The organism is Pantoea sp. X85 (genome assembly GCF_029623675.1).
In the GTDB taxonomy this organism is placed as follows: Bacteria; Pseudomonadota; Gammaproteobacteria; order Enterobacterales; family Enterobacteriaceae; genus Pantoea; species Pantoea leporis.
Genome location: NZ_CP121109.1, coordinates 689,136 through 746,219 on the forward strand (window position 1 = coordinate 689,136; position 57,084 = coordinate 746,219).

Annotated in this window: 56 protein-coding genes; 30 read left to right on the forward strand and 26 right to left on the reverse strand. The window is 53.1% G+C overall.

Annotated features, from left to right (window positions below; all coding sequences use genetic code 11):
- The first annotated feature begins 224 nt into the window (after nt 1-224).
- Nucleotides 225-464, forward strand: a complete 240-nt coding sequence (locus P6287_RS22750; protein ID WP_277975116.1) for a transcriptional regulator — start codon at nt 225-227, stop codon at nt 462-464.
- A gap of 126 nt (nt 465-590) precedes the next feature.
- Here the strand turns inward: P6287_RS22750 and P6287_RS22755 are convergent, their stop codons facing one another.
- The gene (locus tag P6287_RS22755) at nt 591-1,469 is read right to left on the reverse strand and encodes a LysR family transcriptional regulator (protein ID WP_277975117.1); all 879 of its coding nucleotides are present in this window, start codon (nt 1,467-1,469) and stop codon (nt 591-593) included.
- Nucleotides 1,470-1,573: 104 nt separating this feature from the next.
- Here P6287_RS22755 and budA point away from each other — a divergent pair, with 104 nt between their 5' ends.
- Genes budA through P6287_RS22770 form a run of 3 tightly spaced genes read left to right on the forward strand, consistent with a single transcriptional unit; the run spans nt 1,574 to nt 4,840 of the window.
- A complete protein-coding gene (budA, locus tag P6287_RS22760) occupies nt 1,574-2,356 on the forward strand; it encodes an acetolactate decarboxylase (protein WP_277975118.1) in 783 nt (260 codons plus the stop codon).
- 14 nt (nt 2,357-2,370) lie between these two features.
- Nucleotides 2,371-4,050, forward strand: a complete 1,680-nt coding sequence (alsS, locus tag P6287_RS22765) for an acetolactate synthase AlsS (RefSeq protein WP_277975119.1) — start codon at nt 2,371-2,373, stop codon at nt 4,048-4,050.
- Nucleotides 4,051-4,066: 16 nt separating this feature from the next.
- A complete protein-coding gene (locus tag P6287_RS22770) occupies nt 4,067-4,840 on the forward strand; it encodes a (S)-acetoin forming diacetyl reductase (RefSeq protein ID WP_192235625.1) in 774 nt (257 codons plus the stop codon).
- Nucleotides 4,841-5,259: 419 nt separating this feature from the next.
- On the opposite strand, the gene P6287_RS22775 is transcribed toward P6287_RS22770, so the two are convergent.
- The 4 genes from P6287_RS22775 to P6287_RS22790 form a co-directional block, all read right to left on the reverse strand.
- The gene (locus tag P6287_RS22775; RefSeq protein WP_210080058.1) at nt 5,260-5,898 is read right to left on the reverse strand and encodes a LysE family translocator; all 639 of its coding nucleotides are present in this window, start codon (nt 5,896-5,898) and stop codon (nt 5,260-5,262) included.
- A gap of 46 nt (nt 5,899-5,944) precedes the next feature.
- Nucleotides 5,945-6,856 carry a hypothetical protein gene (locus P6287_RS22780; protein WP_277975120.1) on the reverse strand — a complete coding sequence of 304 codons (912 nt, stop codon included), beginning with the start codon at nt 6,854-6,856 and terminating at the stop codon, nt 5,945-5,947.
- 247 nt (nt 6,857-7,103) lie between these two features.
- Nucleotides 7,104-7,745, reverse strand: coding sequence for a hypothetical protein (locus P6287_RS22785; protein WP_222234214.1), 642 nt, complete (start codon nt 7,743-7,745; stop codon nt 7,104-7,106).
- 871 nt (nt 7,746-8,616) lie between these two features.
- Nucleotides 8,617-9,054, reverse strand: a complete 438-nt coding sequence (locus P6287_RS22790; RefSeq protein ID WP_137387207.1) for a VOC family protein — start codon at nt 9,052-9,054, stop codon at nt 8,617-8,619.
- A gap of 799 nt (nt 9,055-9,853) precedes the next feature.
- On the opposite strand from P6287_RS22790, the gene P6287_RS22795 reads away from it, so the two are divergent.
- The 6 genes from P6287_RS22795 to P6287_RS22820 all read left to right on the forward strand — a co-directional run bounded on the left by P6287_RS22795 (nt 9,854) and on the right by P6287_RS22820 (nt 16,214).
- On the forward strand, nt 9,854-11,101 hold the full coding sequence (locus tag P6287_RS22795; RefSeq protein ID WP_277975121.1) for an extracellular solute-binding protein: 1,248 nt from the start codon (nt 9,854-9,856) through the stop codon (nt 11,099-11,101).
- A gap of 9 nt (nt 11,102-11,110) precedes the next feature.
- Nucleotides 11,111-12,019: a sugar ABC transporter permease gene (locus tag P6287_RS22800; protein WP_064739811.1), complete on the forward strand. Its 909-nt coding sequence runs from the start codon at nt 11,111-11,113 to the stop codon at nt 12,017-12,019.
- The gene (locus P6287_RS22805) at nt 12,009-12,848 is read left to right on the forward strand and encodes a carbohydrate ABC transporter permease (RefSeq protein WP_064739810.1); all 840 of its coding nucleotides are present in this window, start codon (nt 12,009-12,011) and stop codon (nt 12,846-12,848) included. The genes P6287_RS22800 and P6287_RS22805 overlap by 11 nt, the downstream gene beginning before the upstream one ends.
- On the forward strand, nt 12,848-13,792 hold the full coding sequence (locus tag P6287_RS22810; RefSeq protein ID WP_277975351.1) for a carbohydrate kinase family protein: 945 nt from the start codon (nt 12,848-12,850) through the stop codon (nt 13,790-13,792). The genes P6287_RS22805 and P6287_RS22810 overlap by 1 nt, the downstream gene beginning before the upstream one ends.
- A 3-nt stretch (nt 13,793-13,795) precedes the next feature.
- The gene (gene ugpC, locus P6287_RS22815) at nt 13,796-14,881 is read left to right on the forward strand and encodes a sn-glycerol-3-phosphate ABC transporter ATP-binding protein UgpC (protein ID WP_277975122.1); all 1,086 of its coding nucleotides are present in this window, start codon (nt 13,796-13,798) and stop codon (nt 14,879-14,881) included.
- Between the two features lie 256 nt (nt 14,882-15,137).
- The gene (locus P6287_RS22820) at nt 15,138-16,214 is read left to right on the forward strand and encodes a glycosyltransferase family 9 protein (RefSeq protein WP_277975123.1); all 1,077 of its coding nucleotides are present in this window, start codon (nt 15,138-15,140) and stop codon (nt 16,212-16,214) included.
- A gap of 205 nt (nt 16,215-16,419) precedes the next feature.
- On the opposite strand, the gene bamA is transcribed toward P6287_RS22820, so the two are convergent.
- A complete protein-coding gene (gene bamA, locus P6287_RS22825) occupies nt 16,420-18,852 on the reverse strand; it encodes an outer membrane protein assembly factor BamA (RefSeq protein ID WP_277975124.1) in 2,433 nt (810 codons plus the stop codon).
- Between the two features lie 214 nt (nt 18,853-19,066).
- Nucleotides 19,067-20,476, reverse strand: coding sequence for an MFS transporter (locus tag P6287_RS22830; RefSeq protein ID WP_210080063.1), 1,410 nt, complete (start codon nt 20,474-20,476; stop codon nt 19,067-19,069).
- A gap of 115 nt (nt 20,477-20,591) precedes the next feature.
- Between P6287_RS22830 and P6287_RS22835 the strand changes: the two genes are divergently transcribed.
- Nucleotides 20,592-21,446: a helix-turn-helix transcriptional regulator gene (locus P6287_RS22835; RefSeq protein WP_110867004.1), complete on the forward strand. Its 855-nt coding sequence runs from the start codon at nt 20,592-20,594 to the stop codon at nt 21,444-21,446.
- Between the two features lie 4 nt (nt 21,447-21,450).
- On the opposite strand, the gene P6287_RS22840 is transcribed toward P6287_RS22835, so the two are convergent.
- The gene (locus P6287_RS22840; protein WP_277975125.1) at nt 21,451-22,443 is read right to left on the reverse strand and encodes a capsular polysaccharide synthesis protein; all 993 of its coding nucleotides are present in this window, start codon (nt 22,441-22,443) and stop codon (nt 21,451-21,453) included.
- 337 nt (nt 22,444-22,780) lie between these two features.
- Here P6287_RS22840 and P6287_RS22845 point away from each other — a divergent pair, with 337 nt between their 5' ends.
- A complete protein-coding gene (locus tag P6287_RS22845; protein ID WP_277975352.1) occupies nt 22,781-23,488 on the forward strand; it encodes a phage antirepressor KilAC domain-containing protein in 708 nt (235 codons plus the stop codon).
- Between the two features lie 102 nt (nt 23,489-23,590).
- Here P6287_RS22845 and P6287_RS22850 read toward each other — a convergent pair whose 3' ends face one another.
- The gene (locus tag P6287_RS22850) at nt 23,591-24,082 is read right to left on the reverse strand and encodes a GNAT family N-acetyltransferase (RefSeq protein WP_277975126.1); all 492 of its coding nucleotides are present in this window, start codon (nt 24,080-24,082) and stop codon (nt 23,591-23,593) included.
- Between the two features lie 439 nt (nt 24,083-24,521).
- Between P6287_RS22850 and P6287_RS22855 the strand changes: the two genes are divergently transcribed.
- The gene (locus tag P6287_RS22855; RefSeq protein WP_277975127.1) at nt 24,522-25,949 is read left to right on the forward strand and encodes a trehalose-6-phosphate synthase; all 1,428 of its coding nucleotides are present in this window, start codon (nt 24,522-24,524) and stop codon (nt 25,947-25,949) included.
- 41 nt (nt 25,950-25,990) lie between these two features.
- Here P6287_RS22855 and P6287_RS22860 read toward each other — a convergent pair whose 3' ends face one another.
- From P6287_RS22860 to P6287_RS22875, 4 genes are all read right to left on the reverse strand, one after another.
- Nucleotides 25,991-27,172, reverse strand: coding sequence for an FAD-binding oxidoreductase (locus P6287_RS22860; RefSeq protein ID WP_277975128.1), 1,182 nt, complete (start codon nt 27,170-27,172; stop codon nt 25,991-25,993).
- Nucleotides 27,173-27,290: 118 nt separating this feature from the next.
- Nucleotides 27,291-28,232 carry a 2-hydroxyacid dehydrogenase gene (locus tag P6287_RS22865; RefSeq protein ID WP_277975129.1) on the reverse strand — a complete coding sequence of 314 codons (942 nt, stop codon included), beginning with the start codon at nt 28,230-28,232 and terminating at the stop codon, nt 27,291-27,293.
- A gap of 141 nt (nt 28,233-28,373) precedes the next feature.
- Entirely contained in the window at nt 28,374-28,949 is a 576-nt protein-coding gene (locus tag P6287_RS22870; RefSeq protein WP_277975130.1) for a PIN domain-containing protein, read from the reverse strand.
- Nucleotides 28,949-29,410, reverse strand: coding sequence for a helix-turn-helix domain-containing protein (locus tag P6287_RS22875; RefSeq protein WP_277975131.1), 462 nt, complete (start codon nt 29,408-29,410; stop codon nt 28,949-28,951). The genes P6287_RS22870 and P6287_RS22875 overlap by 1 nt, the downstream gene beginning before the upstream one ends.
- A gap of 256 nt (nt 29,411-29,666) precedes the next feature.
- Between P6287_RS22875 and P6287_RS22880 the strand changes: the two genes are divergently transcribed.
- The 5 genes from P6287_RS22880 to crtB are packed head-to-tail and all read left to right on the forward strand — an operon-like array spanning nt 29,667 to nt 35,434.
- Complete coding sequence (locus P6287_RS22880; protein WP_101761112.1) at nt 29,667-30,572, forward strand: polyprenyl synthetase family protein; 906 nt, start codon at nt 29,667-29,669, stop codon at nt 30,570-30,572.
- 14 nt (nt 30,573-30,586) lie between these two features.
- Complete coding sequence (locus P6287_RS22885) at nt 30,587-31,864, forward strand: glycosyltransferase (protein WP_277975132.1); 1,278 nt, start codon at nt 30,587-30,589, stop codon at nt 31,862-31,864.
- On the forward strand, nt 31,864-33,030 hold the full coding sequence (gene crtY, locus P6287_RS22890) for a lycopene beta-cyclase CrtY (RefSeq protein ID WP_277975133.1): 1,167 nt from the start codon (nt 31,864-31,866) through the stop codon (nt 33,028-33,030). Before P6287_RS22885 ends, crtY begins: the two co-directional genes overlap by 1 nt.
- Nucleotides 33,027-34,508 carry a phytoene desaturase gene (locus P6287_RS22895; protein ID WP_277975134.1) on the forward strand — a complete coding sequence of 494 codons (1,482 nt, stop codon included), beginning with the start codon at nt 33,027-33,029 and terminating at the stop codon, nt 34,506-34,508. The genes crtY and P6287_RS22895 overlap by 4 nt, the downstream gene beginning before the upstream one ends.
- Nucleotides 34,505-35,434 (forward strand): 15-cis-phytoene synthase CrtB, encoded by a 930-nt coding sequence (gene crtB / locus P6287_RS22900; protein ID WP_217547671.1) that lies wholly within the window; start codon nt 34,505-34,507, stop codon nt 35,432-35,434. Before P6287_RS22895 ends, crtB begins: the two co-directional genes overlap by 4 nt.
- On the opposite strand, the gene P6287_RS22905 is transcribed toward crtB, so the two are convergent.
- On the reverse strand, nt 35,373-35,906 hold the full coding sequence (locus tag P6287_RS22905) for a sterol desaturase family protein (RefSeq protein WP_101761117.1): 534 nt from the start codon (nt 35,904-35,906) through the stop codon (nt 35,373-35,375). The genes crtB and P6287_RS22905 overlap by 62 nt on opposite strands.
- 184 nt (nt 35,907-36,090) lie before the next feature.
- On the opposite strand from P6287_RS22905, the gene P6287_RS22910 reads away from it, so the two are divergent.
- From P6287_RS22910 to P6287_RS22920, 3 genes are all read left to right on the forward strand, one after another.
- Nucleotides 36,091-36,330 (forward strand): type II toxin-antitoxin system CcdA family antitoxin, encoded by a 240-nt coding sequence (locus P6287_RS22910; protein WP_137387190.1) that lies wholly within the window; start codon nt 36,091-36,093, stop codon nt 36,328-36,330.
- A 2-nt stretch (nt 36,331-36,332) separates the two neighbouring features.
- Nucleotides 36,333-36,641 carry a CcdB family protein gene (locus P6287_RS22915; protein WP_137387189.1) on the forward strand — a complete coding sequence of 103 codons (309 nt, stop codon included), beginning with the start codon at nt 36,333-36,335 and terminating at the stop codon, nt 36,639-36,641.
- A 131-nt stretch (nt 36,642-36,772) separates the two neighbouring features.
- Nucleotides 36,773-37,963, forward strand: coding sequence for an MFS transporter (locus P6287_RS22920; protein WP_277975135.1), 1,191 nt, complete (start codon nt 36,773-36,775; stop codon nt 37,961-37,963).
- Here P6287_RS22920 and P6287_RS22925 read toward each other — a convergent pair.
- The 3 genes from P6287_RS22925 to P6287_RS22935 all read right to left on the reverse strand — a co-directional run bounded on the left by P6287_RS22925 (nt 37,956) and on the right by P6287_RS22935 (nt 40,525).
- On the reverse strand, nt 37,956-38,300 hold the full coding sequence (locus P6287_RS22925; RefSeq protein ID WP_192413440.1) for a helix-turn-helix transcriptional regulator: 345 nt from the start codon (nt 38,298-38,300) through the stop codon (nt 37,956-37,958). The genes P6287_RS22920 and P6287_RS22925 overlap by 8 nt on opposite strands.
- Before the next feature lie 96 nt (nt 38,301-38,396).
- Nucleotides 38,397-39,338 carry a sugar phosphate isomerase/epimerase gene (locus tag P6287_RS22930; RefSeq protein WP_192413442.1) on the reverse strand — a complete coding sequence of 314 codons (942 nt, stop codon included), beginning with the start codon at nt 39,336-39,338 and terminating at the stop codon, nt 38,397-38,399.
- An 8-nt stretch (nt 39,339-39,346) separates the two neighbouring features.
- Nucleotides 39,347-40,525 carry a Gfo/Idh/MocA family oxidoreductase gene (locus P6287_RS22935; protein WP_277975136.1) on the reverse strand — a complete coding sequence of 393 codons (1,179 nt, stop codon included), beginning with the start codon at nt 40,523-40,525 and terminating at the stop codon, nt 39,347-39,349.
- 403 nt (nt 40,526-40,928) lie between these two features.
- Here P6287_RS22935 and P6287_RS22940 point away from each other — a divergent pair, with 403 nt between their 5' ends.
- The 5 genes from P6287_RS22940 to P6287_RS22960 all read left to right on the forward strand — a co-directional run bounded on the left by P6287_RS22940 (nt 40,929) and on the right by P6287_RS22960 (nt 46,825).
- Entirely contained in the window at nt 40,929-41,942 is a 1,014-nt protein-coding gene (locus tag P6287_RS22940; RefSeq protein ID WP_277975137.1) for a LacI family DNA-binding transcriptional regulator, read from the forward strand.
- A 17-nt stretch (nt 41,943-41,959) separates the two neighbouring features.
- A complete protein-coding gene (locus P6287_RS22945) occupies nt 41,960-42,784 on the forward strand; it encodes a sugar phosphate isomerase/epimerase family protein (protein ID WP_277975138.1) in 825 nt (274 codons plus the stop codon).
- 208 nt (nt 42,785-42,992) lie between these two features.
- Complete coding sequence (locus P6287_RS22950) at nt 42,993-43,721, forward strand: gluconate 2-dehydrogenase subunit 3 family protein (RefSeq protein ID WP_137387185.1); 729 nt, start codon at nt 42,993-42,995, stop codon at nt 43,719-43,721.
- 18 nt (nt 43,722-43,739) lie between these two features.
- On the forward strand, nt 43,740-45,509 hold the full coding sequence (locus P6287_RS22955) for a GMC family oxidoreductase (protein ID WP_222183909.1): 1,770 nt from the start codon (nt 43,740-43,742) through the stop codon (nt 45,507-45,509).
- Between the two features lie 2 nt (nt 45,510-45,511).
- On the forward strand, nt 45,512-46,825 hold the full coding sequence (locus tag P6287_RS22960) for a cytochrome c (RefSeq protein WP_277975139.1): 1,314 nt from the start codon (nt 45,512-45,514) through the stop codon (nt 46,823-46,825).
- Nucleotides 46,826-46,935: 110 nt separating this feature from the next.
- Here P6287_RS22960 and P6287_RS22965 read toward each other — a convergent pair whose 3' ends face one another.
- Complete coding sequence (locus P6287_RS22965; RefSeq protein WP_210080080.1) at nt 46,936-47,400, reverse strand: heme-degrading domain-containing protein; 465 nt, start codon at nt 47,398-47,400, stop codon at nt 46,936-46,938.
- A gap of 82 nt (nt 47,401-47,482) precedes the next feature.
- A complete protein-coding gene (locus tag P6287_RS22970; RefSeq protein ID WP_192414734.1) occupies nt 47,483-47,833 on the reverse strand; it encodes a cupin domain-containing protein in 351 nt (116 codons plus the stop codon).
- A gap of 145 nt (nt 47,834-47,978) precedes the next feature.
- Between P6287_RS22970 and glsB the strand changes: the two genes are divergently transcribed.
- Entirely contained in the window at nt 47,979-48,902 is a 924-nt protein-coding gene (glsB, locus tag P6287_RS22975; RefSeq protein WP_192414732.1) for a glutaminase B, read from the forward strand.
- Between the two features lie 9 nt (nt 48,903-48,911).
- Here the strand turns inward: glsB and P6287_RS22980 are convergent, their stop codons facing one another.
- Both P6287_RS22980 and P6287_RS22985 read right to left on the reverse strand, forming a co-directional pair.
- Complete coding sequence (locus P6287_RS22980) at nt 48,912-49,289, reverse strand: type II toxin-antitoxin system death-on-curing family toxin (RefSeq protein ID WP_277975140.1); 378 nt, start codon at nt 49,287-49,289, stop codon at nt 48,912-48,914.
- A complete protein-coding gene (locus P6287_RS22985; RefSeq protein ID WP_110867236.1) occupies nt 49,286-49,507 on the reverse strand; it encodes a type II toxin-antitoxin system prevent-host-death family antitoxin in 222 nt (73 codons plus the stop codon). The genes P6287_RS22980 and P6287_RS22985 overlap by 4 nt, the downstream gene beginning before the upstream one ends.
- A gap of 246 nt (nt 49,508-49,753) precedes the next feature.
- Between P6287_RS22985 and P6287_RS22990 the strand changes: the two genes are divergently transcribed.
- Nucleotides 49,754-50,170: a DUF2946 domain-containing protein gene (locus P6287_RS22990; protein WP_137387179.1), complete on the forward strand. Its 417-nt coding sequence runs from the start codon at nt 49,754-49,756 to the stop codon at nt 50,168-50,170.
- 72 nt (nt 50,171-50,242) lie between these two features.
- Complete coding sequence (locus P6287_RS22995) at nt 50,243-51,979, forward strand: DUF2534 family protein (protein WP_277975141.1); 1,737 nt, start codon at nt 50,243-50,245, stop codon at nt 51,977-51,979.
- Between the two features lie 80 nt (nt 51,980-52,059).
- Here the strand turns inward: P6287_RS22995 and P6287_RS23000 are convergent, their stop codons facing one another.
- Both P6287_RS23000 and P6287_RS23005 read right to left on the reverse strand, forming a co-directional pair.
- Complete coding sequence (locus tag P6287_RS23000; RefSeq protein ID WP_008108001.1) at nt 52,060-53,076, reverse strand: NAD(P)-dependent alcohol dehydrogenase; 1,017 nt, start codon at nt 53,074-53,076, stop codon at nt 52,060-52,062.
- A 122-nt stretch (nt 53,077-53,198) separates the two neighbouring features.
- Nucleotides 53,199-53,468: a hypothetical protein gene (locus tag P6287_RS23005; protein ID WP_101761136.1), complete on the reverse strand. Its 270-nt coding sequence runs from the start codon at nt 53,466-53,468 to the stop codon at nt 53,199-53,201.
- 280 nt (nt 53,469-53,748) lie between these two features.
- Between P6287_RS23005 and P6287_RS23010 the strand changes: the two genes are divergently transcribed.
- On the forward strand, nt 53,749-54,309 hold the full coding sequence (locus P6287_RS23010) for a thioredoxin (RefSeq protein ID WP_217547695.1): 561 nt from the start codon (nt 53,749-53,751) through the stop codon (nt 54,307-54,309).
- A gap of 231 nt (nt 54,310-54,540) precedes the next feature.
- On the opposite strand, the gene P6287_RS23015 is transcribed toward P6287_RS23010, so the two are convergent.
- The 3 genes from P6287_RS23015 to P6287_RS23025 form a co-directional block, all read right to left on the reverse strand.
- Entirely contained in the window at nt 54,541-55,014 is a 474-nt protein-coding gene (locus tag P6287_RS23015; protein ID WP_277975142.1) for a heme-binding protein, read from the reverse strand.
- An 86-nt stretch (nt 55,015-55,100) separates the two neighbouring features.
- Complete coding sequence (locus tag P6287_RS23020) at nt 55,101-55,712, reverse strand: response regulator (RefSeq protein ID WP_277975143.1); 612 nt, start codon at nt 55,710-55,712, stop codon at nt 55,101-55,103.
- Between the two features lie 4 nt (nt 55,713-55,716).
- Nucleotides 55,717-57,024: an ATP-binding protein gene (locus tag P6287_RS23025; protein WP_277975144.1), complete on the reverse strand. Its 1,308-nt coding sequence runs from the start codon at nt 57,022-57,024 to the stop codon at nt 55,717-55,719.
- Nucleotides 57,025-57,084 lie beyond the last annotated feature (60 nt).

Here is a 57,084-nt window from a genome sequence, read left to right on the forward strand (position 1 = left end):
GATAAAAAAGGAGAGTAATCCTGGCGAGGCCAGCGATTTATTCTGACATGTGTTAACAATATCTATTTCATTAAACTAAAAAATAATTATTTTCATTTCTTCTTAATAAGCCTCTGATAAATGAGAAAATTAAAACACTGCATCCAGGTCAAGTTAACGTGATGTTTAGAGGCGGGTGAGCGATACACCCAAATTCACTCCATCCCGTATTTAAGGAGTTTTCTTTGAGAAATCAACTTTTAGAGCGGCCCGTGGCCGTACAGCATAATATCCGTGATCTCAGGCTTGCCGCTGGCCTTTCACAACAGAGTGCCGCTGAGCGTTTCGATCTTAGCCTGCGTGTTTGGCAGTCGAAAGAGTCTGCGAAGAATCCAGGGCAGCTCAGCCAGGGCGAATATGAATTGTTATTGTTGCTGGCTGATCAACATCCTTACTTTGCACTGGTGTCGCACCAAAAAAAGTAAGCTGCGTTGTCCGTGTCATTCGATAAAGATCAAGCACTGCGATGGCCTCACGCGTTTTGCACAAAAGAGACTGAGTATCTCATTTCGATGGTCAGGCACTGCATCAATGTCACAGAGTTAGCCGTATCACTGGCTAATCAAACTGAGTAGATGCATCACCGTCCTGGAGGGATTGTTGCGCCGCCAGGCAAAGGCGATATCGGTAAACAGGGAGTTATTCTCTATTTCGCAAAACGTAACATGCGGGTTGTTCACACAGCACATGGACTCTGGTACCAACGCGATGCCACAACCTGCTCCGACCATGCCGAGAGACGAGGTGATTTGGGGAGCCTGAATAAATCGTGTTGTGGTGAACCCCGCGCGCAGACAGGTGCTGACGATGAGCTCATACAGGCTGGGAGCGACTTCGCGCGGAAACATAATCAATGTTTCGTTCACCAGCTGTGCTAATGCAATGGTGCCTTGGGAGCTATATGCATGGCCCGCAGGTAGCGCAATCATCATTCTTTCGGTAGCGATGACTTTCAAATTGAACGCTTTGCTGCTTTCACACGGCAAACGAATAAACGCCGCATCAAGCAACCCATCCCGCAGATCCTGCATCAGCAAAGCCATATTCTCTTCCCTGGCAATGAGTTCCATTGCCGGATAACGCGTTCTAAAACGCTGAAGAAGGTCAAACACAGGTGCCCCGAAAGCGACAGAACTTGCAAACCCGAGCGACATCTGTCCGCTTATACCCCGCGCCATACCACGGGCTTTCTCAAGCGCATGGTCGGCCAGCTGCACAATCTCAGTGGCGTCATTTAGGAATGCCCTTCCCGCCTCGGTGAGTTCAACGCCGCGCGTCAGGCGTTTCAGTAATGGTGTCCCAATCTCATGTTCCAGCCGCTGTATTTGCTGGCTCAGCGGTGGCTGAGAAATGCCGAGCATTTCTGCAGCACGAGTGAAATGTAGCGTCTCGGCGACAGCAACAAAATAACGCAGATGGCGAAGTTCCATATCAAAAACGTCTCAAAGTTAACAGGTTTCGCTATTGGATTCGGTAAGCCAAAAAGCCCACCATGATATTAACACGGCTTAACTATTGGTTTGCGAGGTGGCAAATGTGTAAGTTTGTATCTGCCTGTTCATGTGAGGAACAGCTGAAAGAAACCGTCTTTAAACTCCATGATGATTCACCAGAAAAGGTTATCTATCAGACTTCACTGATGAGCGCGCTGCTGAGCGGTGTTTATGACGGATCCACCACGGTGTCCGATCTGTTAAAGAAAGGCGATTTTGGACTGGGTACGTTCAACCAACTGGATGGAGAACTCATTGCCTTCGACAGCAAGGTCTATCAGTTACGCTCCGATGGCAGCGCCAATCCTGCCCAGCCCGAGCAACAAACGCCGTTTGCTGTGATGACTTTTTTCAAACCTGAAAATCGCCACCGCTTTACCGAAACCGCCACGCGAGAAGAGGTTCATCAGGTTATCGACAGCAAAATCACTTCAGATAACCAATTCTGTGCCATGCGTATCAGTGGTCGCTTTCATGCCGTACGGACTCGAACCGTTCCCTGCCAATGTCGCCCTTATCGCTCGATGCCGGAAGTGCTGGGCGATCAGCCAACCTTCGCATTTAAAGAGACGCAGGGTGAACTGATTGGCTTCCGTACGCCGCAGTACATGCAGGGAATCAACGTGGCGGGTTATCACGAGCACTTTATTACGGATGACCGGCAAGGCGGTGGGCACATCCTCGATTATGTGCTGAAGGAAGGAACGCTAACCTTTGGCTCCATTAATAAGCTTGTCATTGATCTTCCCCGGGATACCGAATTTCTTCAGGCAGAGCTCACGCCGCACAATCTTGATGAAGCCATTCGCGCCGTCGAAAGCTAACAATAGGGGGCAATATGAAAACGTTAAAAACCCACACCCACTGGAACAGCGGCGCCGATCTCGTGGTCGCGCAGCTTGAAGCACAAGGCGTAAACCACGTGTTTGGCATCCCCGGAGCCAAAATCGACAAAGTGTTTGATTCATTGGTGGATTCTCCCATTCAACTCATCCCTGTCAGGCATGAGGCAAATGCTGCCTTTATGGCCGCAGCGGTAGGCCGACTTACGGGACATGCCGGTGTTGCACTTGTGACCTCCGGACCAGGCTGCTCGAATCTGGTTACCGGCATGGCAACCGCCACCAGCGAAGGCGATCCGGTGGTGGCTATTGGCGGAGCGGTGAAACGATCGGATAGCGCCAAACAGGTTCACCAGAGCCTGGATACCGTGTCGATGTTTCGTCCGGTAACGAAATATGCTGTTGAGGTCACCGCCCCCTCCGCGCTGACCGAATGTGTCTCTAACGCATTTCGTTATGCAGAAAACGGACGCGGTGGAGGTGCCTTTATCAGCCTGCCGCAGGATATTGTTGATCAGCCGGTTTCCGGTAGCCCTTTGCAAAACAGTGGACACGTTAAGTTGGGCGCGGCCCCCGATGCCCTAATTGAGGCTGTCAGCCAGGAAATCAGCCGGGCAAAAAATCCGGTTATCCTGCTGGGCCTGATGGCCAGCCAACCAGAAAATAGCGCCGCAATCCATGAACTGCTGTCAAAAAGCCAGATCCCCGTGACCAGTACTTACCAGGCTGCAGGCGCAGTCAGACAGGAGCACTTCTCAAGGTTTGCCGGACGGGTTGGATTATTTAACAACCAGGCTGGAGACCGGCTATTACAGCAGGCGGACCTGATCATCACTATCGGTTATAGCCCGGTTGAGTATGAGCCGGCAATGTGGAACAGCGGCAAAGCCATCCTGGTACATATTGATGTGCTACCGGCTGATACGGATAACCGCTACCAGCCCGATGCAGAACTGGTAGGCGACATTGCGCAGACCGTATGCAAGATTGCCGCCCGTATCCTCTCACCATTAACGCTAAGTCACGCTGCGGCCGCTGTACTGGAAGACCGCCAGCAGCAACGGCAATTACTGGCGATGCAAGGTGCCAGCTTAAATCAATTTGCGCTGCATCCCCTGCGCATCGTGCATGCGATGCAAGACATCATTAACTCTGACATCAGCCTTACCGTTGATATGGGAAGCTTTCATATCTGGATAGCGCGCTATCTGTATAGCTTCCGTGCGCGCCAAATCATGATCTCTAATGGTCAACAGACCATGGGTGTCGCCCTACCTTGGGCTATTGGTGCCTGGCTGGTTGATCCTTCACGCAAGGTGGTATCGGTGTCCGGGGACGGCGGATTTTTGCAATCAAGCATGGAACTGGAAACTGCCGTCAGGCTGAAGGCCAATATCCTGCACATCATTTGGGTTGATAACGCCTACAACATGGTCGCCATGCAGGAAGAGAAAAAGTATCAGCGAGTTTCAGGCGTCAGTTTCGGTCCGGTGGATTTTAAAGCCTATGCCGAAGCCTTTGGCGCAGCCGGCTTCTCCGTTAACAGTGCGGCAGAACTTGAGCCAACATTGCGCAAAGCAATGGATGTCAGCGGCCCCGCTGTGGTCGCAATTCCGGTCGACTACAGCGATAACCCGCTACTGATGAGTCAGTTACACCTGAGTCAAATTCTCTAATTGAAAGGATATGATTATGAAAAACAGAGTCGCATTTGTAACCGGCGCCGGACAGGGCATTGGCGCAGCCATTGCCTTACGCCTGGCAAAAGACGGCTTTTCCGTAGCCATCGCGGATTTCAATCTTGAAACGGCGCAGCATGTCGCTGATGAGATTGTCACATCAGGAGGAAAGGCTATCGCGCTGCAGGTTGATGTCACCCAACGCGATAACGTTTTTCACGCCGTTGAAGAAGCGCGCCATGCGCTGGGTGATTTCAACGTCATTGTGAACAACGCCGGTATTGCGCCATCAACACCGATTACCGATATCACCGAGGAGATTGTTGATAAGGTTTATAACGTCAACGTTAAGGGTGTGATTTGGGGAATGCAGGCGGCGATTAGCGCTTTTTCCGCGGAAAATCACGGTGGCAAAATCATTAATGCCTGCTCTCAGGCAGGACATGTTGGCAATCCGGAGCTGGCAGTTTATAGCTCCAGCAAATTTGCCGTTCGCGGGCTGACGCAGACAGCGGCTAAAGATCTTGCGTCTAAAGGCATTACGGTCAATGCCTTCTGTCCGGGTATTGTTAAAACCCCCATGTGGGAATCGATCGACAGGCAAATTTCACAAGCGGCGGGTAAACCGGTTGGCTTTGGGACGCAGGAATTTGCAAAACGTATTACTTTGGGCCGGCTATCTGAACCGGAAGATGTGGCCGCATGCGTCGCATTTCTGGCGGGACCGGATTCCGACTACATGACCGGCCAATCGCTACTGATCGACGGCGGAATGGTATTCAACTGATTCGCGGATCGTGCTTACCCATACTGCCGTGTGGGTAAGCTATTAATCATGCACTTTTGCCCGCATATATCGGGTTTCGCCCACAGTGGACATATATTCGCCAAAGGCACTTCTGTGCCAAAAGCGGAAGTTAAAGCACTAATGAGTATTTGATATTGAATGCCTAAATCATGCAGGATACTTACACATTAACTATGAAAATAATTATGCCGCGCTGACAGTAACGCCTAAAACGTAAATATTCTGGAGCGCTGCTTCGTCTTGGGCATCGGTGAACCTTACCCACTGTACAAACGTGTATTTTGATAATGTTTTCTCGTGCCAGGATAAAAATGTCACCTTCTCTGCTTAAGAACATACGTCTTCAGAAAGTAAAGGCGGCCACAACAACTTTGGCCACCTTTATTCAACACCAGCACTCAATGAAAATATGGTGTAATAACAGAGACTATTAGGCCAATAGCAAAAACCATAAACACACTACCACCAGTCTTATTTAGATATGAAAAGGCTTTACCAGTGGCCAGTTTTTTCTTCACTGAACTAGCCGAAGCACCATATATGAAGTGGATAATAACCACCAACACACAAAAAATCATAGAAAGAATACAGAACTGGCTGATAAAAGGCTTTTCAGCGTTTATAAACTGAGGGAATAGCGCCATGAAAAACACGATGGGTTTTGGATTAAGCAAAGAAACAAAAAAACCCTGACGAAACCTTGATGATTTTGATGGAAGAATTAAAATACTCTCACTTCCAGATTCACTCATTTTTTTTGGAGTAGAACGAAACAGCTTAACGCCCAGATAGGCAAGATAAGCAGCACCTACAATTTTGACCACAATCAACGCAAACTGAGAAGTTGTTATAATTATTCCCAAGCTGCTAGCTGCAATAATAGAAATCACACCCATACCTGCTGCCACACCAATAATTCCAGCTAAGGCACTACGTAAACTGTAATTAAGTGTATTCGTTAACGTGAGCAATACACCCGGTCCCGGGCTCGCTATGGTTAAGCTGGCAATTAAGATGTAAAGGTAAATCTGAGACATAAACTTGCCCTGCATAAATGGGGGGCATCCCCCCGCGGTTAATCGATTAGATTGAAAGATCTCTGTATTCCTGCCCGGCAAATAGAGCGCTGTCAACAAGGCGATCGCCCTCATTCTTAGCTACTTCCAAGTGGAATTTTGTTGGACCTGCATACTTAAAGTAATTTCTTGGGATTTCCAAATCGCTGGCTCGTTTGGCATCATATGTGCTTTCAGAGCAGAAGAAACGCATAACAAACGCTGCACGGATATCTACCTCTCCTTCGCCAAGCATTATGCTTCGATGGATAACGTATTTGTCAAAAATAAGCGCATCTCCTACTTCAAATTCATCCTCTACTCCAAAGTGATTAAGAATAGCCATCTGTGCGTTATCGTTAAGAGGACCATCACGCCACTGAACGAAATCGTCTGTAGTAGGATTCTCATTCGCGTCAATTTTTTGCTGCAGCATACTGAACACGGAGGGATCTATATGACTGTAAAGATAGTCACCGTTTACGCGATTTTTTGGTACGTAAGCCATACCCCCACGTTGCCCTTTTGGATTAATATTAACTAAAGGAGCCCAGATCGTGCATCCAAAATCTTCAGCATGATGGTAGCCAAAACTCTGTGTACCGATATGCCATGGAAAGCCTTTATTTTTGAGCTTTTCAAGCTCAAAAGATAATGCTTGTGCATAAAACATATTCCTTCCAGTCAGGTCTTTCATTGCCTTCTTAAATGCTGGATCTTTCAACAGACCAATCACTACCTCATCGCCATCGTACATGTCAAAAGCTAATCGACTGAACCCGGTCTGATACTTATCAGTAGGTTTATCAATGTACTGACCAATAGTTGACTTGATATAACTAACAAACTCTGGATAATAAAAACCTTTTAACAAAAGGAAACCTTTCTCTTGAAAATCAGAAATTTGATCTTTCGTTAAGCTGAACTTTTTATTAATCACTTCACTACTCCATTTTTAAAGCCCATTAGGGCAAGAACAACCATTAGGTTGAGATAAAACTTTTCCCTTTGATGATTAATTTGTAATATTCAGCAGCGCATCATAATAATCAGCTCGCGCATTTAATTAATTGAAGCTCCGAGCATAACAGCTTTCTTATTTTTTATTTTTTATTTTGTTACCTAATAATGGAATGAGTTCTTCTTGAATCCACCCATCTGAATAATCAATATTATTTTTTATTTTTTCATAAATCATCAGAATTTTTTTTATTTTTTATTCCAAGCCGTAGTGCTCCTTGCATTACCTTTTCAATCAAAAGCGGCATTGTTAATTTTTGCGCAGCGATGATGCCGACTAATTGATAAAAATACTCTTCATAATCGGCCTCAATGAAAAGCACGTCTTGAGGACAATCACAACCAATGCCAATATCGTCACTGCTGTTTAGGTAGGATTTAACATCTCGCATTTCTAGCAAGGTAATCAATGCGTTGTGGTACATCTCTCCAGAATTGAGCCAGAGTTTTTTCAACGCGTAGTATTTTTCATGATTTCCATATATGTGCAATCCAGAATGTAAATTGAATTCATCAATACAAATCGATGCTTCAAGTAGTCTATCAAAAATCTGTAAATTTATGGATTTTTTGACTTTCAAAAACAACATATGATTAGAGGCTTTATGCCTTAGGCATAAGCTAATAAGAGTATGAGGGAAGTTATTTAAATTATTATCGCCATTCACATTCTTAATGCGCTTTAATTTTAACCAGCTTTCACCAGAGGTGGATTTGGATCTAGCCCCACCCTCACAAACATGTAATAAAAGTGAAGGGTTTAGTGCCAAGAAAGAGATAATTGATATCCATTTTTGTCGTAGATTCATTCCATAAATGCTCAATTTGCAACCAGATATTTACATTGCATTTACTTTAACTGCATTGAATTTACATGTCACTAAACTTATAAGTGCATGATATTTGTATAAATAACATCGAATTTGACTTACAACGCTTAAAAAACACACTGTTTTCGGGGCTTTTGAATTCCGCTAACATATAAATCTCTACCCGAGGCAATCAATTCAGTTAAATTAACCAAATTGGTTATAAATCAATCTAAATTAAATCCAATCATAAAATATATATATCTTTTTCCGATCATAGCTCTGTGACTAATTTACGACAATATTCCACTATGTCATTATTAATACGCAAATAGAAATGCAGTGAAACCAATCAGTATGAAAGAAGAGTTAGTTATGAAAAGAATAAAATTATTAACAATGTTTATCTTTATTTTTTAAACCACCCATCAAAATACTTATGATGGATTGAATTTAAGTCTGTACAGACCATCTGGATAAAATAGAACCAAATCAATTAATCATCTAAATCCATCTAACCAGACAGCTGTGATCATGCCGTCAGGCTAAAGTCACATCCATTAACGGTTAGTCGAGGTTTACCAGCATCGCTGATTTGTTCACTTTAGTTGCGAGGCTGACTCGATAGCACAGACAGGAGTTCTACACATCAATATGTGCGGAAACTTATTCACAAAAGCAAAGAAATTTTTATCAACATTGCAAAGTGAACAATCAGATCTTAAACCCCTAGCCCCGCCCTAAACGTGAAGTAACATCCGCTGCTCGCTCAAAGAGGACATTGGTCTGGCGTCGTCCGCTCTTTTCACTAAGAGGGCTTTGCAAACATCACGGTTTTAATTAAAGGATAACAGCTAATAATATGTGGGTCTCATTGGCTGCGTTCCATCAATTCAAGCGTCTGACCATCAGGACTTTGTAAATATATTACTCTGGTACCCTGCATGGGTCCTGACGACACTGTTTGAGGTTTACCCGGCGTCTTCCAACCGTAGTCCGATACTTTGCCTAAGAGCGTATCAAGATCCTCAACCATAAAAGCAAGGTGAGCGTAGCCTGGGATATAGGGCGCTGAAGGTTCTTCTGGCTGCTCAATGTTATTGTATTGAAGTAATTCAATTCGAATATCAGCCAGTTCAAGCAAAGCCATTCGTACATCAGCTCCCCTTGCACCTGTAACCTCATCGATTATAGGCCCAGACATTTTTCCTTCACGTAATAATTTACCGCCAAGAATCTGAGTCCAGAATAATAATGAGTCTTCAATATTTTTAACTGAAAAACCAACGTGATTGACACTTAAGATCATGTGATTACCTACTGATTTTTGAAAGTTCATCAGCCAACTATATAAAAAGCCTGCTTTATTTCTACACCATAAATGCGCGAACGTTTTACAAGCCTGCATCTTTTATCGATAAATTGCGAATATCCTCTTTTCGCTCGAAGCTGTCTCTAATTTCCAATCGCAAAGAAGGGCTGCGGCAATTCAGTGAAGCACTATTATGTTAGAAGAGAGCATACGGTAGGATCACTTGAGGATAAGCAGAATGCTTCTGGAAAAGCTCAGGTTGCTTTAAGTTCGGAGGAAGGACAGTGAACTCTGGTTTTTCACCAGGGAACGCCAGCAGTAGATGGTGCTTAGGTTCAAGATGCGGTGTTATGTTTGATGTGACAGAACTATCTAAGCCGTCATCATTTTGACGTCCGCTTTTGGCTGTATTATCAGCCGAAAATCTCATCCTAACCAGCTACTGATAACGGCATTTCGCCGTTAAGAGATGCGCTTTCATGCAGCAAGCCTCAACGCAACTGCACCTAAACAATGCATTCGGCAAAAAGCTGATCGGCACTTTTCACAACTGTCCTCCTTTTTAAAACCACATGAATATCTATGATCGGCCACACATTTTACAATCTGTTTACCTGACAGCGGCAAAAATCTGTGCAAAGTAGTGTCCAGCGGCAAACGAGATTTATGCCCTGGCACGTCAATTGCTTTAGCTAACCGATGTCAGCCGCAGCAACCTGACAACCTGTGCGCGTTATTAAATCCATCAAATTGATTTAATAAAACACCCTCTTTTTGCATCAAGGCGGAAAACACCATGAAAATCCGATTCAACCCAGTCATAAAAGGATGTTTTGCAGCGGTGCTGTTAGCCAGCGTAGGCAGCGCGGCAGCGGCAACCACGTTGAATGCATTGTTTATGACGCAGGCGGCGTATAGCGAAAATGATATCCGCGCCATGACGCAGGCGTTTCAGAAAACGCACCCAGAGGTGCAGGTTAATCTTGAGTTTGTGCCGTATGAAGCGCTGCATGACAAAATTGTTGCGGCGCGTGGCGCGGGCGGTAACGGCTACGATGTGGTGCTGTTCGATGCCATCTGGCCGGCAGAATTCACTAAGTTCGATCTGTTGCAGGACGTCAGCAGCCGCATCAGCGCTGATGAAAAAGGGCAGATTTTCCCCGGCGCAATGAACACCGTTGAGTTCAAAGGCAAAACCCTCGGCATGCCGTGGATCCTCGATACCAAATATCTCTATTACAACAAAGCGATGCTGGAAAAAGCCGGTATCACCACCCCGCCGCAAACCTGGCAGCAGGTGATGGATGATGCGCGCATCATCAAGCAGAAAAACATCGTGAAATATCCGCTGGTGTGGAGCTGGTCGCAGGCGGAAGCGCTGGTGTGCGATTACACCACGCTGGTATCAGGTTTCGGTGGCAAGTTCTATAACAACGACAAACTCGATTTCTCCTCCCCGGCCTCGCTGCAAGCGGTGAAGCTGATGAAAAGCTCGCTGGATGAAGGCTTGAGCAATCCGGCTTCACGCGAATATCTGGAAGAGGATGTGCGTAAAGCCTTCTCCAATGGCGATGCAGCTTTCGCGCTCAACTGGACCTACATGTACAACATGGCCAACGATCCTAAACAAAGTAAGGTCGCCGGCCAGGTGGGCATCGTTCCCGCGCCAGGCGATGCGCCGGGCAAATTCGGTGCGGTAAACGGTTCGATGGGCCTTGGCATCACTAAAGGCAGCACGCATGCGGATCAGGCATGGCAATACATTCGCTACATGACTTCACAGCCGGTACAGAACCAATACGCCACGCTGAGTCTGCCGATCTGGAAAAGCTCGTATCAGGATCCGGCGGTGCTGAAAAACCAGGAAAGCCTGATCGCGGCGGCGGATAAGTCGCTTAACGTGATGCTGTCGCGTCCGGAAACGGCTGACTATTCGCGTCTCTCCAACACGCTGCAGCAGCAGTTGCAGCAGGTGCTGGTGGGCAGCGCAACGCCAGATGCCGCGCTGCAAGCGGTAGATAAGAGTGCGGCGCGTCTGCGCTAAGGGGCAACAATGCTGAGTTTGCGTCAACGCGAACAACGGCAGGCATGGGTGCTGCTGGCACCCATGTTGTTGGTGATGCTGTTGCTCACCGCATGGCCGCTGTTACGCACCATCTGGCTGAGTTTCACCGATGCCGCCCTGATCGGCAGCGGTGAAGCGCCGGGCTGGATTGGCTTTGAAAATTACCTGTTCGCCATCACCGATGCGGATTTCCGCAGTTCGCTGTGGCGCACGCTCTATTTCACCGTGGTGTCGGTGGCAATTGAAGGCGTGATCGGCGTGCTGGTAGCGCTGTTGCTGAACCAGAAATTCGCCGGTCGCAACGTGCTGCGCGTGCTGGTGATTTTGCCGTGGGCGCTGCCGACCATCGTTAACGCCATGATGTGGCGTCTGAATTTCAACCCGGATTACGGCAGCATCAACGCCCTGCTGACGCAGTTAGGGATCATTGATGGCTATCGCAGCTGGCTGGGTTCGCCGGATTCGGCGCTCAACGCGGTGATGTTCGCCGATATCTGGAAAAACTATCCGCTGGTGACCTTACTGGTGCTGGCGGCGTTGCAATCGATCCCCGACGATCTGTTTGAAGCCGCACGATTGGATGGCGCATCAGCGTGGCGGCGTTTTCGTGCCATCACCTTCCCGGCGATTGTTGGCCCGCTCAGCGTGGCGCTGGTGCTGCGCACCATCGACGCCTTCAAAATTTTCGACATCATCTACGTAATGACGCGCGGCGGTCCGGTCGATAGCACCAAAACCCTGAGTTTTTACGTGTATCAGGAGTCGTTTAGCTACCTGCGTGCCGGCAGCGGCGCGGCCTACGCGATGTTGATGACCTTGCTGTGCGCGGTGCTGATCACGCTTTACATGTTGTTACTGTGGCGGCAGCGCCGCAAAGGAAGCGCTCATGAAGGTTAAATTGCGCCATGTCGGTAAATACGCCGCCGCGCTGCTGGTGGCATTCTCGGTGTTAGCGCCGATGGGCTGGCTGTTTTTAATGAGCGTCAGCGCCGCCAGCGATCTCACCCGCGTACCGCTGGAGTGGCTGCCGCGCCAGTGGGATTTCACCCGCTATGGCAAGCTGCTGTCGCTGGAGCCGGGCCAGCCGGGCGTACTGTTTCTGCATGCACTCGGCAACAGCCTTTTAGTGGCCACCGGCGCGACAATCATCTGCTTACTGCTGGCCATTCCGGCGGCGTTCAGCTTCTCGCGCTACCGCGGGCGCGACGGCTGGCTGTTTGCCTCACTTGCCATCTATATGGTGCCGCCGGTGGCATTCGTGTTGCCGCTCTACTTCCTGTTGCAGCAGTTCGATCTGCTCAACACGCGGCCCGGATTGATCATTGTTTACTGCTCGCTGATTCTGCCGTTCCTTACCTGGATGCTGAAAAACCAGTTCGATACGCTGCCGCAGGATATTGAGCAGGCGGCGCGGCTCGACGGCCTGCGCGTCTGGCAAGTGCTGTTACGCATTACGCTGCCGCTGGCGAAGCCGGTGTTGGGGGCCGCCGCACTGTTTGGCTGGCTGCTGGCGTGGGACGAATTTTTCTATGCGCTGCTGTTTACCAGCAATATCGCCGCACAAACCTTACCGGTCACCATTGCCGGATTTACCGCCGGACGCGCCACCGATGATGGCTTAATCGCTGCCGTTGGCATTCTGGCGTCGGTGCCACCGCTGTTTATTGCCATCTGGCTGCAGAAGACGCTGGTTAGCGGCCTTGCCAGTGGCGGGAGCAAAGGATGATGGAGCAGAAACTCACCGCCACGCTGTATGTGGTAGGCAACATTAATGTCGATTTGATCATGGGAACGCTGGATAACTGGCCGCAGCGCGGTACTGAAGTGATGCTGAATCACAGCGAACTGCGTCCTGGCGGCTCGGCGGGCAACTGCGCGCTGGCGCTGGAAGCGATGCAGGTGCGCCATCGCGCGGTCGCCAATCAGGGCAATGATGGCCTGAGCGCCTGGCTGGCGAGTCATTTTCCGCACAGCGCTGCGCACTGGACGCGCTACAGCTGCGAAACCTCGCTTACCGTTGGCGTGACGCATTCGGATCACGAACGCTCTTTCCTGAGTAATCTCGGCCATATCGTGCAACTCACCGCGCAGGATGTGCTGGATCAACTGCCGGCTACCGCGTCTGACGGCGATATCGTGCTGCTGTGCGGCACCTTTTTGTGTCTGCATCTGTATGACGATTATCCTGCGCTGCTCGCCGAGTTACAGCAGCGCGGCTTTGTCACCGCCGTCGATACCGGCTGGCCGCCGCAGGGCTGGACAAACGAAGTGCGTCAGCAGATCACGCATTGGCTGCCGCTGTGCGACTGGCTGCTGCTCAATGAAGTGGAAACGCTGGGATTGGCGGCGTCAGACGACTTGCCCGCCAGCGCGCAAATGCTGGCGCAACAGCTGAGCGGACGCGGCGGCTGCGTGGTGAAATGCGGCCCGCAGGGCGCGCGCTGCTGGCAGGCAGATAACTCAGTAAGTCAGCCTGCGCGTCCGGTCACGGTGGTGGATACCATCGGCGCGGGCGACAGTTTCAACGCCGGATTTCTCACCGCCCTGCTGCATCAGCAAGATCTCACCACGGCTTTGCAATGGGGGATTTCGGTGGCGTCACTGGCTATCAGCACCTTGCCGCGTCGTTATCCTGACTGGCATCAACTACAACTTTCCCAGGAGTTTTAAATTATGGCCAGTGTTGAACTCGTAAAAGTGGCCAAACGCTACGCAAAACAGTCGGTGCTGCATCCGCTCGATCTCACCATTCCTGACGGCAGTTTTACCGTGCTGGTTGGCCCATCCGGCTGCGGAAAATCGACGCTGTTGCGCTTGCTGGCCGGGTTGGAGAGCTTGTCGGATGGCGCGATCCTGATGGATAAAGTGCAAATCAACGACCGCGATCCAGCCGATCGCGATATCGCCATGGTGTTTCAGAGCTATGCGCTCTATCCGCACTTAACCGTGGCGGAGAATCTGGCGTTCCACATGCAGGTGAAGAGGGTGAAGCGCGAGGAGCAGCACACTAAAATTGCGCGCATCGCCGGAATTCTTGGCATCGATAAGCTGCTGCAACGCTATCCGCGTGCACTGTCAGGCGGACAGCGTCAACGCGTGGCGATGGGCCGCGCGATGGTGCGAAATCCCAAGGTGTTCCTGTTCGATGAGCCGCTGTCGAACCTCGATGCGCAGCTGCGTATGGAGCTACGCGCCGAGATCAAATCGCTGCATCAGCGTTTCAAAACCACCATGGTTTATGTGACGCACGATCAGGTTGAGGCGATGACGCTGGCCGATCAAATTGTGGTGATGAAGGATGGCCGCATCGTGCAGCAAGGCGCGCCGCTGGCGATTTACGACCGTCCGGCGGATACCTTTGTCGCACGCTTTATCGGCTCACCGCCGATGAACCTGTTACCGGCACAGCTGATCGCCCGCGATGGCGTGCCCGGCGTGCAGTGCCAGGATCTGTGGCAGCCGTTGCCCGCGCGTTGGCAAGCGGCGGCGCGCGAACGTGCTGGCGCAGCCGTGACGCTAGGCGTGCGCCCGCACGATCTGCTTGAAGCCAGCAGCAACGCCGCAGCGTTGGTGAAAGTGGTGGAGATCACCGGCGAATCCACATTGTTGCATCTCGAATGGCACGGTCAGCCGTTGCATATGCAGATTGCCGGTCGCCACACGGCGGTGAGCGGCGAGAGCATTAGGCTCGGCTTCAACGCCGAGAAGATTCATCTGTTTGATGCGGAGACGGGATTAAGGTTGGTTGAGTCGCTTTAAGTGGGTGATCAGGCCAGAAAAGGCCCTTAAGATTGTCATTGCTGTTTAGGGGGCGCATGAGCATCCTATTCGCCCAATCGTTAGTTTCCGTATTGGAGTGCGTACATTGCGCTGAATAGGATGTTCTCGTGAGCTGTCAGAAAGATTTTTTTTAATCACTGAAAACGGTAACATAGGCATCCAATGATCATCCTTGCCGCATCGTTTCATCTTTTAAATTTTTCAATGTGGCCTTTTCATATGTGCGGGTATTGTTATGCGGTTCCTGAAAACGATTAATAGAAATAAAAACAACCTGCTTAGAAAAATAAAAAAAACAGTGTTATTGTGCCTTATCCGAACTATACGCACCCGAGATGCTTTTGAACCTGTTAAAGCGCGTAATATATTGATTCTTCGTCTCGACGACAAAATTGGTGACATGGTCGTGACGACTGGGACTGCATTTAAACTCGCAGAAAAAGGTTACAGAGTCTCAGTGCTCACTGGTCCGGTATGCGGGCAACTGCTCCATAACTGCGACTATTTTGATCAGATTATTCAATATAAAAATCGGATGTCACTTGACCTGTTACACGCTCAGAAATTTGATGTTGTCATCGATTTTGACGATGTTCAGGATTATGAACGTCTGAAGCTGGCATGGCTGATGAGACGTAGCCACCATGTTGGCTTTAATAAAAATCTTCCGGGTATTTATAATGCATCGATCCCTTATCTTGATGCCGAGAAGCATATCACTGAACGCCATAAGCGGGTGCTGGCACTGTTCGATATCCACGAAACCTCATTTCATTATCAACTCGGGCGCTGTGTTAAAGAACAAAACAGAGTCAAGAATGCCCTTCGAATTACAGATAGCGATATTGTCGTTTCTGTGAATCCTTTCTCTGGCGCCACGGATAAAGATTTCTCCGAAGAACAGGTCATCTCTCTCATCTACTTTATTCACTCGATTAATCCGGAGATAAAAGTTGTGGTAATCGGGCAGAGCAACAAAGTACGTTCATTCAGTGCGCATGGTGCTTTAATTATGTCAGAAAGTACCATAAATACCGCAGTTGAAATTGTCCGCATCTCTGACGCGGTAGTGAGTACGGATACTTCCATCGTCCACATTGCTAACGCGCTAAATCGTCCACTAGTGGCACTTTATAATAAGAGGAAGCTCAAGGATACCGGCTTGATCGGCTATAAAACCTGGGCACCAAATTATCCTCAGGGTAATCAGATAGTGGTTGAAAATGATTACATTAGTCATTGTTCAATCAACACAATTTTTCCGGCAGTTGAGACTGCAATCCGGGCAGCAAGTATGCTTAAGCTCCCGTAAACACTTTCATCATCTCTAATGAAAAAAAGCCACCCAACATTGGGTGGCGAAATATAGTTAATCACATGCATAACAACGATATTGGCGAACACTCATTCCTTAAGCATTTCACGACTACTATTTTACCCTACTGGCTATTTTATTCTGTCTTCACCGTTTAAAGATAATGTAAAACTCCTCTCAACCTTTAACGGATTAAATACATCTACCAGGTTTTTCCGATATTAAACTGGAACTGCTCCGACTTATCGCCCTCATATTTTTTAATCGGCAATGCATACGAAAACACCAGCGGACCCAGCGGCGACTGCCATTGCAAGGCCACGCCGCTCGACACGCGAATCTGGCTGGGATCGCCGTAATCAGGAATTCCCGCCGCTTTGGTGGCTGCGGTATTCTGCCAGCCGGTATCCCACACGGTGCCGGCATCAACAAACAATGAAGTGCGCAGCGCATCGGCATAGCGCTCGCTGATAAACGGCGTAGGGACAATCAGCTCCGCGCTCACCACCGCCATCGCATTACCGCCCACCGCATCATCCGATTTCTCCACCGGGCAAGCACCGTAACTGCTTTCGCTGCCGCTGCAGCGGTAATAGGCGGCTTTTGGTCCGATGGTGTTGGAAGAGAATCCGCGTACCGAACTGGAGCCGCCAGCATAGAAGTTGTCGTAGAACGGCACTTCTTTGCCGCCTAAGCCGTCGGCGTAACCGGCTTTACTGCGGCCCATTAGCACCCAGCGATGGTCGCTGCTCAGCGGCACGTAGCCGTTTGCGGTCAACGTGCTTTTGTAATAACTGTTGGTGGAACCTGGAATGGTCACTTTGGTGTTGAAACCGGCGCTCACGCCCGAGGTAGGGAAGAAGCCGCGATCCAGCGAGTTGTAGCTCCAGCCTATGTTCCAGAAGAAATCGTTGGCGGTAAATTTGTCCGCCACGGTGGCGTCGTCATCGTCGTCATCGCTGGTGATGACTTTTGGATGAATGCCCTGCGAACCCAGATAGCGCCACATTGCTACCTGCGGTGCCATATTGCTGACGCGGTTATAGACGTAATCCAGCCCGCTGTTCACGCTGCTGTTTTCGCCGATTGGGAAGCTTAACGTGCTACTCGCGCCGAAGCTCTTCAGTGTGTATTCGGAAAGATCGTTATCTTCCGCGCTGTAATCGTTGTAGAACAGTTTGCCGCCAAGACTCACGCCATCCACGGTGAAATAGGGATCGGTAGCGGCGATTTCGACATAGGTTTGATAGCTATTTTTCGTGCCGCTGAAACTCACGGTATTACCGGTGCCCATCCAGTTATCCTGGCTGACGCCAAGCTGATAACTGATGCCGCTGTCGGTGCCGTAACCCAGTCCAACGTTGAAGGTGCCGGTATTGCGCTCCTTCACTTTGTACACCACGTCCACCTGATCCGGGCTGCCCGGCACGCGCTGCGTATCAACATCTACGCTTTCGAAATAACCGGTACGATTAAGGCGCGCCTTGCCCTGCTCCACCTGATTGCTCGCCAGCCATGCGCCTTCCATCTGGCGCATTTCACGACGCAGCACCGCATCTTTAGAGGTGTCATTGCCCGAGAAACGCACCTGTCGCACTGAGAAGCGCCGCCCGGCATCGACATTCACGTGTAGCTGCACAGTTTTATTGCTGTCGTCTATTTCCGATTGCGTATTCACCTGCGGGAACGCATAGCCGTAACGACCGAGCAGGCTTTTAATTGCCTCTTCGTTTTGGCTGATTTTTGCCCCGCTGTATAAGCTGCCCGCCGGCATGTGCGCCAGTTTTTCAATTTCGGCGGAATAGCCGGCCATATTTCCGCTCAGCGTTACGCCGCTAACATGATAAACATCGCCTTCATGAATATTTATCGTGAAGTAAATATGCTTTTTATCCGGCGTTAAACTGACTTGTGTGGAATCGAGGTTAAAGCGTGCGTAACCGCGATCGAGATAATAACTGCGTAGCGTCTCTAAATCGCCTGAGAGTTTCTGTTTCTGGTATTTCTGATCGGCGATCAAATTCCACCACGGCACATCGTCGCGCAGCTGGAAATGCGAGATCAGTTCATCAGCGGAAAAAGCGTGGTTGCCGACAATGTTGATCTGCTGAATTTTCGCCGACACGCCTTCGGTGAAAATGAACTTCAGATCGACACGGTTGCGCGGCAACGGCGTGACGACCGCTTTGACGCTGGCGGTATATTTCCCGGCGCTGAAGTAGAAATCTTCCAGCCCTTTTTCCATATCCGATAGCGTGGTGCGGTCCAGCGCTTCACCCACGCGCACGCCCGAGGCATCAAGGTTTTGCTTGAGCTGATCCTCTTTAATCGCTTTGTTACCAGAGAATGAGATGCTGGCAATCGCCGGGCGCTCTTTGACTTTGATCAGCAGCGCATCCCCGTCACGCAGCACCTGCACATCGTCAAAATTGCCGGTGGCGAACAGCGCGCGGATGCTGTTGCGAATATCATCATCATTGACGCGATCGCCAACACGCAGCGGCATATGCAGCAACGCCGCGCCGGGTGCGACGCGCTGAAGCCCAGCAAAGTGAATATCCTTTAGGGTGAAATCATCTGCACCAAAGGCAGTGGTGGTTACCATTAAAAGTAACCCGGTTAACATCTTCTTCATCTGTTGTGAGCCTGCCGTTTTTCCTGTGCCTGATTCAAGCGCCTTGCTTCCGCACCACATAAAAACGGGCTGAACACGCGGTTCAGCCCGTTAACTGCGGCGATATGTTCCGGAAAAAAGACCGCTGAGCCAAAGGTAAATTCAGCGCGACCCGCGGATTTTCGGTTGTTTTACAATAAGCTGCATCGCTCCTGCCAAAATCCCCGCATAAGAATTACCCTTCTGCCGTTACCGGCTGAAACGTACGGCGATTGAGGCTGGTGAAGATCACCAGCAATGCCATCATCACCAACTCAACGCCGAGCGTACCGGTGATTGCCGCCAGATGATTGCCGTGCGTATAGATCTGCGTGAATACACCGCCCAGCAGCATCGGGCCTAAACCTAACGCCGATTGCTGCACCGTCGACAGCACCGCGCTGCCCGCGCCCGCCTGATGATGCGGCACGCCGCTCATGCCAATGCGGTAGAAGGTGCTGACGATAAACGACTGACCAAAGCCAATCAGCACCGTTGCGGGAATCAGGGTGAAAATACCGACCTGCGGCCAGGCGAGTTGCAGCGTGGCGATCAGGGCCAGCAACCCAACCATTTGAATGCCGCAGCCCATCAGTAAGGCGCCGCGCTTACCTAAACGCTCGACGATGCGCGTGGATTGCATCGCCCCGATAAAATAGGCTACGCCAAGCGCGATAAACGCGTTCCCGGACTGAAACGCCGTCAGCCCTAAACCGGCCTGCAGCGTCAGCGCGACGGAAAACATAAAGCCGCTCCAGCAGGAGAAGAACAGCACCGCTAACGTCAGGCCAAAACGCACGCTCGGCAGACGCAGCAGTGAAGGCGGCAGCAGCGGCGCGCCGTTGGCCGCTTCCAGACGCAGCGAACTCTGGCGCAGACGATGCAGAAACAGCGGGAACAGCACCAGCAGCAAGATGCACGGCCACGACCAATGCAGCAGCGGACCGAGCGCCAGTGCCAGCATCAGGCAACCAATCGCGCCCGCCAGCAGCAAGGTTCCGCTAACATCCACCGGTACGCGCTGTGTGTTCTGCGTCTCCGGCACAAAGCGGCGCGCGGTGATCAGCACAAACAGGCAAATTGGCAGGTTAATCAGGAACACGCTGCGCCAGCCGTAGCCGCCGATATCCGCTTTGATGAGGAATCCGCCCAACACCTGACCGATGATAAAGGCCAGCCCGCCAATGCCGCCGTACAAACCGATGGCGCGCGCATGCGCTCTGCCCTTCAGCGTGATGTGCAGCGTGGCGAGGATTTGCGGCACGATAAAGGCCGCGCCCACGCCTTGCAGCGCGCGGGCAAACATCAACAGGCCAACGCTGTTGGCGATGCCGCATAATAAAGATGCAATACCGAAGATCCCTACTCCGGCAAGGAACACGCGACGGCGGCCGTAGTTATCCCCGAGCCGTCCGCCCATCGCCAGGCAGATGGCAAAGGCAATGCCGTAGACCGCGACGATCAGCGCCAGCTCAATCGCCGTGGCCTGCAGCGTGTGGGCCATCGCGTCTAACGCTACGTTAACGATAGAAAAATCAATCATGGGCAGCAGTTGCCCGGCAAGCAGGACCATTAATCCTGTGCGTTGAAGTTGCGATGTCTGCATCGGTTTTACCTTGTTTTTGCTGTCAGTACGGCATAGCATCACCTAACCATTAAACGGGTACCAGTTCTTAATTATCATGGTATAAATACTACCCGTCTTGTCGAAGGATCTGCTGATGAGCCTGGCATCCGCGCCTGTTACCACCGAACAAAACAACCGCAAATTACTCGGCACCTTTCTGCGCACGCGCCGGGAAAACCTCGATCCTAATCGACTCGGTTTGCCACGTATGCGCCATCGCCGCACGCCGGGTTTACGCCGTGAAGAAGTCGCGCAGTTAGCGGATGTTGGCGTGACCTGGTATACATGGCTGGAACAGGGACGCGATATCAAAGCCTCGCCGAAAACCCTGACGGCGATCGCTAGCGCGTTGCAGTGCAACGATGTGGAAACGCAGCACCTGTTTTCGCTCGCCGGGCACGCATTGCCCTCGGTGCGCGTGGTGGCCGCCTGCTGCAAAATTGCCGCGCACAATCAGCAGATGCTCGATGCGATCCAGTTACCGGCGATTATTGAGACGCCGCGCTTTGATATTATCGGTTACAACGCCGCGTGGTGTGCCTTGATGGGCGTGGATTTAGCCGAAATCGCGCCAGAAGATCGCAACTGCATCTGGCTGGCCTTCAATCACCCAACCTGGCGCAAAGCGCTGAATGACTGGGATGAAGTGATGCCGCAGATGGTGGCGATGTTTCGCGGGCAGATGGGCGAGCACCTTGGCGATCCGCACTGGGAAAGCTTTCTTGCTCGCTTGCTGAACAGTTCAGATGAGTTTGCTCACACCTGGCAGCGCTATGAATTGGGCCAGGTGGAGAATCGCGTAAAACGTTTTTACCGCGACGAAGTGGGTGAAATGACGCTGCGGCAAAATAACTGGTGGTCGGCATCACGCAACGGCGATCGCCTGCTGGTGTATGTGCCGGACGATGAAATCAGCGCCGCGGCACTCCAGCAGTTGATCAATCCGTGATGCGTTATGCCTTGCTCGTCAGTGCCGGAACCGGTGTTTGCGGGCGGGTGCCCTTCTGGCTGTTTAACAGAATCTGACCCAATAAGCTGTCTTTATTCACCACGCCATATTTCAGGTTGGTGTCGAGATATTTACGATCAAATCCCGTCAGTTTGGTCAGCGGCGGCAAGACGGCCGGCAGACGATCGACCATCAGCATGCGGCTCAGCTTCACCGGACGCCACTCCACCAGGCTTTGATATAGCAACGCGCTGGCTTCGCATTTACGCAGATAGAAGTTGTACTGATTGTTCTCACGCAGCGCCTGCTGCTGCGCGATATACACCACCAAATAATCCGGTGGCGTGATGCCCTGAACAATAGTTTCGTAATTGGGCAGCGCGAGCAAACGACGGAAAAACTCGTCGGCGCCCACTTCAACAATCGGGCGGAAAAAGTGCAACCAGCGCGCAATAAAGGCGTTATTTTTTGGCGCGGCCAGGAACCAGGATTCAATCACCGGATAGGCTTTATCCAGCGTCGAACTGTCGCGATAAAAGGCGATCAAGTCATAAACATCGTCAACATTCACCGCTAACAATTCGTCCATCGTGCGGTTGAGAATGATGGTGGCATCCATCCAGATTCCGCCATAGCGATACAGCAGTTCCAGCCGAATTACGTCACTTTTATGTGAAGGGCGCATATCCTGATGCACGAAGTGCAGATCGGGCAGATAGTGCTGAATATTCAGGTTATTGATGACGGTTACCTGATAGCCGGGGTTTTCGCGCACGATTTTATCGACAAAAATCTGCACCTCTTCCGGTAGCGTTTCACTTTCCCAGTACATCCAAATCTGACGCGGAATGGCCGCGGGCGCGGTCTGGCGTGCAACTAAATTGATATCCTGCTCTGCGGCAGGATTGTAATCGGGCAGCGTTCTGCGTTTGGTCAGCTTTTTTTCCGCCAGTAAACCTAATGAAACCAGATGGGTTTTAAATTTATTCTTTTTCATCGTTTCTCCAGCAGCACAGCCGCCAGTTAACTACTTATTGCTGTTAAAAAAGGCACACATCAGCCCTGCACCTAATGCTGCAGAAAGCCAACAAAAGCCCGGAAAATTGGCTCAAAATTATCAAACAGCATTCAGCGCGACAATTTAATAAACCGCTAAAACCTCACTTTAAGAGAATACGTAGAGCGCTGGGTGTGCGGGATCTGGCTTTGTGAAACGTTACGCAAAGCCGAACATCTTAGGTGAACGGTTAAAAATAATACTGGATATATAAACAGCATTAAGTATACTTATTCTACAGCCACAAGGCTGAGTAAGTCTGCAAGAGGTGATAATGATGATGATCTCAACGGAAAGTCTGTCTGCTTTGAATGCATCAATGATGATGAGCAGCCGCGAAATTGCCCATGTCACGGGCATTACGCACGGCGAAGTGAAGCGCCTGGTGAAAAGCCTGGAAACTGCACAGCGTCTTTCCCAGCCTTTGACGGTGAATCTCTATGAGCATCGGGGTGAAGTGCGTCAGGAGTTTCATCTTAACAAGCGCGATTCATTACTTGCCGTTGCCCGGCTTTCGCCTGGCTTCACTGCGGAATTACTCGATCTCTGGCAGCAGCGTGAACAGTTTACCCATCTGCCTGATTTCACCAATCCGGCGGAAGCGGCCCGCGCCTGGGCGGAGCAATTTGAGCAGCGCCGTGCGGCTGAGCAGCAACTTGCGTTATCGGCCCCTAAGGCTGAATTTTTTGATCGCTTTGTCGAGATCGAAGATTCGCTCGGCTTTCGTCAGCTGTGCAAGATGTTGAAGGTAAAAGAAACTGAGTTTCGTGAGTTTTTGTTAGAACGCAACATCATGTATCGCGAAAAAGGCACGCTGGCACCGCAGCAACACCATATACAGGCGGGATATTTCACCCTGCGCTCCGGACGTGGCGAGAATCAGCATGCTTTCTCCCAAGCGCGTTTCACCGCCAAAGGCGTGAAATGGGTGGCCAGTTTATGGGCGGGACATCTGTCGGCTCAGCCGAAAGGTGTGGCTGCATAAAGTGTGCGCAGGTGTCCTAGCGGCGTAATTTATTGCGCGATAAATCGAGCCGCCAGGGAATGTGCGATCATTGAATGCTTAGCGTTATATTTACCTGTTGAATTACAGTTTCATCAGCATCTCATGCCACGCCATGCCACCGTGGTCTGACTCAGACGGTTTGACGTACTGATAGCCCCATTTTTTATACAGCTCAACGTGCTGGGTTTTGCACATCAGATGAATGGTTCGCTTATCCATTCTCTTCATCAGCTCGATAAACTGGCGCATCAGCAGCGACGCATAACCTTTGCCCTGATAAGCGGGATCAAGCACCACCGACATAATCACGGCGTTGGGTGCTGCCGGATCGTGGCCGATTAGCTCTTTGAACGCTTCATCCGACATCACCACCTCCCACGCACAACCGGCGTTGATAAAACCAATCACCTTGTCGTTGGTTTCCAGACATAAAAATCCCTGTGGATACTGCGCAATGCGGGTAGCAATTTTTTCACGCGTAGCGGCTTCATCACCTTCGTAAGCCTCAATTTCAATCGCGTAACAGCGATCCACATCTGCCAGCCTGGCTTCTCTAAATACTAACGTTGACACGATTAAACCTCTTAGATTCCTCTATGTACGGCGGTCATTCTAACAGGCCGAATGTGTCTTTGCGCATAAGTACCCCCTCAAACCATTAAAGTCGCCATCTAAAGTGATCAAAAAAATTATCGCCAACATTTATCTGGGTTCTAAATAAAATCTATTAAATTTTTATAAATCTCAGCGTCTTTTTACGACATTTTTACGGGTTGTTCGGCTAGATTAATTTCATCGACAGCCCTGAAGGATTCGGAGAGGTAGTGCGAGATGAAAAGTATCGAACTCACTAATAGCGGTTCATCCGCATAACGTCAGCGGTCAACACACACCGGTCCATTAACGCCTGTGAGCGTAAACCATGAGCGGCATGCTGCAATTTTTACTGCGCCAACCTTTTTTAAATTCTCTGCCAACGATTCACGGGCAGATTAAGCAACGGGTCAAAACTATGTCAGGCTTGATTTTGGTATCACACAATCAAAATAATCACTCAACGCTTTCTAACATTTATGAAAGCATATTGACGCGTCGCGGTGGCATGTGGGTGAAATGGAGTGGCGAGTTTGAATCATTTACCACTGAACCTCATCGTGAGCTGAATTTTACTAGCGGCAAAGCATTCGACACGCTGACATTTCGCTTAACCAAAACAGAATATGAAGAAGGTTATCATCAATATATTCATCAGGGATTGTGGCCGGTATTTCATCAGCGCCCGGACATGGCGCGTTTTTCCACCAGCAGCCAAATCAGTTATATGAAACTGAATGAAATCTATACGCGTGCCATCAGTGAATATGCCATGCCTGATGATGATATTTGGCTGCAGGATTATCACCTGATTCCCAGCATTAAAATGCTGCGCGATGCCGGCCTGATAAATCGTATCGGCTTCTTTTTCCATCAGCCTTTCCCGGCGGGACAATCCTTTGAATCGGTGCCGAACTGGCGCTATCTGGCCGATTCATTACTGTGCGCCGATTTGATTGGATTCCAGACCACCCACGACATGAACAATTTCACCGCCTGGGTTGAATCCCGCTTCCGTTGCGAACGTCAAACGCCTTACACGCTGCGTATTCATGGTCGCCAGATTCGCGTAGGCGTATTCCCGGTAGGGATTGATACTGCGGAAACCAGCGCGCTTGCCGAAAGCAACAGCTGCCAGTATATGGAGCAGCAATGTCGCGAAACCTTACCGGAGAATCTGATCCTCAGCGGCGGCCATTTTGACGACAGCACCGGCACGCCCTACCGCATCAGCGCGATTGAAGTTTTACTGCGTCAACACGAGGAGTATCACCACAAATTTTCCATGGTGCAGCTGGCTTCTGCGGCGTCAGGTTACAGCCATCGCATCAAAGAATTGTCGCGCGATTTAGAAACCCGCTGCGGCGAGATGAACGGCGTGCATGGCGAGCTGAACTGGTATCCAGTGAGTTATTTGAGTAACCATTATTCGCATGAAGAACTGTGCGGATTTTACCGCGCGGCGCGCGTGGCGCTGGTCACACCGCTGATAGCCGGGATGAGTTTGATGGCGAAAACCTATGTGGCGGTGCAGGATCATGCCAATCCCGGTGTGCTGATTCTGTCGCAGTTTGCCGGCGCCGCCGAACAGATGCAGGGCGCGCTGTTGGTGAATCCCTATGATCCCGACGCCATCGCCGATGCCATTCATACCGCGCTTATCATGCCGCTTTCGGTGCGTCGCGAACGTCACGCCAGCCTGATAAAAAATCTGCATCTGCATGATTGCCACAAATGGGCCGAAAGCTTCATCAACGCGCTGCAACCGCGAGAGCAGGAATGTGATTTAACCCTGAATTCGGGGGCGATAATTTCGAATGGTTTTAGTGGCCGACTGCGTTATTGATACAAAAGGGATGATGCCGCCTGCGGGCGGCAATTATCCCGCTATTGCGCCGCCGGGAAATTACGCTTGATGGGCGCAAACGCTTCCACGCTTTTCCCCAGCAGACGCTGCGGACGGAAATCGCTCAGCAGCTCACTTGCCGCATCGCCGATCAGTTCTTCAGCCACCAGCTTGCCAATCAATGGCGAAAGCGTGATACCGCTGTGTGTCACCGCCACATACACGCGCTGATGCGCGGTGACATAGCCCAGCGCCGGTAAACCATCGGCAGGTCGTGCGCGTTGCCCCACCACAATCTGTTCAATCTGCAACTCGCCCGCATCCGCAAACAGCGCGTGATAACGCTCGCGGAACTGCGCGGCAATATCGCTGGTGATTGAGGGTGGCGCAGCAGAATCGGCCAGGTGATCCAACTCTAAGGCTTGCAGCAGCAAACGTCCGCCGCCGTCCGGGCGTACGTTAAGTTGCGGAGAGATGAGATTGGCATTGAGCGATAACGGCTGCGGCGCGGTGCGCACCAGGAAACTACAAGCCACCGCGTTCGGTTTGCTGGTATCCAGCAACGCCAGATTGAGTCCCAGTGAATTTAGCAGCTGATTGGCCCAGCGTCCGGTGGCTAACACAATACGATCGCCCTGCCACTGCTCGCCATTTTCCAGCTGCAGCGTAACCCGATCGGCACTTTCACTGATGCTATTGATGCGCTGATGCTGGTACAGCACCGCACCGCGCGCTTTGGCTTCTGACCATAAGCGCGCCAGATAGAGCGCCGGATGCAGCACCGATTCTGTCGGGAAATGCCACACGCTGCCGCTGATGGCCTGCGCCCGCAGCTCCGGAATATCGCGCAGCACATCTGCTGGCGACACTTCACGCGCCGCATAACCTGCTGATTGCAGCGACGTGGCACGCTGCAGCAAACGTTGCTGCGCATCGCCCACGGCGGCCCACTCCCATGTACCGCCAGTTTCCAGCCAGCGCAATCCGTTCGGCTGCGCTTGCTGCAGTTTGAGGTGCTCTTCCATCGAGAGCGCATTAAGCAGGTGATAACTGCGCGGCTGTTTGCCATTGGAGTTTACCCAGGCAAACGTCGTGCTGCTGGTGCCCGCGCCAATGTGCTGTTGTTCGAAAACGGTGACTTCAACGCCCTGCAACGCTAAGGCGCGCGCCACCGCCAATCCGATAACGCCGCCGCCAATAATTGCAATTTTCTGTGCTGTCATAATGGGCTCCTGAATTAAGTGCCGATATCATAACAGCCTGGCTGAACGAAAATTGCTATCGCTAAATAGGGATTATTACGCAGGATATAAGAATTACGTCTTAATCCGGATGCTTAAATTATACCGATGTCAGAATCTTCCCATCGGCCAAATAGGCCCGTAAATTCTCCAGCACATTATTGGTCATTTGCGCACGCGTTTCGTGAGTTGCGCTGGCAATATGCGGCGTTAACAGCACATTATTTAGTTCACGCAGCGCGGGATTAATTTTTGGCTCATCCGGATACACATCCAGCGCCGCCCCTTTAATGATTCCCTGCTGCAGTGCAGCGATCAAGTCGGGTTCATTGATTACTGTGCCACGCGCAATATTGATCACTACGCCCTCTTGGCCGAGCGCCGCCAGCACCTTCGCGTTGACCAGTTGCACATTCTCTTTGCTGCCCGGCAGTGCCAGCACCAGAAAATCGCTAAAGGTGGCGAGTTGTTCGATCGTATCGCAGCGCTTATAGCTGACGTCTTTCGCCGAACGCGCGGTATATGCCACTTCCATACCAAAGGCTTCGGCACGGCGCGCGATGGCTAAGCCAATCGCGCCCAACCCGGCGATGCCAATTCTTTTTCCGCTGGCGCGGCTGGAGAGTTCGACGCCGTTATTTTCCCATGCCCCGGATTTCGCAAACTGATGGTAAGCCACCAAATTACGCGAGAACGCCAGCGTCATTGTCATTGCCAAATCGGCAACATCGTCAGTCAGAATGTCGCGGGTAATGCTGACCTGAATATCGTTTTCGGCAGTGTATTTCAGGTCAATACGATCGGTGCCGACACCGAATACAGTAATGACTTTACACTCCGGCAGTTGCTCCAGCAGTGCCGTTTCCACCCCGACATCGCCGCGCGTAACGATGGCATTGATCGCTTTGCCATGCTGCTGGATAAATAGCATTGCGTCATGCTGCTCATATAAACGATGGCAATGGAAATGTTGCGTGAGCTTTTCATCTAACTGCGGCATTAGCGGCTGAATAATCAGCACGGCAGGTTTGGTATTCGTCATTTTATGTTCCATTAGCGGTATTTATTGACCACCAGCCTAACGGAGTTATTTATGTTACGGCGTTGCTGTTACTTTTTTCGCTGATAAGATCACGCGGAAATAGATGGCATGCCGTGCAGCAGCGTAATGATTTAATCGTTGCTAAATGAGAAAACGAAACTTATCTAATGCGCTTACTGTCATCGGTAAACCCTGGCGTAATAACGAATCCAGATAAACCGTAACGCCCATTGCTGGTTGTCTAAAACTCGCGCGTTGCGCATTCACTGCCTTCAAAACCAGCGCCTGATTTAAGTCGAACAGATCCATGATGAATTCGTCAGGATGAAGAGCTTCAATTTCGAATTCAGCCATGAGGTTTCTCGGGAAATCCTTCAGATTCATTGTGACAATCACTTCAGCTTTACACCGTATAGCGGCAGCGACAACATGGCAGTCATTGGAATCAGGTAATGTAATGCCAGAAATAAGCGGTTCAAATCCCGATACCATTACATCTGGAAGCGCTTTATTCATCAATGTCTGCGTGCGCGCCAACTGATCTTCAGCAATATCTGGTCTGTTAGTGCGTAAATTACGCTTCCATTCATCCTGAATGGTGGCCGTCCATTTTGGCTGGTAGAGCCCGGTCAGACCGAGGCGAAGCAGTACATCGCGCAGTATGGATGGATACAACACACATGCATCCAGTACAACGGCATAGGGTGAATGGTTCATCAGTAGAGATTGAGATCCTGTCCCTGGTTTGCCAATTCCTGCATTGCATCATTGCTCTCTTGCGCACGTTTGTCTTTAAACTGCATAAGATCCGCAAAAAGCACGCGACGATGGCGACCTGTTTTATGGTACGGAAGCTGACCTTGCTCTAACAGTTTCACCAAATGTGGGCGTGAAACGTTTAAAATATTTGCCGCTTCCTGCGTAGTTAATTCAGCGTGTACAGGCACAACCTGAACCGCATTTCCCACCGCCAACTCGCCCAAAACAGCCATGAGTAGTGTCAGGGCAGACGTTGGCAGCTCAATCTGATGCGTTTCGTTGTGCGCATCCTGAATCGATATTTTTTGCGTTTCCTGCTTGGTGGATAGATAAGTTGCGAGCTCCCTCTGCCCGCGCGAAGCGGCCTCAATCTCCTTCGGAGCCGGAAGGCTCAAGCTATCCAGAATTGAGTGTTTCATGCGTTTTCCAATTGATAGTTTGTGGTTTCAAATTGCAGTCACCGAATGATAATCGCAATAAACGAAACAATCAATATTCGAAATAAACGAAATGATCTCTCTTTAGCCGACGCTTGAGCATTACTTCTCTACGTAATTCTCATCCATTATCGGGTTTGGAATGGTTTAACCACGCTGCCCTCGCTGGCAAACTTACCTTACGCAGTCTACGGTTAATCAAAAAGCATAATAATTTCATCAACCATGGATAGCCATTATGACCACCCATGTCGATAGCACAGCGCATCAGACAAGCGAACTGCTTCAGCTGCAGCAAATTTTACAGGCGCATCTCGAACATTTACTGCCTGCAGGACAGCAAAGCGATCGCGTGCGTGCCGCGATGCGTGCCGGTACGCTGGCGCAGGGCAAGCGCATCCGTCCTTTATTACTGATGCTGGCAGCGCGCGATATGGGTTGCGAGCTGACGCAAAATGGCATTCTCGATCTCGCCTGTGCCGTGGAAATGGTGCACGCGGCATCGCTGATTCTGGATGACATCCCATCAATGGATAATGCGCAGATGCGCCGTGGTCGCCCTACCGTGCATCGTGAGTTTGGTGAAAACGTGGCGATTCTCGCCGCCGTCGCGCTGCTGAGCCGCGCATTTGAAGTGATTGCCATCGCACCCGATTTGCCTGCGGTGCACAAATCTGAAGCGATTGCCGAACTCTCCGCCGCCGTGGGCCTGCAGGGATTAGTGCAAGGGCAGTTTCAGGATCTGCACGATGGCACCCAGAGCCGCAGTCCGGAAGCGATCGCCTTGACCAATGAACTGAAAACCAGCGTGCTGTTTCGCGCCACGCTGCAAATGGCGGCGATTGCCGCTGACGCTTCACCGCAGGTGCGGCAACGTCTTAGCTTCTTTGCTCAGGATTTGGGCCAGGCGTTTCAGCTGCTCGACGACCTCGCCGACGGCTGCAAACACACCGGCAAAGATGTGCATCAGGATCAGGGTAAATCCACGCTGGTACAGATGCTCGGGGCTGACGGCGCAGAACGTCGTCTGCGCGATCATCTGCGCAGTGCCGATGCACACCTTGCCTGCGCCTGCCATCGCGGCATCGCCACTCGCCAATACATGCACGCGCTGTTTAATCAACAGCTAGCGATGTTCAACTGAGCGCGGCTAAGCCGTTGGGCCACTTTGCGGTGATCGCGCCGCCGCTTTACAGCCACTTTCACGCGTTGCAGGCGTTAGCACAAACGCTGCTGGCGCGTGGCCATCGCATCACCTTCATCCAGCAAGCCGACGCCCGCACTTTGCTCAGCGACGAACGCATTAATTTCGTTGCAGTAGGCCAGCAAACGCATCCGGCCGGTTCGCTGGCGCCCGTGCTGCATCGGCTGGCTTCGCCGGGCGGCCTGTCGCTGTTTCGCGTAATCAACGATCTCGCCTCCTGCACCGATATGCTGTGCCGAGAACTACCAGCGGTACTGAAATCGTTGAACATTGATGGTGTGATCGCTGATGAAATGGAAGCAGCAGGCGGATTAGTCGCTGAAGCGCTGCATCTGCCGTTTGTTTCGGTGGCCTGCGCCCTACCGGTCAACCGTGAAGCCGGCATTCCGCTGGCGGTGATGCCCTTCCGTTATGCTCAGGATGAAAAAGCGCTGAAACGTTTTCAGGCCAGCAGCGATATCTATGATCGCATCATGCGTCGCCACGGCGACGTCATCCTCAAACACGCGCGGGCGTTCAATTTGACGGAGCGGCGCGGATTGCATCAGTGCCTTTCGCCGCTGGCACAAATCAGCCAGATGGTGCCCGCCTTTGATTTTCCGCGTCAGCAACTGCCGGCCTGCTATCACGCCGTCGGACAACTGCGCGCGCCGCTTGCGGCAGCGCCGCTCAATGCGCCCTGGCCGGCGCTGCGCCAGCCGGTGGTTTACGCCTCGCTGGGTACGCTGCAAGGCCATCGCTTCCGCCTGTTTTTGCATCTGGCACAGGCGTGCCGCCGCCAGCAACTTTCGCTGGTGATCGCTCATTGTGGGGGATTGAACGCCGATCAGGTGCACAAGTTGCAACTGGCTGGTGCAGCGTGGGTGACGGATTTTGTCGATCAACGTGCCGCCCTGCAACACGCGCAGCTTTTTATTACTCATGCCGGATTAAACAGCGCGCTGGAAGCGCTGGAATGCGGTACGCCGATGCTGGCGCTGCCCATTGCCTTTGATCAACCCGGCGTGGCCGCGCGCATTGAGTGGCATGGCGTTGGACGGCGCGCATCGCGCTTTAACCGCGTTCATCAACTGGAGCAGCATCTGCAACAATTACTTACCGACGATCGCTACGCGTTACGGATGTCAGCGATACAGGCACAGTTGCAGCGCGCAGGCGGTTGCCAGCGTGCGGCCGACATCGTCGAACAAGCGCTGTGCCAGCAACAAGTTGTGCTGGCGGAGGCTACCTGATGCGTGCGCACTACGATGTGATTCTGGTCGGTGCCGGACTGGCAAACGGTTTGATTGCGCTGCGTCTGCGGCAACTGCAGCCGCAGCTCAAATGCCTGTTGCTGGAGAGCGACGCACATCCGGCAGGCAATCATACCTGGTCATTTCATCAGAGCGATCTTAGCGCCGATCAGCTGCGCTGGCTGCAGCCGCTGATCACGGCGCGTTGGCCTGGCTATCAGGTGCGTTTTCCCGCGTTGCGCCGCAACCTGGACGGGGATTATTGTTCCATCGCGTCAGACGATTTTGCCCGGCATCTACTCGCGGCGATGGGTGACGATCTGTGGACAAATGCTGCCGTTAAACAGGTAAAACCCACACAGGTGACGCTGGCGGATGGCCGTGAACTTGATGCGCAGGTGGTGATTGATGGCCGCGGCCTGCAGCCAACGCCGCATCTACAACTGGGTTATCAGGTGTTTCTTGGACAAGAGTGGCAGCTGGCGCAGCCGCACGGCCTGCAGCAGCCGATCCTGATGGATGCCACCGTCGATCAACAAGCGGGCTATCGTTTTGTTTACACGCTGCCGCTCAGCGCCGATCGGTTACTGATTGAAGATACGCATTACGTTAATCAACCTACGCTGGCGGAGAACTCCGCTCGTCAGCACATCGCTGACTACGCCAAACAGCAAGGTTGGCGGCCTGGCACACTGCTGCGTGAAGAGCACGGCATATTACCGATTACCCTGAGCGGCAATATTGATCGATTCTGGCAACAGCAGCGCGGCCAGCCATGCAGCGGCCTGCGCGCCGGACTGTTTCACGCGACAACCGGTTATTCTTTGCCGTCCGCCGTGGCGCTGGCGGAGTTGGTAGCCACGCTGTTGCCCACCGATGCCAGCACGCTCAGTCAACATATCGAACGCTTTGCCCGTCAGCAGTGGCGCGAGCAGCGATTTTTCCGCCTGCTGAACCGCATGCTGTTTTTGGCCGGTAAGCCGCAGCAGCGCTGGCGTGTAATGCAACGTTTTTACCGGCTCAATGCCGGGTTAATTAGCCGCTTTTACGCCGGACAACTTCGTCTGCATGATAAAGCGCGGATTCTGTGCGGCAAGCCGCCGGTGCCCATCGGTGAAGCGCTGCACGCGCTGTTGAATTCTGTCGAACCAGGGAAGAAAAAATGAAACGCACTTATGTGATTGGCGCAGGCTTTGGCGGCCTGGCGCTGGCGATTCGCCTTCAAGCGGCGGGCATACCAACCACCTTACTCGAGCAGCGCGACAAACCGGGCGGACGCGCCTATGTGTTTGAAGATAGCGGCTTTACCTTTGATGCCGGGCCCACGGTGATCACCGATCCCAGCGCTATCGAAGAGTTGTTCACGCTGTCGGGAAAATCGCTAAGCGATTACGTCGAGCTGATGCCGGTCACGCCCTTCTATCGCCTGTGCTGGGAAGATGGCAAACAGCTCGACTATGACAACAATCAGCCGTTGCTGGAGCAGCAGATCGCTACCTTCAATCCACAGGATGTCGCCGGTTATCGTCAGTTCCTCGCCTATTCGCGCGAGGTATTCAAAGAGGGTTATCTGAAACTCGGCACGGTGCCGTTTCTGCAGGTGCGTGACATGCTGCGTGTTGCACCGCAGCTGGGACGTTTGCAGGCGTGGCGCAGCGTCTACAGCATGGTGGCGAAATTTATTCAGGACGATCACCTGCGGCAGGCGTTTTCATTCCACTCATTGCTGGTGGGCGGTAATCCTTTTGCAACGTCATCAATCTATACCTTAATTCATGCACTGGAACGTGAATGGGGCGTGTGGTTTCCGCGCGGTGGCACCGGCGCGCTGGTGAAGGGCATGGCGCGACTGTTTGAGGATCTGGGTGGCGAGCTGTTACTGAATGCCGAAGTGAGCCAGCTGGAAACCAATGAAAATCGTATTAGCGGCGTCCAGTTAAAGGATGGACGACGCTTCGATGCCGCAGCCGTAGCCTCCAATGCCGACGTGGTGCATACCTACGACAAGCTGCTACGCCATCATCCGCTAGCAATGAAACGTGCGACATCGCTCAAGCGTAAGCGCATGAGCAACTCGCTGTTTGTGCTCTATTTTGGCCTCAATCAGCCGCATGAACAGCTCGCGCATCACACCGTCTGTTTTGGTCCGCGCTATCGCGAATTGATTGATGAGATTTTTAATAGCAGCAAACTGGCAGAGGATTTTTCACTCTACCTGCACGCGCCCTGCAGCAGCGATCCGTCACTGGCACCACCCGGCTGCGGCAGCTTTTATGTGTTAGCGCCGGTGCCGCATCTCGGCACCGCTGACATCGACTGGCAACAGGAAGGACCGCGCTTGCGCGATCGAATTTTTGCTTATCTGGAGCAGCACTACATGCCGGGATTACGTCAGCAATTAGTGACACACAGAATGTTTACGCCGTTTGATTTTCGCGACACGCTGCATGCTCATCACGGCTCGGCATTTTCGCTGGAGCCAATTTTGACGCAAAGCGCCTGGTTCCGACCGCATAACCGCGATGCCGATATCAGCAATCTCTATCTGGTGGGTGCGGGTACGCATCCGGGCGCGGGCGTGCCCGGCGTAATTGGTTCCGCCAAGGCCACCGCTCAGCTGATGCTGGAGGATCGCGCTGAATGAATCGACAGCCTTTACTCGAGCAAGTGACACAAACCATGGCGGTGGGCTCGAAGAGTTTCGCCACCGCCGCCAGGCTGTTTGATGCACCGACACGCCGCAGCACGCTGATGCTGTATGCATGGTGTCGTCATTGTGACGATGTGATTGATGGGCAAACGCTGGGCGAAGGCGGCACGCAGCATGCGGTCGAAGATGCACAGGCACGCATGCAGCATCTGCAGATTGAAACCCGCCGCGCCTACAGCGGCGCGCACATGGATGAACCGGCGTTTAGGGCGTTTCAGGAAGTGGCGCTTATTCATCAACTGCCGCAACAGCTGGCGTTTGATCATCTGGAAGGCTTCGCCATGGATGCGCGCGACGAACACTATACGAGTTTCGACGACACGCTGCGTTACTGCTATCACGTCGCGGGCGTAGTCGGTTTGATGATGGCGCGCGTAATGGGCGTGCGCGACGAAGCGGTGCTCGATCACGCCTGCGATTTAGGGCTGGCGTTCCAGCTTACTAACATTGCGCGCGATATCGTCGAAGATGCCGAAAATGGTCGCTGCTATCTGCCGCAAGCCTGGCTCGATCAGGCGGGATTACGCGCCGATACGCTGACAGCACCGCAACATCGTGCGGCGCTGGCCACGCTGGCTGCGCGTTTAGTGACGGAAGCGGAACCCTATTATCACTCGGCGCGGTTCGGCTTGCCGGGTTTGCCGCTGCGCTCGGCGTGGGCCATCGCGACGGCACGCGGTGTTTATCGCGAAATCGGGGTGAAAGTTCAGCACGCCGGTGTTCACGCCTGGGATTCACGACAGCGCACCAGCCGCAGCGAAAAACTGGCGCTGCTGGTGAAAGGGGCCGGCCTGGCGATCACTTCGCGTGTGGCTCGTCCGGCGCCACGTCCGGCTGGTCTGTGGCAGCGTCCTCGTTGATTTTTCTCCCGTGGCGCTGACGCAGCGTGGCTTGCAGCTTATTGAGCGGTGGCGCGTAGAGGAAACCAAACGACACGCAGCCTTCACGCCCGCGCACTGCATGATGCATGCGGTGCGCCATGTATAAGCGCTTGAGATAGCCTTTGCGCGGGATATAGCGAAACGGCCAGCGTTGATGCACCAGGCCATCGTGCACCATGAAGTAAAGCGCGCCGTAGGTCGTCATCCCGGCACCAATCCACTGCAGCGGCCACATGCCTTGCACGCCGACATAGATCAGCACGATCGCCAGCACCGCAAACACCACCGCATACAGATCGTTAAGTTCAAACTTGCCGCTGTGCGGTTCGTGGTGCGACAAATGCCAGCCCCAACCCCAACCGTGCATGATGTATTTATGCGACAGCGCCGCGACGATTTCCATCACCACCACGGTTGCCAGCAAGATAAGCACGTTCCATAACCAGATCATTGTTCGTCCATTTGTGGAAAAGGGAAATACTAAAGGTGGACGCGGATGAGCGATGGCGCAAGGTTTACCATGTTTAGAAATTTTAAAAGTCCACAACACGTTAGAAAGCTGCATTGCAGAAAGCGCAGATTTCACCCATACTCACCACACTGATTTATACACGTGTTAACTACACGGGGGATTTATGCCTTCTACAGCCGTAAGACAAAAAAAAACTGTCAGCGTGACACTTGAACCTGCATTACTCGAGCAGGCTAGAGAAGCAGGGCTCAATTTATCCGCCATCTTATCTAAAGCTTTACATTATGAAATTCGCACAACCGAAGCGGAAAGATGGAAGCGTGAAAACAGTGAAGGTTTGCAGGAACTCAATCGCATAACCGAAGAACACGGTTTATTGTCGGATGAATACAGGACGTTTTAGACATGCAATATTTTATTTATCGCAATACCAATAGGAACAGCGAGTACCCTTATCTGGTAGACGTTCAAAGTGAGATTATCGGCGAACTGGCGTCACGAATCGTTATCCCGCTCTACCCTCTAAACCAGTTTAAAAAAAAGCAAGTTGAACGACTTAATCCGGTAATCAAGGTTGAAGGCGAGGAATTTCTGGTCATGACTCACGAAATGGCCAGTGTGCGCGTGTCGCTTCTAGGCGATCAGGTGATGGATGCACGTGTGTATCGCCAGCGGATTAAAGACTCGGTTGATTTTGTCTTTGATGGGTTTTGATACTTTACATCCTAAAAGCCCCTCGTTAGTATTGCCCTCCTTTCAGCAGTTAATCGCCGCTGCGTAAGCGTTAACGTCAACCAACGCACCATAAGCAGACTCGCTCTGCCTCATTGCTATGGTGCGAAAATATGACCCATACCGTTTTATCTGCGAATCCTGCTCTGCGTCGTTCTGGTTTTTTCCTGTTCTTACTGCTGCTGACAGCGGCCAACTTGCGCACGCCTATTACCGCGGTTGGCCCGGTGCTGGAAAACATCCGTCTGACGTTTGGCTTGAGCGCCAGTGCGGCGGGCGTGATCAACTTCTTGCCGCTATTGATGTTCGCTACCTTAGCGCCACCCGCAGCATGGTTCGGCAACCGTTTTGGTCTTGAGCGCAGTTTATGGGGCGCATTGCTGCTCATCACGCTGGGATCGATTCTGCGTATCAGCGGCAGTGAAAATGCGTTGTGGGTGGGAACGATCATCCTGAGCTCGGGGATTGCGGCGGCCAACGTGCTGCTGCCGCCGCTGATTAAGCGTGATTTCACCGAACACACCGCGCGATATGTTGGCTTGTACGCGATGGCCATGGCGATCACCGCCAGCATTGCATCGGGCGTGGTGGTGCCGCTGGCAGAGCTGAGTCGCGCGGGTTGGCGACTCTCATTAGCGGTGTGGCTGATTCCGGCGATTATCGCGCTGTTAGCCTGGCTGCCGTACCTGAAAAAACCTGCGTCTCAGACCAAAAACAGCGCCAACGGCACATCAACGCGCTCACCGTGGCGCGCGGCCTTAGGCTGGCAGGTTTCGCTGTTTATGGCCTGCCAGTCGCTGCTGTTCTACACCCTAATTGGTTGGTTTACGCCTTTTGCGCAAGACAGCGGCATTAGCCAGCTGGAAGCGGGTGGCATGCTGTTTGTCTATCAAATTGTGGCCATCGTTTCGAACCTGGCTTGCATGAGCGCACTGAAAAAAATGCACGACCAGCGGATGATTGGTTTTCTCGCATCGCTATCGATTTTTATCGCCGTCGCGGGACTGTTAATGGCACCGCAATACGCGCTGCCGTGGCTGATTCTGGCGGGACTGGGCGCCGGTGCATCAATGGTGATTTGCCTGTCGCTGTTTAATCTGCGCACCCATGATCATTTGCAGGCTTCGAAATTGTCGGGCATGGCACAGTGCGTCGGTTACGGATTAGCGGCGCTGGGCCCGCTCTGTTTTGGCCTGCTGCATGATGTCAGCGGCAACTGGCAGTGGCCGCTGATGCTGCTGTTGGTGATTGCGGGGTTGCAGATGATTGTGGCTACGCTGGCTGGGCGTGCGCGGGTTATTTAACCTGGAAATCATCCAGCGTGGTGCGGGTCAGGGGATCTTGCTGGGCGGCGCTAAGCAGTGAATCAAGCAGACCCGGGAAACGGGCATCGAGATCGTCGCGCCGCAACGACAGCAGGTTTTCACGTCCAGAGGGTTTCTGCCAGATAATGCCGCCTTCGCGCAGCACGCGCCAGTGATGGGTCAACGTGGATTTGGAGACGCCTTTCAGCAGCGATCCGCAAGTATGTTCGCCGCCGTCCGCCAGAATGCTGATTACCGTCATGCGCATCGGGTTGCCCAACGCCGCCAGCACATTCTCCAGCCTGATTTCGTCGCGCTGTGGATGGTTTTCCAGCATGGCGTGCCTCTTAATAGTGGGTGAACCACGAATTATCAGGCAGGCAAGGCTCGATGTACAGAACACGGCGAGCGGTTGCCCGCCGTGAATTTGACATTACTGGCTAAGGGTTTGCTTAAGTGCCGCAATCGAGGAGGTTACGCCCGCTTCCACCGACATGGTGAGATCTTCCATTTCCAGCGATACCCAGTCGTTGTAGCCCATCATGCGTACCACCGAGAAGAACTCTTTCCACCACTGCAGATCCTGGCCGCAACCAACGGCAACATAGTTCCAGGCGCGATTGGCGACATCTTCCACCGGTTTGGTTTCCAACAGACCGTTGATATCCACCAGCCCGCGCTCCAGACGCACATCTTTGCCGTGACAGTGATGAATCGCCGGGCCGAGCGCGCGCGCTGCCGCAATAGGGTCCGCGCCCATCCACAGCAGATGGCTGGGATCGAGGTTGAGTCCCACCATCTCACCCACCGCGTCGCGCAGACGGAACAAGGTTTCCGGATTCCACACCAGCATCGAACTGAAATTCTCCAGCGCGAATTTCTCCACGCCGCTCTCTTTAGCGCGCTGTACCAGCCCTTGCCAGTAAGGGATCGCCACTTCATTCCACTGATAATCGAGGCAGTTTTTCAGCGTCGGCGGCCAACTTACGGTGTAAGTGATCCAGTTTGGAATGGTGTCGTGCGGGCTGGCGGGGGGCAAGCCGCTCATCATGACGATTTTCTTCACCCCCAGTTCTCCGGCCAGCGCCAGCGCGTTTTCCGTATCGCGCTTATGTTTGTTGCCTAATTCGCCTGGATCGAGCGGATTACCCGACACATTCAGCGCTGCAATCGACATGCCGCGGCTCTCCAGCGCCTGCAACAACTGTTGACGCTGCGTGGCGCTGCCGAGCAACGCTTCGGTACGCAGATGCGGCGCTGGTGACCAGCCGCCGGTCGTCATCTCTACGCCGTAAACACCTAGCTCCAGCAACTTATCCAGCATCTGTTCAAACGGCAGATGACCCAGGCTATCGGTACAAAACGAAAGTTTCATGGCAATCCTTATTCGTAGTTAACCCAGCTCGCGCCGTTGTCCGCAGAACGCACGCAGTTTTCAATCCAGCGCACACCTTCAATTCCGGCGTTAATATCGGGATAGATCAGGTTATCAAGCGTGGTTTGGTCGCCCTGTTGGGTGGCGTGGATGGCGATAGCAAATTTCAGATAGATATTGGCCCAGGATTCCGCCAGGCCTTCAGTGTGCAGCGCGCCCAGGCGTTCATCGGCCAGGGCGCTTTCATGCAGGTACGGCATGCCGTGATGCATAATCTGATTCGGCTGGCCCTGCACTTCATATTTCAGCTCGCCTGGGTTGTAGTCGCTCCACTCCAGGCTGGCGCGCGAACCAATCACGCGAATACTTTGGCTGTCCATCGAACCGGCATTAATCGATGAGGCCCACATGCGCCCTACCGCGCCGTTGTCGTAATGCATCAGCACCATGGCGTTATCTTCCAACGGCGCGCGCGACGGAATGAAGCTTTGGCGATCGCACAGCAGCGATTTCACTTTCAGTTCTGGCAACACCAGCTGGGAGATGTAGAAGGTGTGCGTCGAGATATCGCCGAGCACAAAAGACGGACCGGCAATCTTAGGATCGACGCGCCATTTTTGCGCTTCGCTAAATTTGTCGGCGCTGTCATTAGCGCTGAAGCCGTGGGTGTATTGCAGCTCCACCATGCGCACATCACCAATTTCGCCGTTGGCGATCATCGCCCGCATCTGCATCAGCAGCGGATGGCCGGAGAAACCGTAGGTCACGCCAACGATCAGCCCTTTTTCCGCCGCTAATGCTTTAACTTCCAGCGCTTCGGCGGTAGTGAAGAACAGCGGCTTTTCACAAATGACGTGAATACCGGCATTCAATGCCGCTTTGGTGATCTCAAAATGGGTGCCGTTTGGCGTGGCGATGGACACCACTTCAACGCCATCTTCACGCTTCGCCTCTTCGGCCAGCAGCTGCTGATAAGTGGCGTAGCAGCGATCCGCATCGAGCCCTAAGTTGACACCGAAATCGCGGCCACGCTCGGCATCGATATCAAAGGCGCTGGCCACCATCTGATACGCCGTGTTATCACGCAGCGCACCGCAACGGTGTTTATAACCCACCTGGCTGAGACGGCCGCCACCGATCATGGCCCAGCGCAGTGGGCGTGGAATACTCTTTTCACCGATGAGCATAACAACTCCTGTTTATTTTGCACTCGGGTGCAAAATGGTTTGAGGTAAGAGATCAGAGATTAATTTTAGCGTTTTACTGTTTTGCTACCGGGTGCAAAATAAGCTGCACACGACAGGTAAAAACGAGATTTGCTTGGTAGTGGTGAGCAAAATGTCAGCTAAGACGACTTTTTAGTCAATCTGGCAAAGTGCAAATCAGCGAAATCGATCACAAAAAGTTAATGAAATGCACCCGATTGCAAAAAACGTTGCAATCGGGTGCAAAGATCAAACATAATCGCAACATCCTAAAAACAGGGTTATTTGTCGCGCTTTACGCCAATTGCGTGCGCTTAGGTGTTTATTTTCCGTTGGGTTTCACGTTCAATGCTGGGGTCTCCGCTTTTTCCCCTATGCAGGTGCTATGAGTAAACCAACCACAAAATCCCACAAAGCCACTGCCAGCGATGTGGCAAGACTGGCTGGCGTCTCGAAATGGACGGTATCGCGTGCCTTTACGCCCGGCGCGTCAATTTCCGAGAAAGCGCGCGAACGCGTAATCGCGATTGCCACCGAGCTGGGTTATCGCCCTAACCTGCTGGCCCGCAGCCTGTCGCAGAAGAAGACACAGATTATTGGCGTGGTGATCGACGAGCTGAAAAATCCGCACTCGATGCTGATGCTCGACACCGTCACCCGCCAGCTACAGCAGCGCGGCTACATGGCGCTGCTGCTGAATATTGGTAGCGGTGAAAACTACCGCGCGGTGCTGTCGCTGGCCGATCAGCTGCAGGTCGATGGCATGCTGTTTCTCGGCACGGTGCTGAGTGATGAGCTGGTCGCCGTGGCGCGTGAAATGCACCACATTCCGCTGGTGCAGGTGTGCCGTAACAATGACGAGCCGGATATTGAAGTGGTCAATATCGATGGCTTGCAGGCGGGCAAACAGCTGGGCGAACTGCTGCTGGCGCAAGGTTATACGCGCATCGGGTACATGATGGGCCCGGCCACCAGCAGCCATCACACGCTGCGTTTGGAAGGTCTGCAACTTGCGCTGAACCAAGCTGACCTGGCGCTGGAAGTGCTGCTCACCGCCGGTGAATACGCCCGCGAACGCAGCTACGCGGCGTTGACTGAGTATCTCAACGCGCACGCGCCCGATCAGCGGGTTGAAGCGCTGTTTTGCGAAAACGATGTGCTGGCGCTCGGCGCGCTGGCGGCCTTGCGCGAAGGTGCAGGCAACAAATTCATGGCGGTGGTGGGTTTCGATGACATCGATGAAGCCAGCTTGCCCAGCTGGCAGCTCACCACCTTCAGCCAGCGTATTGATTTGATCATCACTGAAGCCCTGAACCGGCTGATTGATGAACGTGCCACTCCGGGTGGCGTTTGGTCTCAGGGAGAATTGCGTATTCGACGCTCTCACCTGAAGCCGTGAGGTAACAAGGAGGAGAGATGAAGTTGTCGTTGCATGGCGTGTCTGTTTGGTACAGCAATGCCGTCACTCAGTTACGCATCGCCCATGAGACTGGCTTTAGCGGGCTGGAGATCCTGCCAGAACATCTGTATCGCTATCTGGATAACGGTGGCAGCTATGCTGCCTACCGCGATCTGATGGCGAAATACAGCGTCGATATTACCTGCATCAATGCGCTGAAACGTATTGGCCGCCATGAGCCGGAAGCGCGAGCTGAGCTGCTGCGCGAAGCGGAAAAAATCTGCCAGGCCGCGGTGGAACTGCGTTGTCCGGTGGTGCAAATCATGGCGCTGACCGAACTCGATCACCTTTCCGCCGCCGAGCGTGATGCCATCCTGCTGGAGAATATCTCCGCCATCGCCGATATCGGCGCACCACACGGCATTAAATTCCAGATTGAAGTCGTCGCCTTCACCGCGTTCAATTCGCTGCAACACGCGCTGGATCTGATTAAACAGAGCGGCAAAGACAATCTTGGCGTGGTGGTAGATTTCTGGCACCTGCATGCCGGCGGCGGCACCATGCCTGACGAAGTGGCGCGCATGGATAAAGATCTGATTTACGGCGTGCATTTCTGCGATGGCCGCGCGGGCAAGCCGGGTGAAGCCTGGGATGAGTGGGTACAGCGCGACTACGCACCAGGCCAAGGCGATGTGGATATTGCCGCCTGGGTGGCGGCGGTAAAAGCTACCGGCTACGACGGCGTTTGGTCACCGGAACTATTAAGCCCGCAAAACTGGGAAGACGATCTGTGGGATATTTCGCGTCACTGCTATGAAGATATGAATAAATTTATTCATTAACATAAAGGGAGCCCGATAAACGGGTTTCCCGTAAATACGATCACCATAAATGGCGACCGTATATTTACCCTACCTCTGAAAAGAACAATAACGAACGCAGATTCGTCGCTAGCGCCTGCGCGCTATTTGCGCACGGTCATTGCGTCTGAAATATCTGAACGTCGTGCTCTGTCAATATTCATCTGTTGAAGTTTAAGGGATAAAAAGTATGAACCGAAGAGAAGCGCTCTTTTCGCTCAGTGGAATTGTGGCATCCCTCGCTGTCGCGCCGCAGCTACGGGCGAAAGAGCTGCACAATGTCCCGCTGGAAACCCAACTCAGCACCGATCACCTGCCGCAACCGGCATGGCAAGATGGTTATCAGGTGCTCACCAATCCGCTGGATCGCCAGAATCTGGCAGCCATCTTTGACCGCCTAATCCCCGCCGATGACCTTGGCCCGTCCGCCAGTGAAGCGGGCGCGATTGAGTTCCTCGATAACCAGTTAGCCGGTGATTATGGCTCTGGCGCGGCGCTCTATTTGCAGGCGCCGCTGCATCCGGAAAATGAAGCGGCATTGATGGGCAGCCCGCAATTTCTTACCCCGCCAAAAGCGCGCTACTTAACCGGTTTAGCCGCGCTGGAAAAGTGGGCGCAGCAACAGCATCAGGCTTCATTACATACCTTATCAGCTGAACAGATCGATACATTCCTGACAGCAATGGAAGACGGCAAGATCGATTTAGGAAAAGACGTGAATAGCCAGGCGCTGTTTGAATTAATGCTGCAAAACGCGCGTGAAAGCTATTTAGCGGATCCGATTTATGGCGGAAATAAAAATATGGTGGGTTGGAAGATGATCGGTTTTCCCGGCGCACGCTATGACTATCGCCCTTATATCGAACGCCGCAACGAAAATCTGGCGCTTATTCCCGTCAGCCTCATTCCTAACGATTAAATAGCCGGAGCTTAGTCAATGTCATTAGTAAGAAATAAAGCTGACGTGGTCATCGTCGGCTTAGGTTGGGCCGGTTCGGTGATGGCGGAAGAGCTAACCCGCGCGGGACTTAACGTGGTCGCCATTGAACGCGGTGCCTGGCGCGATACCTCGACCGATTTCCCGGTCGCCATTGATGCCGATGAACTGCGTTTCCACACGCGCCGCAAAATCCTGCAGCCGATGAGCGTGGAAACCACCACCTTCCGCAACCGCAGCGATCAGCTGGCAGCGCCGGTACGTAACTGGTCGGCGTTTCAATTTGGCTGGAACGTCGGCGGTGCAGGCACGCACTGGGCCGGCATGTCATGGCGCTTTACGCCGTGGGATTTTGAAGTGGCGAAGCAAACCCGCGAACGTTACGGCGCGCAGAAGATGCAGGGTTTGCAGCTGCAGGATTGGGGCGTGACCTACGACGAAATGGCGCCATTCTACGATCGCTTCGAGCGTATTGCGGGCACTTCCGGTATCGCGGGCAATCTTAATGGCCAGCCGCAAAAAGGCGGCAATATCTTCGAAGGCCCGCGTTCACGCGACTATCCAACCCCGCCGCTGAAAGATACGCACTGGATGAGCAAGTATCGCAAAACCACCGAAAGCATGGGGTATCACCCGTTCACGGTGCCGGCCGGTAATCTGTCGCAAGCTTATGTCAATCCGCTCGGCGTCAGCATGGGTCCGTGCACCTATTGCGGCTTCTGCGACTTCCACGGCTGCGGCAACTTCTCCAAGTCATCGCCGCAAGCGTGCATTCTGCCGGTACTGATGCGACGTCCAAATTTCACGCTGCTGACCGAAACGGAAGTGTTGCACGCCGTAAAGCATGACGACGGTAAAACGGTGAAAGGTGTGAAATTTATCACCCAGGATGGCGTGGAGGGCTTCCAGCCGGCGGATATCGTCTGCATCACCGCTTATCAGATGGATAACGTGCGTCTGATGCTGCTCTCCGGCGTGGGCGAACAATACGATCCGCTGACCGGTCGCGGCACCATTGGCCGTAACTACAACTATCAAACCTGCTCCAGCGTCACCGGCTTCTTCGATAACGAATTTATGAACCCGTTCATCGGCGGCGGCGCATTGGCGGTGCAGATTGATGACTTCAACGGCGATAACTTCGACCACAGCGATCTCGATTTCATCGGCGGCGCGGGCATCATGGGCTTCTCCACCAACGGTCGTCCAATTCAGAACATGAACGGCCTGCGTCCCGGCACCAAACGCTGGGGCAGCGAGTGGAAAGCGGGCTACAAGCGCGATTACCAAACCGCCGGTACCATCTTCTGTCAGGGCACCTCGATGCCGATGCGCGAAGCCTATCTCGATCTCGATCCCAACTACAAAGATCGTCACGGCCAGCCGCTGATCCGCACCACATTCGACTGGAACCAGAACGATGTGCGCATGGCGAAATTCGTTACCGATCGCGCCATCGACATCATGAAAGAGACCGGCGGCCAGCATATCGTGGTGGATAACCAGGCGGAGAAGAGCTGGAATCCGTACCAGCAGCACAGCTCGCACACCATTGGTGGCGCGGTGATGGGCAGCGATCCCAGCACCTCCGCACTCAATCCCTATCTGCAAAGCTGGGATGCGCACAACCTGTTTGTGGTCGGCGCATCCGCCTTCCCGAACAACGGTGGTTATAACCCGACCATCACCATTGGTGCGCTGGCGGTGCGTGCTGCGCAGGCGATCCACCAGAAGTACATCCATAATCCGGCACCGCTGGTGGGGGCGTAATCATGGCGAAAGCAAAGAAAATTACCTACACGCTCGCCGCATTGGCGGTGATTGCGGGCATCGCGGCGTCGGGTCGTTTGTGGGTGGTGTTAGACAGCGCGCGCTCCAACGTTGCCGACGACAACGTGCAGTTGGCCGACTTCCACAGCAATGACGATGCCGCTATTAAACGCGGTGAGTACGTGATGCGCCTCGCCGACTGTGCCGCCTGTCACAATGCGGACTTCTCCGGCGGCTACACAATCGATACGCCTTTTGGCGCGCTGCAAACCTCGAACATTTCACCAGACCGTGAAACCGGCATCGGCAACATGACCGAGCGCGATTTCTTTAACGCGGTGCGTCAGGGACGCGGCGAACACGGCTTCCTCTATCCGGCGATGCCGTACACCGCTTATACACAGATGAGCGATGATGATATGCACGATCTTTGGGCCTATTTTTCGGCACAAAAACCGGTGCACAACGCCATCGATGAAAATGCGGGCATGAATTTCCCCTACAACATTCGCTTGGCAATGGCTGGCTGGAACCTGTTGTTCTTCGATAACAGCGCGTTCAAGCAGCAAACCGCGCAGAATGATGAGTGGAATCGCGGCAAGTATATTGTTGATGGTCCGGCGCACTGCAGCGTCTGTCACACCGCGCGCAACGCGCTGGGCGGCGAAATCAGTAGCCAATATCTGCAAGGTGGCAATCTGGGAAGCTGGTACGCGCCGGATATTACGCCGAATCCTCATGCTGGCATTGGCAAATGGAGCGACGCGCAGATCGCTGACTACCTGAAAACCGGTTCGAACGGTGCAAGCGTGGCGGCGGGTCCAATGGCCGAAGCGGTCGAGCACTCGACGCAGTATTTTAACGATCGTGATTTGCACGCTATCGCCACTTATCTGCGCAGCTTACCGGCTTCTTCCACGCCGCAAGCCGCCGGATTCGTGATGGATAAAACGCGTCACGATCGGGCCGCACTGCGCTATGAAGTGGATTGCTCGGCTTGTCACGGGTTGTCGGGTGAAGGTATCACCGGCATGGTGCCCGCCTTTGCGGGCAATGGCGCGATGCAGAACGATCCCACCAACATGATTCACGCACTGCTGGACGGTGCCCGCGCGCCGCACACCGCAGGCCGCCCAACGTCCGCAGGCATGTCGGCATTTTCCTGGAAGCTTAACGATCAGGAGATGGCAGATGTACTGAACTACGTAAGGAATTCGTGGGGTAATCAGGCTGCCGAGGTGAAAGCCAGCCAGGTCGCCGATCTGCGCAAAGCCACCGGCGCAGGCGCTAAGCTGAAAGTCCCGGTGATGAAATAGCGTTTCTCCACCGAGCTTCTGGTTACCGTTCAGCGTCGTTGCTGGTCGCTAACCAGCAACACTTTCAGGATACAAGGGTTGCCATTTATGGCGACCTTTTTATCGATGCATCAACGCAGCAGCTGAGTAATCCCCCACAGCGCTAACGCATGATCGTCTGCAGACGGTAAACCGCTGATGGTGACTGCACCAATAATCGCGCCCTGAGCAGTGAGCAGCGGGAAAGAACCACCGTGATCGGTGTAATCTTCCTGGCGGATATTGCGCTGCTGCGCCATACGCTCGCCCTTCTGTTCATTCATAAGCCCCACATACATCGAAGAGTGGCCGGTCAACAGCACGGTATTACGCTTACGACGCATCCATTCCAGATTTTCTGGGGCGGATCCTGGCAACGCCGCCAGAAACAGCACCTGACCAAACGCATAGACTTCGATAGCCACAGGCGCATTGTCTTCACGCGCGCGCTGCTGAATGCTTTGGCCGATTTGCCACGCTAAATCGAAATCAAACTGCGGTAAACGATGCTCGGCTTCCTGCTGCTGCAAGGTTTCTAAGGACGGCAGCGATGACATGATAGAATCCTCTCAATTTGAAATAAATTTTCCATATTTTATATCATGGAATGAATTTTTCGCATGTGATGAGGTTCTCACTTCAGATTGTGCTAACCGGAATCGCACCGTAATGCACCGCGAGCCACACCGTTGGGCCCTTGCTGTCGGTCCAGTTGACGCGATGGCGGCAGCCAGCTGGGATCTCGACAAAATCGCCGACCTGCAAGTGACGCTCCTGCGTTTCCCCTTCCAGCTGCAATCCTGCCGATCCTTGTAACACCAGCACCCATTCCCCTTGCGTCTGGCAGTACCAGAAATCGGGCGGACTGGCTTGTCCGGTAGAAACGATGCGTTCAATATGCAGATTGGGCTGCGTCAGCAGCGCTTCAAACGTCTCTGCGTTGCCGTTCTGTGCGGCGGCGGGGAAATCGCGAAACAGGTTAGTTATCATCGCGCGGGCTCGACATTTAATGAAATCAGCCCGCACTGTAACGCAGGCTTCACCCAGAAGGCTCACAGAATTTTGCGCCGCCGATTGACGCGCTGCGCGCAAATCACCATCATCCTGGCCAATATTGGTTACACGGAGTGTGAAGGTGTCGGAACTCAGTAATGCATTGCTAGAAGAGATTGTCAGCGAAGTTCGTCCGCTCACCCAGCAGGGAAAGGTGGCGGATTACATTCCGGCGCTGGCCGACGTGGATGCCGATCAGCTCGGCATCGCCATTTGCACGCCCGACGGACGCTGTTTTCAGGCGGGCGATGCCGCGACGCGCTTCTCCATTCAGTCGATCTCCAAAGTGCTGTCGCTCAGCGTGGCGCTTACCTTGTATGAAGAGGGTGAAATCTGGCAACGCGTCGGCAAAGAGCCGTCGGGACAGGCATTTAACTCGCTGGTGCAGCTGGAGCTGGAACAGGGCAAACCGCGTAATCCGTTTATCAATGCCGGTGCGTTGGTGATGTGCGATCTGCTGGAAAGCCGCCTGACAGCACCACGCCAGCGCATGCTGGAAATTGTGCGCCGTCTGGCGCAGCAAAATGATATCCATTACGACCGCGTCGTCGCGCGCTCCGAATACGAACATTCGGCGCGCAACGCTGCCATCGCCTGGCTGATGAAATCCTTCGGCAACTTCCATAACGATGTCAGCAAAGTGATGGAAACCTATTTTCACTACTGCTCGCTGGCGATGAGTTGCCAGGAACTGGCGCGCACCTTTCTCTATCTCGCCAATCATGGCCGCACGCAGGATGATGAATCAGCGGTGATCTCACCGCGCCAGGCACGTCAGGTCAACGCGCTGATGATGACCAGCGGCATGTACGATGGTGCCGGGGAATTCGCCTGGCGCGTGGGCATGCCAGCGAAGTCGGGCGTCGGCGGCGGCATTGTCGCGGTGATCCCCGGTGACATGAGTATCGCCGTCTGGTCGCCGGCGCTGGATCATTCGGGCAACTCTTTAGCGGGCACCGCACTGCTGGAGAAACTTACCGAGCGATTGGGAAGATCGATTTTTTAGACAATGTGGTTAGTGCGATCCGAAGAATGCGCGCAATTGGTTTGCCAGAAAAGGCACTCCGGCTTCGCCAGTTGCTGCCATGACCGTCAATTCGACTAATTCAGGCCGGTCATGTACGCGTATTCCATTACGCTTTAAAAACAACATGGTTACGTTAAGCGAGGTTCTCTTATTCGCATCGGCAAAAATATGCCCGCGTGAGATTGCCACCCAATAGGTTGCTGCAAGCTCAAAAATATCCTGAATCCCTTCGTAATATTCACGATTAATAACGCGGGCAACAATAGCTTCTGCTCTTCCGGGATCGGGCATTCCTGCAACACCGGCATAACGCTTTAAAAGGTAATCGTGAAGTGCAATAACCTCCTCGGCAGAAACGTGAATCATCTATCTGTTAACGCTTTATTAGATGCATCAAACTCACCCATTAACTCTGCGAATTCAGCATCCAGTACGGCTTTTCGATACGCCTCGAAACTGGCTTTGCTGATGACAACCGCTGAGTCACCGCTGCGTCGAGTAATTTCAACGGCCTCGCCTGCAATCGCCTGGTCCAAAACCTGAGATAAATTCTCTCTGGCGCTGGTATAAGTAAACTTGTTCATAATACCTCCAACATGTACAGGTGAATGGTACATCTCTTGACCTTTGTCATCAATGGTATTTCCTGACGCGATGTTATGTTTCCGCTCTGTTTTTATCAGGTTGCATTAACGTTAACAGCCGCATCTCTTTAAGTGACTATTTTCAAAAGGTGCGAATTTTTTCTTAAATAGCCTCTATTTTTTTAACCCATCAACGTCAATCGCGTTACACTTCCGCCTCATTTACGGAATCATCCACTAGCAACCATGACGTTTACACATCACTTCCGCCAGCGTTTGACTGCCTGCGTCGCCATTGTGGCGGTGCTGCTGCTGTTCGTCGCGCCGATTGTGTCGAAAACGTTGATGGAGCGTCAAAGCCAGCTGCTGGCGATGCCGCAGCACAGCATGATGGATAGCTCAATGAGCCATCATGAAATGATGATGGCGGATATGCCGATGCCCGGCATGAGCCATCACATGATGGACGACGGCGAGTTTGCCTGCGGCTATTGTGATCTGCTGGTGCATGTCCCGCTCCTGATGTGGGTGTTTATTCCGTTTATCTGGCTGATCATGGTGATCTCGCGCGCCCCGCCGCTGCCCCACGTGGTTGCGCCGATTGTGCGTCGCGTTAGCAGCATTCATCGTCCGCGCGCCCCGCCTGCACCGCTTTCCTGCTGACCTCTTTTATTGCAGCGCACGCTCAGCCTGAGCGATGTGCTAAGACAATTTCTTTTTGGAAGGAAGACGGCTTTGTCTGCTGCTCACTCTGCAGCACCGCGCGGCGCGGTGCTTAATTTGCTACGTCGCTTACATTTTTATATTGGTCTGTTTGTCGCCCCGTTCATCTTTGTTGCGGCGCTCAGCGGCACGCTTTATGTGTTGACGCCCCAGCTGGAAAACCTGATTTATGCCGATGCGCTAACCGCTGAACCTCAAGGCAACGCGCAGCCGCTGTCGGCACAAATCAGCGCGGCCCGTGCCTATGCGGGCGAAAATCAGCACATCTACGCGGTGCGTCCTGCGCCGGGCACAACGGATACCACGCGCGTGCAGTTCAGCGACGCCACGCTCGGTGCATCACTGTCTCGCGCGGTGTTTATCGATCCCTACAGCCTGAAAGTGAAAGGCGATATGCCGGTTTACGGCACCAGCGGTGTGTTGCCGCTGCGCACCACCATCGACTTACTGCACAGCAGCCTGCTGCTAGGCGATTTCGGTCGTAACTACAGCGAACTGGCGGCGTCCTGGCTGTGGGTGGCCGCTCTCGGCGGCGTGGTGCTGTGGCTGGGAACGCGTCCGAAACGTAAGCTGAAGCAACCGCGCAGCGGTTTCGCCTTCAGCCGCCACTGGCACATTACGCTCGGTCTGACGCTGGCGATCGGTTTGGTGTTCTTCTCGGTGACCGGCCTGACGTGGTCGCAGTGGGCGGGCGGCAATATCGATCGCATGCGTACCGAACTGAACTGGCTGACGCCACAGGTGAATACCTCGCTCAATAGCGATGCGCCTGCTGCACCGGCCGATCCGCACGCCGAGCACAAGGCGGATATGGATATGTCGGGCATGAGTATGCCGATGTCGTCGATGACCAAACCGGCAGCGGCGCCCGCTAAACCGGCGCGCAATAACGCCGCTGATGCCGACTGGGATCGCGTGCTGAATGCGGCGCGTCAGGATGGATTGAGCGCGGCGAAGCTCGAACTGCGTCAGCCGAAAAGCGCAGATAAAGCGTGGGCGGTGACGGAGATCGATCGCAGCTGGCCAACGCGAGTCGATGCGGTATCGGTGAATCCGCAGAATTTTAGCGTGTTGGATCACGTCTACTTTGCCAGTTTCCCGCTGGTGGCGAAGCTGACGCGCTGGGGCGTGGATGCGCATATGGGCGTGCTGTTTGGTTTGCCTAATCAGCTGCTGCTGGCGTTCTTTGGCCTCGGCTTATGCAGCATGATCGTGTTCGGTTATCGCATGTGGTGGATTCGTCGGCCAAAAGATGTCGAAGCGAATCCGGCACAAACCCTGACCGAAACCTGGATGGCGCTGCCGCATTACATCAAAGGCGCCTGGTTAATGGTGGCGCTGGCGCTGGGTTATGCGCTGCCGGTGATGGGCGCGAGTTTGCTGGCGTTCCTGCTGCTGGACATCCTGCGCTGGCGCAAACAGCAACGCGCACCGCTGGATGAAGCCGCGCTGCTGGCCTCACAGCAATCTCCGCTGGGCATTATTCGCGCGCGATTTGCCGTGAAGCGTAAAGAGATGCGCTACTTCCTGCGCGGTTTGCTTATTCTGGCGCTGATTGTCGGCACGGTGATGAGCAATGCGATTATCGGCGGCGTTATCGATCAATATGGCATTCCATTTAGCCATTGGTCGCTGACCATGTACATCACGCAGGGCTTTATGATTGCGTTGTATACCACGGTATTTACCGCGCTGACGTCGATTCCGCTGTGGTATTTCTTCCTCGGCGAAAAGGATGATCGGGGATAAGTGCGTGGAATTTAACGGTGCGCATGAATGCGCACCGTACGACCTAGGGTCGCCATTCATGGCGACCTGGTCATTGAGATTTAAAAATCGGCTTTCAACACTACGCGGTAATTGGCTTTACCCGCGCGTACGTGATCCAGCGCTTCATTGATTTTAGACATCGGGAACTCTTCCACCTGCGGCGCGATATCCGCACGCGATGCCAGTTTCATCAGTGAACGCAGCTGGCCTGGCGAACCGGTAGAGGAACCGGTCACCGCGCGATCGCCCATAATCAAGCTGAACGCCGGCACTTCAAACGGCTTCATCACTGCGCCGACGGTGTGGAATTTACCGTGCGGAGCCAGCGCCTGGAAGTACGGTGCCCAGTCAAGATCCACCGCCACTGTGCTGATGATCAAATCAAACTGACCGGCCAGCGCATTCAGGGCCTGCGGGTCGCGGCTGTTAACCACGCGGTCCGCACCCATCGCTTTGATTGATTCGGTTTTGCTGGCGTTGGAGCTGAATGCCGTCACTTCTGCACCCATTGCACGCAGCAATTTTATCGCCATGTGTCCCAGGCCGCCGATGCCGATCACGCCGACGCGGCTGGTGGCGGTGACATGATGCATCAACAGCGGTTTGAACACGGTGATGCCGCCACACAGCAGCGGACCCGCCGAGGTGTAATCCATCGCTTCTGGCAGCGGGATCACCCATTGCCAGTCGGCGCGCAGATGGCTGGCAAAACCGCCTTTGTTCATGATGGTTGGCACCGAACCGTTCTCACAGTTGACGTGCTCGCCATTGATACAGGCATTACAGTGCTGGCAGCTTTTTGCCGTCCAGCCGATGCCCACACGCTGGCCCACTTTCAAGCCTTTATTCTGCGCCGCATCGCCTAACGCACTGATGCGACCAATCACTTCGTGGCCGGCAATCACCGGGAACGAGGAGATGCCCCACTCGTTATCAATCATCGACAAATCTGAGTGACAAACACCGCAGTAATCGACCTCAACCTGCACCTCTTCAGCAGCCAGTTCACCGGCTTCATACTCATGAGGCACTAGCGCTTCACCCGCATTCAAGGCGGCATAACTTTTGATTTTCATTACTGTCCTCTGTATCCATGTTTTTGACAGGGCAAGTCTAGCAGAGCGTGTTTCACGCTCTTGACCATAAATCCGTCACTTAGCCGCTATAGCGCGATTAAACCGCTGAAAAGCATCAAGGGTTAAAGCGGATCGTGATTAAGCGGCGTGCGGTACGCGACGCGCGCCTCTTCAATCAGTTGGCTGGCGGTCACCGTGGGCGGCAAGCGCGTCAGCACTTTGCTCGCTTGCCAGTAACATAACACCATGAGTTCATCGGATTCGCTTTCCGCCATCTCCAGCAGCCGCTCGCGCAGAGTGGGAACGTCCAGCGTTTGGTGTTCATCCATTAACTCGGCAATGGTTTCATTGAGAACCTGATGAATGATTTTCCAGGAGAGATTGGCAAACACATTGAACCTCGATGCTCTTGACGTTTGGCTCCAGGCAAATGAATCAAAAATGCTACAAGTAAGAAGATTGAAACAGGATTAACTATAGCCGCTTATTTTCTGTGCAAGGACGCTGCGGGCCGAGTTTCTTGTAGCTCGCGGATCTATAAAACGATTTTTCTTTCGCTACATTTGCAGCAATCGAATGGCCTTGTAACAAAAAAGCACAAGCCCACGCTGGCTGTCCGCGCAGGGCTTTGCCAAAGTAAGGCAACTTTTATCGCTGCAACAGGGAATGACCATGAGCCAATCCACCGCATTACACGCCGATCCGCTGGTTTGGGGCCACGGCCCGAAAGTGTTCGAAGTGTTTCTGGAACCGACCTGCCCGTTCTCCGTGCGCGCATTCAACAAGCTGGACGCGTTGCTGCAACGGGTAGGCGAAGAGAAGATGACATTAAAAATTCGTTTGCAATCACAGCCGTGGCATATGTATTCCGGCGTGATTGTGCGCTACATCCTTGCCGCCTCAACCTTGCCGGAGGGCAAAGCAGCCGCCAAAAAGGTGCTGCAGGCGGTGGCGGATCATCGTGAAGAGTTCGAGTTTACCGATCATAGCCACGGCCCGAATATGGATGCCACGCCGAATCAGATTCTCGATCGTCTGGAGCAATACAGCGGCGTTAACGCGCGCGAACCTTTTCTGCGTGCCGAGCTGCAGAATGAGATCAAATGGCACAGCAAATACTCGCGGCAAAACGGTATCCACGTTTCACCAACCTTCATCACCAACGGTTTGGTGCAGCTGGATATCGGCAGCGGCGACGAGATTGAATCCTGGGCTGAACGCATCCTCGCTTAACGCCTTTGGCCCGTTGCGGCGGGCCTTTAGTATGATTTCGCAATAGATTTTCGCTAGCACTACTTGCCTCAACGCCGACAATCGCTATCTGTCTAATTATGCTGTCACAGGCACGCGGTCGGGCACGGTTGCTTGTCGAACTGCTGCTGTTAACTTGCCGATGCCGCTAATCTGTTTTGCACTGTCGCGCCGTAACTAACCAGGTCGCCATCAATGACGACCTGCTGCGTATTACTGAATGACTTTCAACGCATCCACCGCGCAGGCTTCATCCAAATGGCCGCCCGGTGCGCCGCCGATGCCGATTGCGCCAATCACCTGGTCGCCGCTTTTCACCGGCACACCGCCCGCCAGCAGCAGGAAGCCTGGAATATCACGCATGCTCTGCGCACCAGCATTATTCTGTGCGGCTTCCATCACTTTACCGCTTGGGTTTTTGGTGCTCAGCGCGGTATAGGCTTTCATCTGGCTGGCTTCAACGGTGTGCGGACCGGCGTTATCCATGCGCTGCACCGCTTTCACCAAACCAGCACGATCCACCACGGTCACCGTGACGTTGTAGTTTTTCGCCGCACACGATTGAATCGCGGCGCTCGCCAGCTTCTGTGCGTCAGCAAGGGACAGGTTGGATTCGGTTAATGCAGCGTGGCTGCCGAAGGATACCAGGGCCGCCGCAGCGGCAATCAGAGAAAGGCGGATGTTCATGTGTCACTCCTGTTTAATAGTGAGTGACACTGTAAAGCGCGGCGGGCAAAAGAAATATGCGGGCGATTACCCGTTCGGCCTGGTAGTTATACCTGGTTCAGCTGCTGCCAGGCGTGAATCAACTGCGCGAGATTATTGAGTTCCAGCTTGGCAAACACCGCCGCGCGATGCGCTTCCACGGTGCGCGGTGATAGCGATAAATCACGCGCGATCGCTTTGCTGGTTTGCCCGGCAATCATCAACTGCATCACTTCAGTTTCACGCGCCGATAAAAGCGCAAACCGCGCCTGCAAACCCTGCTGCGACTGCCAGCGATCGGCACGCTGCTCACTTTCGCTGAATGCCAGATGAATGGTCTCCAACAGCGGTTCTATCTCCAGCGGCTTGGTGTAAAACTCAAATGCGCCCTGACGAAATGCGCGACGACAGGCATCAATGGTGCCGTGACCGGTCATGATGATCACCGGCAGCAGCGGATGGCGATCGCCCTGCTCCGCCAGCCAGCTCAGGCCACTGATGCCCGGCATGCGCACATCCAACAGCAAACAGCCGCGCAGCGGTTGTTGCGCCTGCGTAGCCGCTTCAAATGTGGCCAAATCGGCAAAATCGGCCACGTCGTAATCCAGCGTTTTAAGCAGAAAACCGAGCGATTCACGCACGGATAAATCATCATCCACTAACCAAACCTTTGCGACCATTCCGTTACTCCGCCAGTTGGAAAATTAAGGTAATCTCCGCGCCGCCTGCAGCGCGATTTGCCAGCCGCAGCTGGCCGTTCATGCGTAACATCAAGCTCTCGACCAGCGTCATGCCTAATCCCATGCTATTGGCGCGCGAGCTGTAAAACGGCATGCAAGCCTGCGCTAATCCTTCCGCCGAGAAGCCGGGACCGTTATCGCTAATGATGATTTTGATGCCGTGAGGAATAGGTTCAGATGCCATGTTCACCCATGCATCGGGACGTCCTTGCTGCATGTGAATGGCGTTCTGCAACAGGTTATGGAACACCTGTTCCAGCCATTGGGGATCGCTCAATACTTTTGCCTGACCGTGCTGCCACTGCTGACGCAGCGTGACATCGCCCTCATCCAGTTCCTGTTGCAGCAGCACCGTCACGCGCCGCCAGATGGCTTCCGGATTCACGGCGGTCATCGCCACCGGACGTTCGCTCACGATGTCGCGAAAGCGTTGCAGCAACGCCGCGAGGCGCTCGGTTTGCAGGTTCATCGCGTTGAGCGCCTGCGGCAGATTCTCGTACTTGCCCTGTTTCAGCAGCAGCTCACTGCTGTGCAGCCAGGTGTTGATGGCTGTCAGCGGCTGATTAATTTCATGAATGATGCCAGCGGTAAACTCGCCCAATGCTTCACGTCGCGTCCGCTGGAAATAGTCCGCGCGCAGGCGCATCTCCACGTGCTGACGCCAGTGACGCAGTAGCCACCAGCCTAAACCGCCAATTACCAGCCACACCAGCAGCGCCAGCATAAATGGCAGCGCATGCAGCGCACGCCAGTCGGGATTGGCGCTGCCTTTCAGCAAGAATGGCTGATAGTGATTGATGAACGGTCGCTGCCATTGCCAGCGCGCGGTGTCCGAATAGTTCACCGTTTGCATGGCTGGCGGTGCGTGGATATGAAAAGCCAGCGCCAGCGCCACATCCGAGGTTTGCAGGGCAAAACGCAAATCGATCAGCATGCGAATCTGGCGGTAAGGATTGTAGAGCCAATAGCGACCACCGCTCACTTCTTCAAAACGCGGCGCGGTTAACGGACGATTTACGGTGTGTTCCAACAGGACAAGCTGCGTGAATTTGCTCTGCAAAGAGGCGAGTTCCTCATCGCCATTCAGCAGCGGCAACAGCGTTTCATTCTGCGTTTGATAGGCGGCGAGACGGTTAAACTGCTGGTTAAATCGCGCCTCGCCGACACGCTGCTGCTGCAAAATTTGATCGGTAAATAACGCTATCAAGGTGATCAGCGTTAACAGCAGCCAGACCAGCCAATACCTTTTCATCCATGGTCGGTAAGTGTGCGGCATAGAGTTCCGTGGTTATGCAGTAAAGAAGTACTCCAG

Excerpts from the sequence above, each read along its gene's own strand:
- P6287_RS22940 (WP_277975137.1), top strand. The coding sequence starts at position 40,929 with ATGAGTAAACCAACCACAAAATCCCACAAAGCCACTGCCAGCGATGTG.
- bamA (WP_277975124.1), bottom strand. The coding sequence starts at position 18,852 with ATGAAGAAGATGTTAACCGGGTTACTTTTAATGGTAACCACCACTGCC.
- P6287_RS22795 (WP_277975121.1), top strand. The coding sequence starts at position 9,854 with ATGAAAATCCGATTCAACCCAGTCATAAAAGGATGTTTTGCAGCGGTG.
- P6287_RS22805 (WP_064739810.1), top strand. The coding sequence starts at position 12,009 with ATGAAGGTTAAATTGCGCCATGTCGGTAAATACGCCGCCGCGCTGCTG.
- alsS (WP_277975119.1), top strand. The coding sequence starts at position 2,371 with ATGAAAACGTTAAAAACCCACACCCACTGGAACAGCGGCGCCGATCTC.
- P6287_RS23015 (WP_277975142.1), bottom strand. The coding sequence starts at position 55,014 with ATGAACATCCGCCTTTCTCTGATTGCCGCTGCGGCGGCCCTGGTATCC.
- P6287_RS22980 (WP_277975140.1), bottom strand. The coding sequence starts at position 49,289 with ATGATTCACGTTTCTGCCGAGGAGGTTATTGCACTTCACGATTACCTT.
- P6287_RS22865 (WP_277975129.1), bottom strand. The coding sequence starts at position 28,232 with ATGACGAATACCAAACCTGCCGTGCTGATTATTCAGCCGCTAATGCCG.
- P6287_RS22910 (WP_137387190.1), top strand. The coding sequence starts at position 36,091 with ATGCCTTCTACAGCCGTAAGACAAAAAAAAACTGTCAGCGTGACACTT.
- P6287_RS22895 (WP_277975134.1), top strand. The coding sequence starts at position 33,027 with ATGAAACGCACTTATGTGATTGGCGCAGGCTTTGGCGGCCTGGCGCTG.
- P6287_RS22775 (WP_210080058.1), bottom strand. The coding sequence starts at position 5,898 with ATGTCTCAGATTTACCTTTACATCTTAATTGCCAGCTTAACCATAGCG.
- P6287_RS22840 (WP_277975125.1), bottom strand. The coding sequence starts at position 22,443 with ATGAAAAAGAATAAATTTAAAACCCATCTGGTTTCATTAGGTTTACTG.
- P6287_RS22860 (WP_277975128.1), bottom strand. The coding sequence starts at position 27,172 with ATGACAGCACAGAAAATTGCAATTATTGGCGGCGGCGTTATCGGATTG.
- P6287_RS22880 (WP_101761112.1), top strand. The coding sequence starts at position 29,667 with ATGACCACCCATGTCGATAGCACAGCGCATCAGACAAGCGAACTGCTT.
- P6287_RS22875 (WP_277975131.1), bottom strand. The coding sequence starts at position 29,410 with ATGAAACACTCAATTCTGGATAGCTTGAGCCTTCCGGCTCCGAAGGAG.
- P6287_RS22945 (WP_277975138.1), top strand. The coding sequence starts at position 41,960 with ATGAAGTTGTCGTTGCATGGCGTGTCTGTTTGGTACAGCAATGCCGTC.
- P6287_RS22920 (WP_277975135.1), top strand. The coding sequence starts at position 36,773 with ATGACCCATACCGTTTTATCTGCGAATCCTGCTCTGCGTCGTTCTGGT.
- P6287_RS22915 (WP_137387189.1), top strand. The coding sequence starts at position 36,333 with ATGCAATATTTTATTTATCGCAATACCAATAGGAACAGCGAGTACCCT.
- P6287_RS22985 (WP_110867236.1), bottom strand. The coding sequence starts at position 49,507 with ATGAACAAGTTTACTTATACCAGCGCCAGAGAGAATTTATCTCAGGTT.
- P6287_RS22990 (WP_137387179.1), top strand. The coding sequence starts at position 49,754 with ATGACGTTTACACATCACTTCCGCCAGCGTTTGACTGCCTGCGTCGCC.
- P6287_RS22935 (WP_277975136.1), bottom strand. The coding sequence starts at position 40,525 with ATGCTCATCGGTGAAAAGAGTATTCCACGCCCACTGCGCTGGGCCATG.
- P6287_RS23010 (WP_217547695.1), top strand. The coding sequence starts at position 53,749 with ATGAGCCAATCCACCGCATTACACGCCGATCCGCTGGTTTGGGGCCAC.
- P6287_RS22845 (WP_277975352.1), top strand. The coding sequence starts at position 22,781 with ATGATGATCTCAACGGAAAGTCTGTCTGCTTTGAATGCATCAATGATG.
- crtB (WP_217547671.1), top strand. The coding sequence starts at position 34,505 with ATGAATCGACAGCCTTTACTCGAGCAAGTGACACAAACCATGGCGGTG.
- P6287_RS22855 (WP_277975127.1), top strand. The coding sequence starts at position 24,522 with ATGTCAGGCTTGATTTTGGTATCACACAATCAAAATAATCACTCAACG.
- P6287_RS22770 (WP_192235625.1), top strand. The coding sequence starts at position 4,067 with ATGAAAAACAGAGTCGCATTTGTAACCGGCGCCGGACAGGGCATTGGC.
- ugpC (WP_277975122.1), top strand. The coding sequence starts at position 13,796 with ATGGCCAGTGTTGAACTCGTAAAAGTGGCCAAACGCTACGCAAAACAG.
- P6287_RS22965 (WP_210080080.1), bottom strand. The coding sequence starts at position 47,400 with ATGTCATCGCTGCCGTCCTTAGAAACCTTGCAGCAGCAGGAAGCCGAG.
- P6287_RS22870 (WP_277975130.1), bottom strand. The coding sequence starts at position 28,949 with ATGAACCATTCACCCTATGCCGTTGTACTGGATGCATGTGTGTTGTAT.
- P6287_RS23025 (WP_277975144.1), bottom strand. The coding sequence starts at position 57,024 with ATGAAAAGGTATTGGCTGGTCTGGCTGCTGTTAACGCTGATCACCTTG.
- P6287_RS22905 (WP_101761117.1), bottom strand. The coding sequence starts at position 35,906 with ATGATCTGGTTATGGAACGTGCTTATCTTGCTGGCAACCGTGGTGGTG.
- P6287_RS22950 (WP_137387185.1), top strand. The coding sequence starts at position 42,993 with ATGAACCGAAGAGAAGCGCTCTTTTCGCTCAGTGGAATTGTGGCATCC.
- P6287_RS22785 (WP_222234214.1), bottom strand. The coding sequence starts at position 7,745 with ATGAATCTACGACAAAAATGGATATCAATTATCTCTTTCTTGGCACTA.
- P6287_RS23000 (WP_008108001.1), bottom strand. The coding sequence starts at position 53,076 with ATGAAAATCAAAAGTTATGCCGCCTTGAATGCGGGTGAAGCGCTAGTG.
- budA (WP_277975118.1), top strand. The coding sequence starts at position 1,574 with ATGTGTAAGTTTGTATCTGCCTGTTCATGTGAGGAACAGCTGAAAGAA.
- P6287_RS22960 (WP_277975139.1), top strand. The coding sequence starts at position 45,512 with ATGGCGAAAGCAAAGAAAATTACCTACACGCTCGCCGCATTGGCGGTG.
- P6287_RS22830 (WP_210080063.1), bottom strand. The coding sequence starts at position 20,476 with ATGCAGACATCGCAACTTCAACGCACAGGATTAATGGTCCTGCTTGCC.
- P6287_RS22755 (WP_277975117.1), bottom strand. The coding sequence starts at position 1,469 with ATGGAACTTCGCCATCTGCGTTATTTTGTTGCTGTCGCCGAGACGCTA.
- P6287_RS22925 (WP_192413440.1), bottom strand. The coding sequence starts at position 38,300 with ATGCTGGAAAACCATCCACAGCGCGACGAAATCAGGCTGGAGAATGTG.
- P6287_RS22955 (WP_222183909.1), top strand. The coding sequence starts at position 43,740 with ATGTCATTAGTAAGAAATAAAGCTGACGTGGTCATCGTCGGCTTAGGT.
- P6287_RS22800 (WP_064739811.1), top strand. The coding sequence starts at position 11,111 with ATGCTGAGTTTGCGTCAACGCGAACAACGGCAGGCATGGGTGCTGCTG.
- P6287_RS22820 (WP_277975123.1), top strand. The coding sequence starts at position 15,138 with ATGCGGTTCCTGAAAACGATTAATAGAAATAAAAACAACCTGCTTAGA.
- P6287_RS22810 (WP_277975351.1), top strand. The coding sequence starts at position 12,848 with ATGGAGCAGAAACTCACCGCCACGCTGTATGTGGTAGGCAACATTAAT.
- P6287_RS22835 (WP_110867004.1), top strand. The coding sequence starts at position 20,592 with ATGAGCCTGGCATCCGCGCCTGTTACCACCGAACAAAACAACCGCAAA.
- P6287_RS22970 (WP_192414734.1), bottom strand. The coding sequence starts at position 47,833 with ATGATAACTAACCTGTTTCGCGATTTCCCCGCCGCCGCACAGAACGGC.
- P6287_RS22790 (WP_137387207.1), bottom strand. The coding sequence starts at position 9,054 with ATGATCTTAAGTGTCAATCACGTTGGTTTTTCAGTTAAAAATATTGAA.
- P6287_RS23020 (WP_277975143.1), bottom strand. The coding sequence starts at position 55,712 with ATGGTCGCAAAGGTTTGGTTAGTGGATGATGATTTATCCGTGCGTGAA.
- P6287_RS22930 (WP_192413442.1), bottom strand. The coding sequence starts at position 39,338 with ATGAAACTTTCGTTTTGTACCGATAGCCTGGGTCATCTGCCGTTTGAA.
- crtY (WP_277975133.1), top strand. The coding sequence starts at position 31,864 with ATGCGTGCGCACTACGATGTGATTCTGGTCGGTGCCGGACTGGCAAAC.